Below are 46,229 nucleotides of genomic sequence, written 5' to 3'. Positions count from 1 at the left end.
GAACTACCAGCCCGAACCAACGACGCAAACCGCGCCACAACAACAGAATCCGGAACCCATTTCGACTCCACACAATCACCTAACCCATGTCAGGTGTTTCCACGACCACTAGAAATCAAGACGTTGGCCCGCATGAGTAAACCCCAGTGAGGACTCCTCACTGGGGTTTAAACATTTCGAAGAGCTCTAGATGTCAAAAGCCTCTTCCAGCAGGTTCTTCTGCTCAATCTGGTGCACCTTGGCATTGCCGGTAGCAGTCGAGGACTGGGCACGGCGGGAAACGCGAACCATCTCAGGCATATCTGGGATCAGGGTGCGCAGGTGCTCATTGTAGAACGGCCATGGACCCTGGTTGGCCGGCTCGTCCTGTACGAAGCGAATCTGGGTGGCATTCGGGTAAGCCTCAAATGCCTCGCGCAGGCGGTTGAACGGAATCGGGTGGAGCATCTCCACGCGGACGATGGCGATGTCATCGCGGCCGTCGGCCTCGCGCTTCTTCTCCAGATCCCAGTACAGCTTGCCGGAGACCAGCATGATGGTCTTGACCTTATCGGTATCGCCGACCTTCTTGCCGTCAACGTCAACGTAGTTCGGATCATTGATAACGGACTGGAAGCGCTTGACCTCGGTGAAGTCCTCCACTGCGGAGGTGGCCGCCTTGTTGCGCAGCATGGACTTCGGGGTGAAGACGACCAATGGACGCTTCATTTCACCGAGCGCCTGGCGGCGCAGCAGGTGGAAGTGGTTAGCCGGGGTGGAAGGCTGAGCCACGGTCATCGAGCCCTCAGCGCACAGCTGGAGGTAGCGCTCAATGCGGGCGGAGGAGTGGTCCGGACCCTGGCCCTCGTAGCCGTGCGGCAGCAGGAGTACCAGGCTGGACAGCTGGCCCCACTTGGCCTCACCGGAGGAGATGTACTCATCGATAATGGTCTGGGCACCGTTGGCGAAGTCACCGAACTGCGCCTCCCACGCCACCAAGGCGTCTGGGTTGCCCACGGTGTAGCCGTATTCGAAGCCCATGCCAGCGTACTCGGTCAGCGCGGAGTTGTAGACCATGAACTTGCCACCGTTGCCCTTAGAAGCGGCGACGGAGTTCATCGGGTTGTACTCATTGCCGTTGCGTGGGTCGAATGTAACGGCGTGGCGCTGGGTGAAGGTACCGCGGCGGGAATCTTCACCAGCCAGGCGGACGACCTTGCCCTCGCCGGCCAGGGAACCGAAGGCGATGAGTTCGCCCCAGCCCCAGTCGATGCCGCCCTCACGAGAGGACTTCTCGCGATCCTTGGCTACCTTGCCCACGCGCTTGTGGTACTCGAAATCCTCTGGTGGGTTGCCATAGGCGGCACCCAGCTCGGCGAGTTCCTCGGCGGTGATGGAGGTATCCAGGCCGCGGGTGAGCTCCTGGGAGGAGGTGATGCCAGTCTGCTCCTTCGGGCGAGCCTTGCCAGCTTCCTTGTGCTCGGCAAAGACGGACTCCATCTGGTCATGGAAGTCGCGTGCGGCTGCTTCGGCGTCTTCGGCGGAGAGGTCACCACGGCCGATGAGGTCGTTAGTGTAGTGCTCGCGCACTGCCTTGTGCTCGTCGATGACAGAGTAAAGCTCTGGCTGGGTCATGGATGGGTCATCGGCCTCATTGTGACCGCGCAGGCGGTAGACCATGAGGTCGATGAAGACATCCTTGCCAAACTGGCGGCGGTACTCGGCAGCCATCTGGCCCACCCAGACAACTGCCTCTGGGTCGTCGCCGTTGACGTGGAAGACCGGGCAGTCGAAGCCCTTGGCCAAATCGGTGGCGTAGTGGGTGGAACGGCCGGAATCCGGGGTAGTGGTGAAGCCCACCTGGTTATTAACCACGATGTGGACGGTGCCGCCGTTGGTGTATCCGCGCAGCTGAGACAGGTTGATGGTCTCCTGGACAATACCCAGGCCGGTGAAGGATGCATCGCCGTGGAGCATGACCGGAACAACGGTGTGGCCCTCTGGGCCCTTGTCCAAAATGTCCTGCTTAGCGCGCGCGATGCCTTCCATGACCGGGTCCACGGCCTCGAGGTGGGACGGGTTGGCAGCAAGGGTGACCTTGATTTCGCCATCGCCGAACATCTGGAGGTGGTGGCCTTCAGAACCCAAGTGGTACTTAACGTCACCGGAGCCGCCGAGCTGGCCGCCCTTGTAGTTGCCGTCGAACTCGCCGAAGATATCGGCCAGCGGCTTGCCCACGATATTGAAGAGAACGTTCAGGCGGCCGCGGTGCGGCATACCGATGACGACCTCGTCCAGATCCTGGCCGGCGGCGGTATCAATGATGGAATCCAGCAGCGGAATGAGGGTCTCAGCGCCTTCGAGGGAGAAGCGCTTCTGGCCCACGTACTTGGTCTGCAAGAAGTTCTCGAATGCCTCGGCGGCATTAACCTTCTGCAGGATGTACTTCTGCTCCGCGTTGGTGGGCTTCGGCATGCCAGCCTCGAGGCGGTCCTGCAGCCAGCCGCGCTCATCGCGGTCCAAGATGTGGGTGTACTCGGAGCCGACCTTCAAGGTATAGGCGGCGCGCAGGCGAGACAGCACCTCGCGCAGAGTCATCTGCTCCTTGCCGCCAAAGCCACCGACGTTGAAGGTGCGGTCCAGATCCCAAATGGTCAGGCCGTGGGTCGCGATATCGAGGTCGCGGTGATCCGGGTTAGGCAGTCCCGGCTGTACCCAACCCAGCGGGTTGGTATCGGCCAGCAGGTGGCCGCGGGAGCGGTAGGACTCGATGAGCTGCATGACGCGGGTGTTCTTGTCCACGCCGGAGTTCGGCACGTCCTGTGCCCAACGGAATGGCTCATAAGGCACGCCCATGGAGGAGAAGAGGTCGTCCCAGAACGCGCCGTCGACAAGCAGCTGGCCAATGGTGCGCAAGAATTCGCCGGACTCTGCACCCTGGATAACGCGGTGGTCATAGGTGGAGGTCAAGGTAACCAGGCGGCCTACGCCTAGGTCAGCCAAGCGATCTGCGGAAGCACCGGCAAACTCGGCCGGGTAATCCATAGAGCCCACGCCGATGATGGAGCCCGCGCCCTTAGTCAGGCGGGCGATGGAGTGGCGGGTGCCGATGCCGCCCGGGTTGGTGAGGTTAATGGTCACACCAGAGAAGTCATCCATGGTGAGCTTGTTCTTGCGGGAACGGGTAACAATGTCCTCATAAGCCGCAACAAACTCGGAGAAGGACTTGGTCTCGCACTCCTTGATGGCGGCAACGACCAGCGCGCGGGAGCCATCCTTCTGCGGGAGGTCAATGGCTAGGCCCAGGTTGATGTGCTCGGGCTGGATGACATAAGGCTTGCCATCCTTGAGCTCGTAGCGCACGTTCATATCTGGGTGCAGCTGCACGGCCTTGACCATGGCGTAGCCGATGATGTGGGTAAAGGAGATCTTGCCACCGCGGGTGCGCTTGAGGTGGTCATTGATCATGGAGCGGTTTTCCCACATGAGCTTGACCGGCATATCGCGCACGGTGGTAGCGGTAGGAATTTCCAGGGATTCTTCCATGTTCTTAGCAATGGCCTTGAACATGCCCTTGAGCTGGCGCTCTTCGCCGCCCTTGTAGTCCGCAATATGGTCCAGCGGGGACTCAGCCTTCTTTACGGACTGCTGTGCCTTAGCGGACTTCTCCTGTGCCTTGGACACAGACTTATCCACGTTGGTTTCGCGGACCTCCTGCTTGCGGGCGGTAGTAGTACCCTCAGTCTTCTTCGCGGCCGGCTTAGACGGCTTCGCGGCCTCCTTGGCTGGGGCCTTAGACTTAGGCGCGCCGTTTGCCTCGAAGTAGTCGCGCCACTCCTTATCTACGGAGCTCGGGTCCTTGGAGTACTGCTGGAACTGCTCGTCTATCAGCCACGCATTGGGGCCGAAGATATTCGATGTGCTCACGGCAGGTATTCGCCTCATTTCTCTGCTTTAAAATGGTCGTTTATTCGACTTTAGTGCGGCCTTTGTACGAGCGCATACGTCACCCGCCAAAGAGTCTGCCTACATGATACGGGGCATACCCCTAAACTCACTATGTTAGGGGTATCAATAGCCCAACTTTGCGGTTTCTGGCTACCCCTAGCCTTAGGTAAGGGGCGAAAGCTGCTCGCCGGCGTGCTCGATGACCTGCTTGGCCAGCTTGCGATTGGCGGTGGTGCCTAATACCGCGCCAATGCCCATGGGCATCAGCTTGCTTACCCACGCCCACTTGAGGCGTTTGGTGACTTGCTTGGTAAAAAGCTTGGTCAGGCGCCCATTGATGCCAGACAAAGTGGGGCCGGAGAATCGGGACAGGCTAGCGGCCGAGCGCATACCGGCAACGCTATTGAGGTCCCCGACAAACGTATCGACCAAAGCGGACCCTTTCGAGCCGGTGAGCACGACGAGTACAAGGGCGCGGCGGCGCTCGGGGGACTTGATGTCATCGCCACGCAGGTAGGCAGAGGCCAAGATGTACCAAGCCGCGGCCTCTAAGAAAACCACGGACTCGCCAGCGATGGTGGCAGCGCCGGTTACCAAACCAACACCCGGGATGGCGGCGGATGCACCTGCGGCCGCACCGGTACCGGAGGTGATATTAAGGAAGTGCTTGTCAATGAGCTCCTGCAGCTTCTGTGGGCTTGCGCCCTTATTGCGCTTTTTCAGGCTCTCGACATACTTGATGATGACGCCAGATTGTATCGATACCGCGCGGTCCAAAGAGTTGAGCAGGGCAGAGGTAAAGCGGTTGCTGTCCTCCGGATCGATGTCATAGGTATCGACGGTATCCACCTCGGTGGAGTTGTCCTTTTGATCTTTAGTGAATAAACCCATGTGTCCTTCTCTTTCGCTAAAAATTATCCGTGCCCAGCATAGTAAAGGCTGTATTAATGTGCCGCCGCGCCGCAATCAGATCGCCCTGGGCGTGCAGGCCACCTAAGCTAGTGGACATGGTTAGGCCGCACGAGAATTACCGCGATTCCGGGGATGTCTTCCCGGAGGAGTCCTCCGCGGCGGCGCGGCTGAAGGCGGAGCAGGCGCACGAACGCGCCCGCCGCGCCTACGAGGAAGCTCGAAACGCCCTGGCAGATGAGCTTACGGTGCGCACCACCTCTGGTTGGGTACGCGGTGTTATCGAAGAGGATCTGCGCCCCGATCGCCCCATTAGCGCCGGGCCGGTGTTGACGTGGCGCGGAATCCCGTTTGGAGATACCACCGCTGGGGACAATCGCTTCCGCGCCCCGCAGCCCGCGCCGGCGTGGGAGGGCGTGCGCGATTGCAGTCAGTTCGGCCCGCCGGCCCCGCAGCCCACGTATTCCTGGACCGACCGAATTATTGGGTCTGAGGATTGCCTGCACCTAGATATTGTGCGCCCACGCACCGAAAAGAAGCTTCCTGTGGTGGTCTATTTACACGGCGGCAGCTTCATTATGGGTTCGTCTCATATGCTCATGCTTCGCGGTTTCGAGCTAGCCACCCGCATGGACGTGGTCTACGTATCCATCAATTTCCGCCTTAACTCTTTGGGTTATTTGGACCTGCGCAGCCTAGGCGGCGACTGCAGTGCCAACCCGGCGGTGGCTGACCAGATCTTGGCATTGCAGTGGGTGCGCGAAAATATCGCTGCCTTTGGCGGTGACCCTGACTCTGTCACCCTCATGGGCGAGTCTGCCGGCGGTGCGGCCGTATTGACCTTGATGACGAGCCCGCCAGCGGAAGGCCTATTCCATCGCGCCATCGCCCAGTCCCCGCCGATCGCCATGATTCACTCCCGGGCTCAATCCACCTTGTGGGCGCGCGAGCTGGTTCACCGGTTGGCCTTGCCGCGCCGCACCTCGGTAGAGGATTTGCGGCAGGAAAATTTTGCTGATTTGGTGCGCTCCGGCCAGTCCATGATGTGGCGGGCTGGCGAGCTCATTCACCTTAATTCTTGCTATGCGCCCACGGTGGATGAGGAGCTTATTCCAGAACACCCCATCGCCGCCTTTGAAAACGGCCACCAGCATCAAGTTCCGCTGCTCATCGGTACGAACTCGGACGAGGCTAGCTTTGGCAAATTCCTCTTCCAACGCCAAAGCTCCCGTGAGCGCGCCGCCTTGCGCCTATTGGCCTCCTTCGATCCCCAGCATGCCCCTGAGGTGGTTGCCGCTTATGACGGCGCAGTGGCCCGCGAGGACTTTGCGCACCTGCTTGCCGACGCCCTCTTTTGGGCACCCTCCACCCGCATCGCCGCCGCCCACGCGCAGGTGGCACCGACGTGGATGTACCGCTTTGACTTCGCCTCTGCCGTACTCAAGTGGTTGGGCCTAGGGGCCATGCACTCGATGGAGCTGGGCAACGTCTTTGGTGACCCGCATTCTTCGCGTGCGTCCTTCCTTACCAACTGGGGTTCGCGCGCGGAGATGGAAGAACTTACCGCCACCATGCAGCAGCATTGGTCCGCCTTTATCCACGGTGGCCGCCCGAAGATGAGCTGGCCGCGCTACGGGCTCAAGCAGCGGGCCACCATGATCTTTGATGCCGAGGCCTATATTGAAAACGCCCCGCACGAGCTCAAGCGCCAGGCGTGGGAGGGATACCACATGTTGGAGTGGGGAAGTGGGCGTCCAGAGCTGGTGAAATCTTTGGGCTTCCAACCATCCGGGTGGGAATGAAGGTAGACTCCACAGTGACCACGGGCGGCGTCTTGCTAGCCGTGGGGACCTCTGCTTCCGAAGGATGGATTTTAAACCACCATGAGCTTTTTCGAAGATATTGCTTCTGCATTGGATGCCGAGGGCATCGAGTCCCGCGTCAATGATGACGTCATGTTCGTTCCAATCACCTCTGATCTGGAAATCCAATTTATTGAAATCGATCCGCTCCTCCCCGCGGCAAATGTCTATATCGCTGCGGCAGACGTTGATGAAGACGATGAGGAATTTGAGGCAGTCTTGGTCTCCGTCGCCTTCTCGGTAGATGACGCTGTGGAGGCGGTTTCTCGCCACATCGCTACCGACCAAGTGGTCACCGTCCTGCGCGATCTGCTGGAGGGCACCGATGAGCGTATTGCGGAACTAGAGTTTGCCCAAGATGAGCTCAACCCGCACTTGGTCGTGGCTGAAGTGGCCAATGACTCGGAGCTGCGTGTGCTTGTGGAGACCATTGACGGTGTCCCGTCTGCCATCGTCCGTTTCCTTGCTTTCGACTTCGACGAAGACGATCTAGATGACATGGAGGATGAGGCCGTCGCCCTCGCCTGGGAAGTTGATGAAGTGGATGAGGATCTCGATGAGGCCGACCGCCTCGCCCTCTTTGATAACGCCGACTTTGATGATGTCCCCATCGTGGAGGTTCCTGCCGAGGCCCTCGAGCTTGGTACCTACACCGATTTCGATCGCCTCTTCGACGTCCTGGGGCTTGTTTCTGAGCAAGCTTTGGACTGGGAAGCGCAGCTCGTATCCTTCGATGACGAAGACTATGAAGAACCGGACGTCTACGACATCTTCGGTGAGGATGATGGAGACGAGGACGCGGACTACTTCGACAACGATGATGCCGATGTGGACGATGAATCCGAGGGTGAAGCAGCTGAAGAAAAGTAATCACTGCCACCCATAGCCCAGCTCCCCGCCTTCTTGCGGCGGGGCTGGGCTTTTCTTATTCTCATAACATCATTGCAGGTAGGGCTATAGATTATATATTCCTTATTGTCTTGCTACTTTCGCGCGCCGCCAACTAGGCTTTAGAAGGTTCCCGGCCTGTGGTGGGAGTTTCGCCCCAGGCCAAGCCTTGTGAGGAGTGGAAAACCATGGCATTGAACCGCGATACTACGTGGCGATACGTCCTTGTCGTTGTCGCCGTAGCGCTCTCGCTCGCCGCGTGGTTTTGCACCGTCCTTGGTGTGTACTCCACGGTGACCGTGACTTTTGAATCTTATCTGACCGCCAGCGTCTGGGTGCTCCTCTTGCTGGCCGCGGTGCTGTTGTACACCTCGCAGTACGGGTTGGTACCCAATTGCATCCTCTTGTATCCCATCTTCGGTGCCTCGGTAAATTTGCTGTTGGGCTCGTTGACGGTGCGCTCGCTGGTCCCATTGTTCTTCGATGCCGTGGGTACCTCCATCGTGGCAATCATCGCCGGTCCTGTGCTGGGCATGGCCACGGGCTTGACCACCACGGTGTTGGGAGGAGTGTACTTTGCCTATGATCTCGCCTTTGCTCCTGTGGGCATCTTTATCGGCGCCGCCGTGGGTTTGATGGCCCGCCGCGGGGTATTTAATAGGCTCTCGTCGATCATTTTTTCCGGCCTCGGTATGGGCATCGGCTCCGGCGTGATGAGCGTATATGTCCTGATCTTTTCGTTCAACGGGCGACCCCGCCAGGAACCGCAAAACCTTACCAAGTTCTATGAGCTGATCTTTCAAGATGAGCGCCTGGCCATCATCCTGCAAGGCCTTACCTCTGACATCTTGGACAAGGTCTTTACCGTTCTCATCGCCTGCTTGGTTTTGCGTTTTATGCCCAAGGCAATCGCTCGACACTACACGGTGACCTTTAACCGCGAAGTATTGAAAAAGATCCTGCACGCGCCTGACCCGCATGCAGCACCGGATGTGCCGGGGCAGCAGACAAAACAGCCCGTGACCGCTTAGGCGGCTTGGGTTAAGCCGGCGAATAACGACTCGGGGGAGCGGACGGGTTGAAAAGAGCTATCCACGAGCCATACATAGGTGGCATTGGGGCCGCGAGAGACCTCGTGGACGGCATCAACCATCTCCGCCGGCACAAGCGTGCGTACCCAGCCTTCGGCCACGGCAGGTTCCACCGTTTGGCCAAAGTTCTCGGTTATGCGGATGGTGATGAGGTATGCGGGAATGCGGTCTTGCCCAAAGCCGCGCACTCGGGCCTTTACGCGTGAACCCACGCGGTGGCGGGTAATGCTCATGCAGTAGTCTCCGCCCGGTCCACCCGCGGCCGTCGGCAGCTGCTTGAGTGGTGGGCGCCAGGTGGGAGTAGGGCGGGCCAGGGAACGTGGGTGGTGCAGGATAGCAGTAATGGACTCGATGGTGTCGTATTCGTGGTAGAGCAAGTCTGCGGCAATCTCGCTGGCGGAACGTGGCAGGAACATCGGGGTGGACTGGGGAAAGTTCTTTTCTGCGTTGTACATGGCCATCACATTAGAACCCTGCGCGGACACTCGCCCACGCTAGTAGAACACCTGTGCGAACCGAGATTGAAAATGGCTTTCCCGTAACTGAAGGATTAGAGTTGCAGCCGATATGATGAATACGCCAAGTGGGGAAATAAGCCCAGAACAAAAGCCGCAAATTCCACGCGAGATCTGGGTTATGGTCACCGCCGCATTCATCATCGCGCTGGGATACGGTCTCATCGCTCCGCTCTTGCCGCAGTTTGTGGTGAGCTTCGATGTCTCCATGGCCGCCGCGGGCCTGGTGGTTTCCATCTTCGCTGCCTCGCGCCTGCTTTTCGCGCCGATGTCCGGTTCATTGGTGGATCGCGTCGGCTCACGCCGCGTCTACCTCATTGGCCTCATGACCGTCGCGGTAACCACCGGACTCGTCTCCATTGCCCAAAGCTACTGGCACATCGTGGCCCTGCGAGCCCTAGCCGGCATTGGCTCGACCATGTTCACAGTCTCGGCCATGGGTCTTATTGTGCGCATGTCCCCGCCGTCGATTCGCGGCAAGTGTTCTGCCACCTATGCCACGGCCTTCCTGCTAGGTAATGTTGCTGGCCCGGTTCTTGGCGCCAGCCTGTCCTTCCTGGGCTTTCGTTGGCCATTTTTCATCTACGGCGTGGGTGTTGCGCTCGCCGCATTCGTTGTCTGGTGGCAAATGCCTCGCGTCAACCACAAACAGGCCAATAAGGATAAACTGCCGCCCATGCGCCTGCGGGAAGCCTGGGGCGATACCGCCTATCGTGCGGTGTTAACTTCCAACTTTGCGCATGGCTGGATCAATATGGGCGTACGCGTATCCGTCCTGCCTCTTTTTGCCGCCTCTATCTTCCACAATGGCGCCGCGGCATCCGGTCTTGCGCTAGCAGTCTTTGCCGCTGGGAACGCCATCGTCTTGCAATTTTCGGGCAGGTGGTCCGATATCCATGGCCGCAAGCCACTCATCCTCATCGGCCTGGTCGGTTCCGCCATTTTTATGGTGCTCATGGGCATGGCTACCAGCGTCTGGTTCCTCCTGCTCGTGTCCGCCTTCGCCGGCGCATCCTCCGGGCTCATTAACCCCTCCCAGCAGGCCGCAGTGGGAGACATCGTGGGCAATCAGCGCTCCGGCGGCAAGGTACTATCCACCTTCCAGATGGCCGGAGACTTCGGCCAAATCTTAGGCCCCATGCTCATTGGCCTGCTTGCCGACGCCTCCGGCTTCCCCCTCGCCTTCACCGTCTGCGGCGCCATCGCCTTCATTGGCATCATTGCCTGGGCATTCGGCCGCGATCCGCACGCTGAGGTAGGGAATAAGCCGAAGCGGGTGCCGCAGGAGAACTAAGCATTTGGAGTTGGGCTAGAAAAGTTCAGCCAATTGGGAGACACATAGATAAACGAAGGCGACGGAGATAATCGCCATCAAGGTGTTGACGAACCAGCCATTTCTCCATTTCTTTGGCGTGTGTCTGGTATTCAGCAATACCAGGAGGGTCAGGCCTAAAAAGGGCATGAAAAGTGAGCCGAGGACTCCATAAGCGATGATGAGTCCAGTTGGCTTTCCAAGGAGAAGCAACAACATTGGTGGAAAGGTTAGCCAGATGAGATAAGCGCGGTAATACTTTCCACCGGTACTTGTCCTCGGATCGCCTTGCGGAATCTTTTTGAGGTGGCCAATATAGTCGGCGAACATGAGGGACACGCCGTTCCAAACACCAAGGCAAGAGGAGAATGCGGCAGAGAAAAATCCGATGATGAACGTTTTGGAGATGAAGGTTCCGTAGCGGTCCTCAAGTACATCCGCCATATCAACGAGGCCCTGATCGTTATCGGATACGGCGACGTTGGCGCTGTAAAGAAGCTCGGCGCCCAGAACGAGTGTAGCCAGAACGAAGATTCCGGTGACTGCGTAAGCTACCGAATTGTCCATACGCATAACCTTCATCCATTTCGGCGTGTACCATTCCTTTTCCCGCAGCCAGTAGCCGTAGGCCGCTAGCGTAATAGTGCCACCCACTCCGCCAGCGATGGATAGTACATAGACAAAGGACCCATCCGGAATTTGTGGCACTAAGCCACCGATGATTTCGGGAAGGTTAGGGGCAGTAATGGCGGCGATGCCGACTACAGTGACAAACATAATCCCGACCAAGATGGCTGAAAGTTTTTCAAAAAGCTGATATTGGCCAAGCCAAGTCAGGACAAAACAGGAAATGCCGGTGATAATTGCCCACATTTCGAGACTGGTGTTCGGGAAAAGAGCGCTGAGGGCCAGTCCCGTGCCGGACATTGCGGCGGCGCCGTATACGAGTCCCCAGATAGCGATATAAGGGGCAAAGTACCAAGCAGTCCAACGCCCCAGCTCACGCCAACCATGGAACATCGTGTTTCCGGTGGCGAGGCTGTACCGTCCGACACCTTCGACCAGTACAATCTTCATAATCGTGCCGATGATGACCGCCCAAAGGAGCGCGTAGCCAAAGCGCTGGCCGGCGATCATCGTGGCCACCAGGTCGGCCGCACCGACACCCGTCGCTGCGGCCACTAATCCCGGACCGACTAAGGTCCATTTTACTCTGGCCTGGGCGGTTGTTTCTGCGTCGTTCCTGCTGCCTGCAGGCCGGGCAGAATTTGATTCGTGGGTATGACTCATGGCGCCCTCTCGATCAGTTGTGTTTCTAATCACTATAGGGAAGGTGGTGCTTTTCTATCAGGAAAACGCAGATTTCAGTTTTCGATCGGCCGTCTATGCCACCGTTCTTCCGGCAGCGTAGAGCGCCTTGGGCATTGCTCGCTGGAGCTTCCATTCGAATTGGATCGGCTTTTCTCCATGGTGTGACACATAATCCACAGCGCCTAAATAGGTATAGGCGCTCGCTGTACCGACTTCGTTTTTCTTATTAAAGCGCGAGGCTATGAGAATCTTGCCATCACGATTCTGATGGCCGATGTAGCGTTTAGCCGCCTTCGACTTCAGCGTCGTTGTTGATTGAGATTCCCAGTGCAATAGATCGGGTGAAATTGGATAGTCTCGGTAATTCGTAGAGGCACTTACCTGTTCGTCTTTTTGAAACGTCACCAAGAACAGGTCCGTATTGATATCCGGGAAGTATTTCACGCCCTCGCGGGGAAGGTTTACAAGTTGTGCAAGGCTCCTAGTCTCCAAAGCGCCAATTAGTTCGGCCAATGAATAATCCGCGTGCGTTTCCAACACAGACGTCTCGCTATGCTGCGGAATGATGCGAGAGGAGTCACTGGACAGTTGCATAACCTGTTGCAATTCCCAAGCGACCTGCGGGTGCTGGCGCAAAATTGTCAGAGCCTTGTCATAGGAACCGGGATGCGGAGAATTTGAGTTCGCCCAGAACCCGAGGACGAGCATTCGGGTGAAGGCTTGATCGGATTGGACCATGTCGGCGTAGTGGAGATCTGGGGTGGAAAGGATGCGCAGATAGGCGTCGACTCGGTGCGGATCGTTGACGTGCAGGAAAACCCGAATCCGATTGAGCAGAAATGTTTCAGTCTCATTGGCGTTCTGCTGAATAAGGCCTTCTTCTCGAAGAAGCCGCGTCCACGAATATTTTGAGGGGCGATAGATATCTTCTAGCTGGAGATTTGATTCCTCAAGGAACTCTTTAAGATCTGTAGTTCGAATTTCAGAAAGTAATGCACGTACTTTGCGTAGTGAATTTCGTGAGATCTTCTTGACATTGCGAAGAACCTGCTCGGTTGTCGTTTGGTCTAGCTGAATATGTGACCCCGGCGGAGTTGTGGGAAATCCCTGTTCAATTTCTTCGGTTAAGCGCTTGCCCCGTTTCCGTGTTAGGGCATGGAACTTTCGCTCGAAATCAAAATCCGCATGCTGCTGGCCAATGAAATCGAAAATGACACAGGAGTCTTTACCTGGAGATAGACGGAGACCGCGACCTAGTTGTTGCAGAAAGACCACGGGGCTTTGCGTCGGGCGGAGCAAAAGTAGGGTGTTAACAGCAGGAATGTCTACGCCCTCGTTAAATATATCTACAGAAAACAGAACTTTGACCTCACCCGCCTCCAGATCTCTAATGGCCTGGGCCCGCTCGGCGGCGGAGAGTTCGTTCGTTACAGCGCGCGCTGGGATTCCAAATTGTTGGAATTGCGTTGCCATATATTTTGCGTGAGCGATAGTGACGCAAAAACCGATGGCTTTCATCTCCGAGAGATCGAAAATGCGCCGGTTAAGCTCGTTAATAATGAAGCGGGTGCGCTTTTCTCCTGCTTTGATGTAGAACTCGGAGAGCTCTCTGGAGTTATAGTCTTTCTTGCCTCGGATCCAGGTCAACGAAGAAAGGTCCGTCCCATCAGCGATCCCGTAGTAATGCATGGGAACTAACAGCTGCAAACGCAAAGCATCCCACAAACGCAGTTCATGGGCTACGCGATAGTCAAAGTACCTTTGAACATTTTCGCCATCACCACGTTCCGGCGTAGCTGTTAAACCTAAGAGCTCTCGTGGTTGGAAGTGGTCTAAAAGCGCGTTATAGGTGGGAGCTTGTGCGTGATGAAACTCGTCGATTATTACGACATCAAAGCGTTTGGGATCTAGCTTTTCTAGACGGGAAGCACTCAGGGATTGCACGCTGGCAAAGACAAAATCCCAACGGTGCGGCTCGGCGCCGTCGACAAGCAGCTCGCCAAAGTCTGCGTCTTTGAGAACTTCCCGGAATGTCCGTCGGGCTTGGTGAAGAATTTCCTTCCGGTGAGCCACGAAGAGCAATCGGGGACGTCGTTTCCATTGTTCGCAAAGATTTCGATAATCCAGTGCAGCAACTACGGTCTTTCCAGTTCCTGTCGCAGCTACCAGAAGGTTTCGATGTCGATCCTTTATCTCCCGCTCTGACCGCAAAGCCTCGAGCATTTCTTCCTGGTATGGGTAAGGCGCTACCTCTAGGCCAGAAAGCTCCAATTGGCGAAGTGCTCCGGACGATTCACCGCCTCTGGCTATGCGCAGAGACCGCTCGAGACGCTCCATGTCACTATTTGGGACGAAGGTTTTAAAGTGGCTGTCGTGCCAGTAACTATCGAAAGTCTTGATGAACTTATCAATCACTTCCGGTGTTGCGGTGTTAGAGCCGCGGACATTCCATTCCCAACCATCGACAAGAGCGGACCTTGACAGGTTAGAACTACCAATAAATGCAGTGTCGAAACCGGATTTTCGCCGGAACAGCCAAGCCTTGGCATGAAGGCGAGTGGATTTGTGTTCATAGCAAATTTTCACGTCTACCTGATACTTCTCTACCAATCGCTTGAGCGCGGCTGCGTCAGACGCACCGCAGTACGTAGAAGTAAGAAGGCGGAATGGGATTTTGTTATCGCGAAGATACTCCAGCTGTCTATCGAGGACGCTAATGCCGGAATTCTTGATGAAAGCGCACAGCAGGTCTACCGAATCGGCCGTTTTAATTTCTCTTTCGATCTCGCTGGTTAAACTAGATTCTCCCCGGGCATTGGTAAATAGTGCGCTCTTGGTGAGTGAAACGTCAGGAAGGAGGGGAGGATCCGCTAATCCGGAGTTGTACACAGCATAGAGGAGCTCCTCGGAATCGATTCCTTCATCATCGCCCAGCAGAAGCGCAATGGCGTTGATGAGGGCAACGCGGTCCTCGGGCGACTTCAAACCGCGGAGACGGTGCTCTAAGAGTGAGCCGATGTGTTGAGAAACCGCCGAAGTATAGCGGCCCTGAGCTTCCTCATCGGAGCTTCGCCCGATACCGAATCCTGCAGCAGGGTGTTGGTTTAGCGTTTCCTCCATTCGCTCGCGAATACGGGTCGTAATGGGGGTTTCGTATACACCGAAAGGTAGGGAGGAATCGGGATTGATGCTCATAATGACCAAATTCTAAAGGCTGGGCATCCTAAATTGGCATAAGAGAGGATTAGTGACTAAATGTTCTCCCGCTGGTGTTGCGTTTAGCGGAGGATATCCGCCGAATGCTGGCGAAAGGACACTATGAAAAAGAATCTTTCGTTCCCTAGTTGTGAGTAGAAGCTAATGCTTCTACCGCTGGAATATCAGCGGGAGCCCAGTTCAAACTGGTGGCCTCTGCGGGGGTAACCCATTGTGTAGCGTCATGGTCGGTCAGGCGGAGGTCGCCGTCAATAAGCGTGCAATAGAAAGTCGTTAGCTCAATAGTGGCGAATTCGTACTCGTAGGTTGTTGTCGCGACCTTGGCTCCCACCTCGGCTTTGAGGTTGAGTTCTTCGTGTATTTCTCGAGCTAGGGCTTGCTGAGGTGTTTCACCAGGCTCGATTTTTCCACCTGGGAACTCCCAGTAGCCTTCTAATGGCTTGCCTGGCTTCTTGCGGCAGGCGAGGAAGCGCTGACCGTCATGGAAGACAGCGCCGACGACGCGAATGGGTTTAGACATGACTCTATTGTGCCTTGGATCTCGAAAACGTCTAGACAGTGATCTGTTACTTAGATAACATGTCCCCAATGTTCGCGTAAGGCTGTCACGCGGGCTTGATTTTTGTAGGCAAGCTTGAGGGGACGGTTTTACTGTGACTTCTACCGAATCGGTTTACTCCTCCATCCAGAGCCATGACGGGGAAATCCCGCAGCCTGGGGGACGGTGGAAACTCTTTTTATATAGCGCGATTGGCGCGTTCGTATTCTTCCTGCCGGTGACGTATCAGGATAAGCGCTCCATTCCTTTGGACCACATGGTCACGATGGTGCGTGAGGGGATTCCGGCGGCGGTGCCGTGGATTATCTTTGCTCTAGCCGTCTATGGAACGGTGCGCAGTTTTACTACCGGCGCCTTTAAAGAGAGCGCGCTTCAGGCAGTCTTTGCGGTGCTCAATATTGTGGGCGCGGTGGTTTCGTTCCTGATGGTCATCGACGCGCTGCCGTGGGTGCTCGGTGACGAGGACCTGGTGCCATTTTTGTGGAACTCCATTGCCACTCCGGTAGGCCTTATCGTGCCGATTGGCGGTGCTTTCCTCGCGTTTCTCATTGGCTTTGGTTTGCTGGAATTTGTCGGCGTGCTCATGCAACCCATCATGCGGCCGCTGTGGAAGACGCCGGGGCGCTCAGCAATTGACGCGGTGGCCTCGTTTGTAGGCTCGTATTCACTGGGAATTCTGGTCACGGACCGCGTCTATCAAAAGGGCGGCTATACCGGGCGCGAGGCAGCGATTATTGCCACAGGCTTTTCGACGGTCTCTGCGGCCTTCATGGTCATCGTGGCCAAGCAGCTTGACCTGATGAAGGTCTGGGGCACCTACTTCATTGTCACGCTCATCGTGACCTTTGTGGTTACCGCCATTACCGTGCGCATTCCGCCGCTGCGCACCATTCCGGACGAATATTTTGCGGACGCACACCCAGACCCGGAAAAGCCGGTAGAAGGCTCGCGCATCAAAAACGCGTGGCGCGAGGCGATGCTGGCGCTACAACGCGCGCCGTCGTTGTGGGAATCCATCTGGGAGAACTTGCGCGATGGTGTACGCATGGCGGCGGCCATTGTGCCTTCCATTATGTCGGTGGGCCTCATCGGCCTTTTGCTGGCGCGCTTTACACCCATCTTTGAGTGGATTGGCTACCTGTTCTACCCATTCGCGTGGGTAGTGCAGCTGCCGGAGCCGGTACAAGCGGGCAAGGGTGCGGCCATGGGAATTGCGGAGATGTTCCTGCCCGCCACCGCAGTGGCAGGCAGCGACAGCATGGTGCTCAAGTTCGTCATCGGCGTGGTGGCAGTTTCTGCCATTATTTTCTTCTCCGCGCTGGTGCCCTGCATCCTGGCTACCAAGATTCCGGTGAAGCTGACCCACCTGTTCATCATTTGGTTTGAGCGCGTGGCGCTGACCATTCTTATCGCCACGCCGATTGCTCACCTGCTGTTTTGATTTAAGAGCTAGGCCTCGATGTGGGCCGTGACGATGTCATCGATAAGCCGCGCCGCCGCTTTGGCGGTGCGGTTATCTATGTCGAAGGTGGGGTTGAGCTCGACGACGTCCACCAGGGCCAGCTTGCCCGTTCGTGCAATAGCTACGGCCATGGCGCGGATGCGCTCATAGGAAACGCCGAGGGAGGCTGGGGCGGATACGCCCGGCGCGGTAGAAGCCGGTAGGACATCGAGGTCGATGGACAAGTGGACCTTGTCCTTGCCCTCGGTAGCCTTGGCGGCTAGCTCAGCGCACTCGGCTGGGGTGAGATTGACTAGTTCCTCGTCCAGGGTGATGGCGACGTTCAGGCTCTCTGCCTCGTCGAAAAGCACAGCGGTGTTGTTGGGGCGGGAGATTCCCAACACGGTGTAGTCGAAGTCGTCGGAAAGCTCCGAAATCTGCTTGAACGGGGTGCCGGAGGTGGCTTGGTCCGCGCGGCGCAGATCGAAGTGAGCATCCAGGTTGATGATCTTGGTGGCGCCTACCGCGCGGTAGAGGCCGCGGTGGGAGCCGAAGGCGGTTTCGTGTCCGCCGCCCAGGATGATGGGGAGGGTGCCGGCCTCGACGAGTTCCTGCACTTTATCGGAGAGCGCGTCGTGGGAGCCGTCGAGGTCGTCGGCCTGGGTGGTGATCGTGCCGGCGTCGGCAAGCGCATGCTCATGGTGCACCGCCAAGGAGCCAAGCGCGGAACGCAGCGCGGCTGGGCCTGCGGCTGCACCTTGGCGGCCGCCGTTGCGCAGCACGCCCTCATCGGAGGCAAACCCCAGGAGGGTTACTGGGGCGGGGGATTCGGTGGACTGATTGATAACGCTATGCCAACGGGCATGCTCTGGGCCAGGGCCATCGGAGCGGCCGGACCATTCGGGGGCGGGGGTGAAAAGTTCAGCTTTTTCAGTGTTCATGGTTTTCGATGTTAGGTAAAACCGCGGCATGTGGCAGGAAACTCTGCCTACAATCACTAAGCGTGAGTACCAACAGAGTCCCAGCGGCGCGTCACGCGATGGAGATCCTCAAGCTTTTGTCCACCATTGACGTCCCTATATCTGCTTCCCGCATCCAAGGTGAGCTCAACCTGCCGCGCTCGTCTACATACCACCTGCTGGCGGAGATGGTTGATGCTGGTTTTGTGGCCCATTTGCCGGAGCACAAGACGTATGGATTGGGCCTGGCGGCGTATTCTATGGCTTCGGCCTATGTAACGCAGCAGCCCTTGGTGCGCATGGCCACTCGGGATTTGGAACAGTGTGCGGCGCTGGTGGGTGGATCGGGGCACCTGTCACGTATGGCTGGTTCGGAAATCTTGTATTTGCAGGAGGTGCGTGCGGCGGGTGCTACCTCCTTGGTTACTGAGGTGGGTGTGCGCCTGCAGGCGCATAAGACGGCGTCCGGGCGCGTGATGCTGGCGCATCTGCCTGATGCGGAGGTGCGCGCCGCCTTTGATACTGCGGGAGGTGGCGGCTTTGCTGCATTGAAACAACGTTTGAGTTTGGTGGCTGCACGCGGGTGGGACCAGGAGATCGAAGAAATTACCCGCGGTCAGGCCTCTGTGGCGGTGCCTATCTTGGATCACTTGGACCGTCCGGCGGCGGCGGTGGCGGTGACGTATCCGGTAGGGACACCGGATGTGAAGGTGGACGCCGCCATTCGGGCTCTGCTGGAGGTATCGGACAAGGTCGCGGCCAAAATGTACCGCAATCGCAAAAAGTGAGGTAGCATACACCTATCGCGTTGGGCTGTCGCGCGACACATATTCAACTATTGATCCTATTCAAGGAGATTTGCCATGCCTAACGCCTATCCGTCCACCGTGACCGTGAATGTCGGCGCGCTGAGCATCGAGGATGTCGTTGCCGTTGCCCGCTATGGCGCGCAGGTGGAGATTGCGCCTGCAGCCCTAGATGAGGTGGCTGCTACCCGCGAGCGAGTGGAAGAACTAGCACAAGATCCCACCCCGGTCTATGGCATTTCCACCGGCTTTGGCGCGCTCGCTCGCCGCCATATCCCAGAGGAGATGCGCGCCCAGCTGCAGCTTTCCCTGGTGCGTTCGCACGCTGCGGGTACCGGCCCGGAAGTGGAAGAAGAAGTCATCCGCGCACTGATGTTGCTGCGCCTGTCCACCTTGTGCACTGACCGCACCGGCGTGCGCCCCGTAGTGGTGGAAACGTATGCCAAGGCCCTCAATGCCGGCATTGTTCCGGTGGTGCGAGAGTATGGCTCGCTGGGCTGTTCCGGCGATTTGGCGCCGCTTGCTCACTGTGCGCTGGCCCTGTTGGGCGAAGGTGAGGTGCGCGTGAACGGCGAGCTGCAGGATGCGGGCGAAGCCTTGGCCGCAGCTGGCATCGAGCCGCTGCAGCTGCGCGAGAAGGAAGGCCTAGCGCTTATCAACGGCACCGATGGCATGCTGGGACAGCTCTGCCTGGCCATCACCGACCTGCGCGCGGCTGCAAAGACCGCCGATATTGCCACCGCCATGACCGTGGAAGGCCTGCTGGGTACCCTCGTGGTCTTCGCGGATGACCTGCAGCAGCTGCGCCCGCATCCGGGCCAGGCCGATGCTGCGGCTAATATCCTCCAGGTGGCCGAAGGCTCTGAGATCTTGGAGGCCGCGCTCGAGGAGTTTAAGAAGAATCAGGTGCAGGATGCCTACTCCGTGCGATGCGCCCCGCAGGTAGCTGGCGGATTCCGCGATACCTTGACCCACACCGCCCAGGTGGCCGAGCGCGAGCTGGCTGCCGCGGTGGATAATCCGGTGGTGACCAAGGATGGTCGCGTGGTCTCTAATGGCAACTTCCACGGCGCGCCGGTGGCCTATGCGCTTGACTTCCTGGCAATTGTCACTGCGGACCTCGCCTCCATTTCTGAGCGTCGCACCGACCGCTTCCTGGACCCGGCGCGCAACCGCGGGCTGAACGCCTTTCTTGCCGACGACCCCGGTGTCGACTCCGGTCACATGATTGCCCAGTATGCCCAAGCCGGCATCGTGAGCGAAATGAAGCGCCTTGCCAACCCATCTTCGGCCGATTCCATTCCTTCCTCTGCCATGCAGGAAGACCATGTGTCCATGGGGTGGTCCGCCGCCCGCAAGCTGCGCAAGGCCGTTGACGGCTTGCAGCGCGTACTTGCCGTGGAAATCCTCACCGCCGCCCGCGCTATTGACATGCGCGAGGGCACCCCAGCCAAGGGAACCGGCGCGGTCATCGCCAAGCTGCGCGAGACCGTCAAGGGTCCAGGTGTGGACCGCTACCTATCGCCGGAAATCGAGGAGACCGTGCGCCTGGTTAAGGAGGGTGCGCTTGTCGAAGCCGTCGAGAACGCTACCGGAAAGCTGCGTGATTAATATGTCGACCATTTCTTGGCACCCACAATCTGAGCCCAACCCCTTGCCGTTTTCCCCTTTTAAAGCGAGCACAGTGCCGCGCCCCATCGGTTGGCTTTCCAGCGTAGATGGTGAGGGCCGCGAAAACATCGCGCCCTATAGCCAGTGGCAAAACCTCACTTTCGATCCACCAATGGTGATGTTTTCGGCCAACCAATACCCGGATGGTCGCCGCAAGGACACGGTGCTTAACGCGGAGGAAACCGGCTGGTTCGTGTGGAATATGGCCACCTATGATCTGCGCGAGGAAGTCAATAAATCCGCCCAGGTGCTTGACTATGGCGACAGCGAGTGGGACCGCCTTTCCGTTACCAAGGAATATGCGGACAATCACCACATTCCCATGGTGAAAGAATCGCCAGTGAAGTTCGAGTGCCAGTACAAAACCACGCTGCGCGTGCCCGGCAATTCTAAGGTGGGCAGCATCGACCTCGTGGTGGCGGACGTGAAAACCATCCATATCGATGAATCTGTCATCGATGAGGAAGGCAAGCTCGACATCCTCAAGATCAAGCCCATCGCACGCATGGGCTACTTTGACTACACCGTGGTCACAGAAAAGTTCGAGATGCGCGTGCCTGGTTCCGACGACGCCGCGCGCGCCGGGTTAGAGGGCAGCGCGTAGTGCATCGGCCATAGCCCGCTGACCCGCGTGGGTGGGGTGCATGGGAAAGGAATTAGTCTCCTGGCCCGTGAAATCCACCCACGGTGAGGGGGAGCAGGCGGTGTGGTCTAAGGCGGCGTCGGCAAGCACGTATATAGCCCCATTGCGCTCGGCGGCCTCGCGCACCGCCTGATTGATGCGCTCGATGGAGCGTGCCAACCATTCCCGGTCACTGGCCGGGATTTTTTCAATGTAGGGGCAGGTCTCGCCACGCTTAATCAATGGCAGGTAGCCGGTGGCTAGGACCTTCGCAGCGGGGGAGCGGCGGTGGATCTCCTCGTAGACCTTGTCTAGGCGGCGGGGCAGATCGCGGATTTCCAGGTCTATCTGCGGGCCGGATTCCGCCTGACAGATATCATCCGTGGCGCATTGGGGAAGGCGTACGAAGCTGGCGTCATTGCCGCCGATGGACAGGCTCACTAGGTCTGTGTCTTCCCGCAGGGCGTCGACCTGGGCGGGGTGTTCGCCGGCCGAGGAAAGCACATCGAGGGTGCTAGCGCCCTGGCAGGCTACATTGGTGAGCTCCGCGTCCATTTCCTTGGCTGCAAGCTCGGGGTAGGAATCCTGAGCGCGCACGCAGGTATTGGGCGGATCGAGCGGCAGCGTGGTGGATCCCATGGCTGCATAGGAATCCCCCAGCGCGACATAGTGGGGTGGCTGCGGCTCCTCGGCGGGGGTGGAACAAGCGGCGAGGAGGGCCACGGAAAGGAAGGGGATGTACCGGCGCATGCAGGCCATCGTAGATCATCCCGCAGGTGTCTCATATACGAGACAGTTGGGGTGCATGTGGCATGGTACACAGAGCTGGGTCACAGTACTTTATGACATGTGACGCTGAACAAGTCCTCGGGGACAGCCCCGGGACACCGGCCTAGGGGACTTGGGAGGGCGTCGAAAAAGCACGAAGAAAGGAAGCCATGTCTCAACCACGCGAAGTACGCGCCCCGCGCGGAACCGAACTGTCCGCCAAGTCCTGGCAGACCGAAGCGCCCTTGCGCATGCTCATGAATAACCTCGACCCCGAGGTTGCCGAGCGCCCCGAGGACCTCGTGGTCTACGGCGGCACCGGTCGTGCAGCGCGCAGCTGGGAAGCCTTTGACGCCATCGTAGAATCCCTCAAGGACCTCGAATCCGATGAAACCCTGCTGGTGCAGTCCGGCAAGCCGGTGGGCATCTGGAAGACCAATGAGTGGGCACCGCGCGTGCTTATTGCTAACTCCAACCTGGTGGGAGACTGGGCTAACTGGGAGCACTTCCGCAAGCTCGAGGATGAAGGCCTGATGATGTACGGCCAGATGACGGCCGGCTCCTGGATCTACATCGCTACCCAGGGCATCCTGCAGGGCACCTTCGAGACCTTCGCAGCCGTGGCCAAGAAGCGCTTCAACGGCACCCTGGCCGGCACCTTCACCCTGACCGGCGGCTGCGGCGGCATGGGCGGCGCACAGCCGCTGTCTGTCACCCTTAACGGTGGCGCCTGCCTCATCGTCGACGTTGATGAAACCCGCCTGAAGCGCCGCCAGCATAAGCGCTACCTCGATGAGGTTGTCACCGACCTAGATGAAGCACTCAAGCTGGTTCTTGACGCTAAGGAAAACAAGAAGCCGCTCTCCGTAGGCCTGGTAGGCAACGCCGCCGAGGTATTCCCAGAGGTCCTGCGCCGCCAGCGCGCCGGGGAATTTACCGTGGACATCGTCACCGACCAGACCTCGGCCCACGATCCATTGTCTTACCTGCCCTCTGAAATCACCATGGAGGACTGGCATAACGAGGCCAAGGCAGACCCGACCACCTTTACCAAGAAGGCTCGTGAGTCCATGGCGGCCCAGGTCCAGGCCATGGTCGAATTCCAAGATGAGGGTGCCGAGGTCTTTGACTATGGCAACTCCATTCGCGATGAGGCTCGCAAGGCCGGCTACCAGCGCGCTTTCGAATTCCCCGGCTTCGTCCCGGCTTATATCCGCCCACTCTTCTGCGAGGGCCTAGGCCCGTTCCGCTGGGCCGCCCTGTCCGGTGACCCAGATGACATCAAGGTCACCGACCAAGCGCTCAAGGAGCTCTTCCCGGATAACGAGCACCTGCACAACTGGCTCGACGCCGCCGAGGAGTACGTCGAATTCGAGGGCCTGCCGGCACGCATTTGCTGGCTCGGCTATAACGAGCGCCACAAGGCTGGCCTGCTCTTCAATGACCTCGTGCGCGAGGGCAAGATCAAGGCTCCTATTGTCATCGGCCGCGACCACCTAGACTCCGGCTCCGTGGCCTCCCCGTACCGTGAGACCGAAGCCATGCTCGATGGCACCGACGCTGTAGCTGACTGGCCTCTGCTCAACGCCATGACTGCAGTTTCTTCCGGTGCTACCTGGGTTTCCCTTCACCACGGCGGCGGCGTAGGCATGGGCCGTTCCATCCACGCCGGCCAGGTTACCGTTGCGGACGGCACCGAGCTTGCTGCGGCTAAGCTGCGCGCCGTGCTGACCAATGACCCGGGCATGGGCGTTATCCGCCACGTTGATTCCGGCTACACTCGCGCAAAGGAGGTCGCCGATGAGCGCGGCGTCCGCATTCCAATGGAATTCAAGGCAAGGGACTAGATGAGCACACTTTTTACCGGCATTTCAGAACTCCGTACGGTCAGCGAGCGCGGCACGCTTAACGACGCCGCCCTGGTAGCCGAATCCGGCACCATCTCCTGGATTGGCCCGGCATCCGAAGCGCCGGCCGCCGATGAGAAGGTGGACCTGGGTGGCCGCGCCGTCCTGCCGGGATGGGTCGATTCGCACACCCACATGGTCTTCGACGGTGACCGCTCCGCTGAGTTTGAGGCCCGCATCTCCGGCGGCTCCTATGAGGCTGGCGGCATCGCCGTAACCATGGACGCCACCCGTCAGGCCGGCATCGACCGCCTGGATAAGCTGGTGGCAGATCGCGTGGCCGCTGGCCGTCGCGGCGGCACTACCACCTTCGAGACCAAGACGGGCTACGGCCTCAACACCGAGTCCGAGGTAGAGGCCGCAAAGGTCGCTTCCCGCCACGTAGATGACGTGACCTTCCTTGGCGCCCACTTGGTGCCGCCAGGGGCAGATGCGGAAGACTACCTCGACGAGGTCGTTGGCCCGATGCTTGAGGGAGTAGCTCCCTATGTGCAGTGGATCGACGTCTTCTGCGAGCGCGGAGCCTTCAACGAGGAACAATCCCGGCGCGTACTGGAAGCCGGTAAGAAGCTAGGCCTTGGCCTGCGCGTGCATGGCAACCAGCTGGGCGAAGGCCCAGGCGTGGCCCTAGCCGTGGAGTTGGGTGCGGCCTCGGTAGACCACGTCAATCACTTGAGCGACGAGGACGTAGAACTGCTGGCTAATTCCGATACAGTGGCCACCATGCTGCCGGCTTGCGATCTTTCGACTCGCGAGCCGCTCGCCCCAGGCCGCAAGCTTCTCGACGCCGGCGCAACCCTCGCCATCGCCTCCAACCTCAACCCCGGCACGTCCTATACCTCCTCGATGAACTACTGCGTGACCACCGCGGTCCTCCAGCAGTACCTGTCCGTTGATGAGGCCATCCACGCCGCGACCACCGGCGGGGCGACCGCTCTGCGCCGCCACAACGTGGGCAATGGTCTCGACCCGCAGGGCCGACCCGCTAAGGGCACCATCGTGGAAGGCGCCGCCGCCGACCTGCACGTGCTCGACGCCCCCAGCGCCGTGCATTTGGCCTACCGCCCAGGCATGCCGCTGAGCTATCGCACCTTTATCGCCGGAGCCTAGCGCTCTTCTAGAAAGGTCGCCGCTATCTGATATAGCCGGCGGCCTTTTTCTTTTGTCATATGTAGCCACGCGTCCTTTTTGCCGATAAAGACTGCGCGCGATCCATCCGGATCTTCCACCATAAAGAGGGTTTCTTCGTCTTGTGCACCGTGGACAGTCCACGACTCTGGGTCGTAGAGGCGACGAAAGCGCCCTAGCTCTAGCTCTACGTCCTGGCGGGTGATAGCCGGTGGCCGGTAGGGGAGGTTGTCGGGACCATAGTCCTTTCGCGGTCCTTTTCTTTCTCCGCGTTCAAAATCGCTATAGACCTCGCTCACCTGGGCACGCACCAGCCCATTGTCGTCCTCGGTGGATTCTATGCGCAGGCATAAAGGGTGCCGAGGCCGTGAAGTAAAACAGGAGTATAGGTGGCCTACCTTAGGCTTATCGACGACACTAAAAGTCACAAACTTGCCCCGGGATGCGAAATCAAACTCCACCGGAAAGTAGGTCGTTTTCTCGTTGTCCACCACGCTGCCGAGGCTAAGAAGCTTTGGGCGTGCGGCGTATTCCGTGCAGTGAAAGCGCACTGGCTCTAGCTCTACCACATAAAACTCAAAATTATCCTCCACCCCGGTTATGCGAAAGACGGGGTTTAGATGAAAGCGCCGGTCTGTTATGTGTACAAATTCGCCATTCCGCGGCCTTCGGCTGCGCCTAGTGGGATAGATCAGGCCCGTAGACAGCGAGGACAAATATAGGTCTACCGGCGGGTCCAGTTCCGTGCTGAACCCTGGATAAGAACTTAGCTTGGCACGGATACGTGCTTGGTCGTCAAGGAATCGTGGGCGCGGATGACTCATAGGCTGCACAGTAGAAGACCGCCCCGACACCACGTTTCGGTGTTTTCGAACTGCTTCGAACAGGGCAGGAAATCTGGGCTAGGAAAGCCTAGGAGCTGCGCAATGGAGTTTATAGCTGCAATCGCGTAGGGTTGGTGAAGCAATGAGCATTACCGATAACGCCACCGGCGGCGTCAACGAGCCGGAAGATTTTAAAAAGTCGGAATCTCAGGACAACTCGCAAGGTGTCACCAAGGACACCAGGGCTGCGAATACTTCTGAGGACACCGGCGCTGAGTCTCAAGACTCGGCCAACCACAACTCCCAGGGGTTCGCACATCTTGGCCTGCCAGAGAAGATTCTGGAAGCCGTTGCGAAAGTAGGCTTTACCAAGCCGTCCCCCATTCAAGAAGAAACCATCCCGATCTTGATGGAAGGCCGCGATGTAGTCGGCCTCGCCCAGACCGGTACCGGCAAAACCGCGGCCTTCGCGCTGCCGGTTCTGTCGCAAATTGATGCCAAGGCCCGCCACCCGCAGGCACTTGTGCTCGCGCCCACCCGCGAGCTGGCCCTGCAGGTGGCAGACTCCTTCCAGTCCTTCGCCGAGTCCCTCAAGGGCGTCGAGGTACTGCCTATCTACGGCGGTCAGGCCTACGGCATTCAGCTATCCGGTCTGCGTCGCGGTGCGCAGGTCATCGTGGGTACTCCAGGTCGTGTCATCGACCACTTGGAAAAGGGCTCGCTGGACCTGTCTCAGCTGCAGTTCCTCGTCCTTGATGAGGCCGATGAGATGCTGAACATGGGCTTCCAGGAAGACGTTGAGCGCATCTTGGAGGATACCCCGGACCGCAAGCAGGTGGCGCTTTTCTCGGCCACAATGCCGAACGCTATCCGTCGCCTGTCTAAGCGCTACCTCGACAACCCTGCCGAGGTCACGGTGAAGTCCGAGCGCCGCACCAATGACAACATCACGCAGCGCTTCCTTCTCATTCCGCATCGCGCGAAGATGGATGCTTTCACCCGCATCCTTGAGGTCATTAATTATGATGCCATCATTGTCTTTTGCCGCACGAAGCACGAGACCGAAGAGGTAGCCCAGACCCTGCGTGACCGCGGTTTTAGCGCCGCCGCCATCAACGGTGATATTGCACAGGCGCAGCGCGAGCGTACCGTCGATCAGCTCAAGGATGGCCGTCTGGACATCCTCGTGGCTACTGACGTTGCTGCTCGTGGCCTCGACGTCGATCGCATCACCCACGTGGTTAACTTCGACATCCCTAACGACACCGAGTCCTACGTGCACCGCATCGGCCGCACCGGCCGCGCGGGACGCTCTGGCGAAGCCATCTTGTTCGTCACTCCGCGCGAGCGGCGCATGCTGCGTTCCATCGAGCGCGTGACTAACGCCCGTTTGGAAGAGATGGATCTGCCGTCTGTCGACGAGGTTAATGAGAAGCGCAAGGAAAAGTTCGCGCAGTCCATTACCAACTCCATGGACAATAAGCAGGCTGACTTCTTCCGTACCCTCGTGCGTAAATACTCCGAGGACAATAATGCGGCAATGGACGATATCGCCGCGGCTCTCGCAGTCATGCTGCAAGGCGGAAAGAACTTCCTGATGGAAGACAAACCGCTTCCGAAGCCAAAGCGCGACCGTCGTGACGATCGTAAGCGCGACCGTGATTTCAAGGGCGGCGGCAAGGGCCGTGGTCCGAAGCGACCCGATGGGGATTTTGAGACGTACCGGTTGGACGTCGGCAAGCGGCAGAATGTGCGGCCTGGCGCTATCGTTGGCGCCATTGCCAACGAAGGTGGCTTGTCCGCCAAGGACTTTGGCCGCATCACCATCGCGGTAGGCCACACCTTGGTGGACCTGCCGAAGAATTTGGATCCAGCTGTGCTCAAGCGCCTAAAAGATACGCGCATTTCCGGCCAGCTCATCAATATTCAAAAGGACACCGGCCGACCACCACGCCGTGATCACGGCGGTGGACGCAAGCACGGTGGACGCTGGCGCGACTAAATTTTTCGACTCAATGGGCCTCTTCGGAGGCCCATTTTTCGTGCCCTGTGACCAGCAGTTTTACTATAAACGGGGGTAGCGTGTCGGGGTAATTTTGTATACTAAAAGCGAAAATATGTTCTAGGAAACTTCTGCGGGGGAAGTCTATGAATGCGCCCTACTTTGCCAATACCAATCCACAAAATTCAACCTCACGAGCAGCGACAAAAATACGCAAAGCCGAATACCTGTTATGGAGGCGCCTGCATCCAGATCCGGATGATGATATCGAAATCATTAGCCAATCGCTGTCGGACCTTACCGGTACGCGGCAGTCGCGAATTAGAAATATTATCTTCGCCTTTGAGCGCTTAAAAGAGCTACCACACCTTCAAGCGCGGCAGGAAGAGCTCTACCACCTAGATTTAGACCGCTTAATAACTATCGACCAGACACTTTCCAAGCTGGGGGAGATTGACGCCGAAAAACGGCTGCTTATCGACGCCGAATTAACCACCTACCTCACTCCCAAGCGCCCCAACCAAAAATTGCCGTCCCATCGCAACCTGCGGCGTAAGTTGCGGGACCTTATTGTCCGCCTCGATCCCACTATCGCCGCGCGCGATCCACGTCGGAAGGAGTCCTATAATCTCGAGCCCACGGGAGGGGAGTGGGCCGCAGTTTGTCTCGACGTGGGCCTAGAAACCGCCGAAATCATTGACCGAAATATCCGCAGCGTGGCTACGGAGAAGGACATTTCCTTGGCCCAAGCGGCAGTTGCTCTGCTCACCGGCAAGGCTGAAGCCAAGGCGAAGGTGGTGCTCAATATGTACCGCTGCGATCTTCCTGATGCGCCAGCCTTCGTTCAAAGTTTGGGTTGGGTCTCGCCAGAGGTTGCCGACGACATGCAAACGCGGGCGACAACCGTCCGCGATATGGAAAAGGCAGCACAGGACGAAAGTGGAAACTACGTAACGCCGCCCCATATCCGTGCCTTTGTGGAAGGACTCGACGGAACCTGCCGATGGCCCGGCTGCACGCGACCAGCAATGGCTTCCCAGATGGACCATCGACACGACTTTGCCGAAGGAGGGCCTACGGCGGCGGCCAATCTTGCGTGCCTATGCCAACATCACCACAACATCAAGACTGATGGGCGGGCGTTTTATATAAAGGATCCGATTAGTGTGGGGACATAGTCTGGCTTTTTGAGGATTCCACGTGGGTCTATGACGAAGCTAGCGGGCCACTCGCAGCGAAAAATCGGAGGTGGGCGCAGACGGTGGCGCAGGCGACACAGCGGCGTCGGCACAATGCGCACGAGGATGCACAGAGATTGAAAGAAGAGCTGGAAAACGAGAAACGGGACAGCGAAGAAACTGTCCCGGAAGAGTAGATGGCCTTCTAGAAGACCAATTAGAAGTGGACGTACATCAGGATTAGGCAGATGATCCATAGGAGGTTAAATACGCCACCGAACGCGGACAGTGGCTTCTTTGCCGCCGCGTAGTCAAAGGTTTCGTTTGACTCGAGGGAGGCCATTGCCTTCTTCTGCTTAGGGATGATGACGAAGAAGAGCAAGCACCACGCGACGATGGCAACCAAGATGGCGATGTGGAAGTTTACCTCGGACTTGTAGGCGCTGATATCGGAGAGAAATACGCCGAGTCCGAGGATAGGCACAATAGCGGAAATGTAGCCATAGGTATTGGTTATGTTATGCAGAACGCGGGCGGAGCCTAGTGCTGCGTGCTCACCTTGTGCTGCCTTCGCCATTTGAGTCTGAAAGCTGGAGGTAGATACGCAGACTGGACCGATTAAGAGAATAGCTGCGGCCACGTGGAGGAATACAAGGAAAGTAGTCATTGAAAGAACCCTTCAATCGCGGAAAGTTGTCACAATTACCCTAATCAATTTCCGGTGAGTAGGGCTATCCGACATTGCCTTTGCATGGCGCGCACGTCCGCGGAAGGGAGCGGAAGCGAGTACTTGCGGGCGATGTCTGCGAGGCGGCGAGAATATTCGCAGCGGTTGGCCGGCGGAAGCCATTCGGCAGGAAGAGCATCCGACTTTTCTTGGTTGAGCTTGCGGCTGGTGGCTACGAGATTGAGCGGATCGTTGCCAAAGCGCACTTTGGTCTCGCGGTCCCACCGGGAAGCACCCATGTCATAGGCCGCGGAGAGGGGAAAGATGTGGTCGATCTCAATGGGTGAGGTGGCAGGAATGGTGGTGCCACTATAAGGGTCATAAATTGACCCACTGCGGGCGTGGCACCCCTGAAGGGGATCGCTGGCTTGGCTTTCCAGAATGACCTCACGGGTGCTACAGGCACCGTGGGGCTGCCAGATGCCGAAATCATCGCGATTGTAACCAGCGGCGTTAGGGCGTGCAGCTACGGTATCGACCTCAAAACGTGGAAAAGGCCACGCATACCATGCACCGATAAGGACGGTGACGCATGATAGCGCGGCCAGATAATAGGACTTCATGTCCTATTGGACTGCGTGGAGTCCGTGTTGGTTCCGATTATTTATCGGTGACCTTTTCCGCGGCCTCCTCGAAGTCGAGGCTGGAGTCCTTTTCCACGAGTTTGGCCAGTTTGGTGGCCTCTTCAAACTCGCTAACAACTTCCGGTGCTGGCTCCTTGGTGAGCTTGGTGACGATGACGGCCACGATGAGGGCCAGGAAGAAGCCAGGAACCATCTCGTAGAGGGTATCGGAAAGCGGAGACATGCCCCAGCCGATGGCCACGATGGCCCCGGTGAGCATGCCGGCAATCGCGCCGGTGGCGTTGAAGCGCTTCCAGTACAGGGACAGCAAGATGATGGGGCCGAAGGCGGAACCGAAGCCTGCCCACGCAAAGCCGACAAGGCCAAGGATGGAGTCAGATGGGTTGATCGCCAAGAGGGCAGCAATGACCGCGATGGCGACGATTGCGGTGCGGGAGAGGTTGATGAGGACCTGCTCGCTGGGCTTCTTCTTAGCAAAGATGAGGAAGAGGTCCTCGATGAGGGAAGTAGAGACGACGAGCATCTGGGAAGACATGGTGGACATGATGGCGGCTAGAACCGCGGTCAGGATGAAGCCTGCGGGCAGCGGATGCATCATGGCCTGTGCCATGTCGAGGAAGATGGTTTCGAAATTGTCCTGGTCGGTGATGCTGTGGCCGGTTTGGGTGAAGTAAACGGTGCCAGAGAGCGCGACGAAGATTGCGCCGATGACGGACAGACCCATCCAAGTCACGCCGTAGAAACGGCCTTGGCTGGCGTCGGAAGGCTTACGCAGCGCCATGAAACGGACAACGATGTGCGGCTGGCCAAAGTAGCCCAAGCCCCAGGCCAGGTTGCCGATGATAACGCCGGCGGATACGCCTGCGAACATGGAGAAGTAGCTGTCATTTTCTACTACGCCATCGGTGCCATAGGGATTATTGGCGGCAAACGAGAAGATCGAGGATGGATCGCTGAGAGAGACAATGGCCATGATCGGCACGATCATCAGGGCGACGAACATAAGAACGCCCTGGACGACGTCCGTGTAAGACACCGCCAAAAAGCCGCCGACGAAAGTGTAGAAGATGGTCACCGCAGCGATGACGAGCATGCCGGTGAGGTAGTCGCCACCGAAGGTGGACTCGAAGTAGCGGCCACCGGAAACCATGCCGGAGGAGACGTAGAAGGTAAAGAAGAAAATAATGATGGCTGCGGAGATGATGCGCAGCAGGCGGGACTTATCGTGCAGGCGGTTTTCAAAGAAGGACGGCACGGTAATGGAGTTGGCCGCGATTTCCGAGTAAGAACGCAGGCGCGGTGCGACCCACTTCCAGTTAGCCCAGCAGCCGACGAGCAGGCCGATGGCCATCCACAGCTCGGACATGCCGGAAAGGAATAGAGCTCCGGGCAGGCCCATGAGTAGCCAGCCGGACATATCGGATGCGCCAGCGGAAAGAGCCGCTACGAATGGGTGCAGGCCACGGCCGCCCAAAACATAATCGTCATATTGGTCGGTTTGTTTGTAGCTCCAGTAGCCAATGGCTGCCATTGCGAGGAGATACACGATCATCGCAATGACGTACCAAGTTGAATCTTGCACGTTTTACTCCTTGTAGTGATATGTAGGACATATTCACGTTAACGGGGTCACAAGGTTAACCCAAGCGAAAATACAGGTGTGACGCATGTCTCCGTTTGGATTTTCTATCGTTCAACTGGGAAAAGGAGAGAACATAACGAGCGTGTAACAAAATTGGCAGGGCTGCTATGCTGGCGGTTATGGCTTCTTACCTCGTGCATGGACTGTGGCTCCCCGTTACGGGGCTTGGTCTGTGGATTGAACAGGTAGAAGGGCACAAGATTGTCATGCCCAATGCCGTTCCTGAAGGCACCTTCCCGCCAGCGGTGGAGTCGATCCTGGGGAAGAAATCTTTCCGCAACCGGGCGCGGGTCTCGCTGCGCACACCCAAGGGCAAGGACGTGTCCTTGATGGTGCCGATGGCAATGTTCGGCCCGGAAGAGGCTGTCGCGGCGCTTGCTCAGATGGAACACCTGAATCACAAACCGCCTGCCACCATCGCCCCTGACCTTCAGTGGCTGCTCCATGCCTACAGTGGCCTATGCAAATTCGTGCGCGCCGGGCGCGTGACGTTCCGGCTGGCCTACCAGGCCAATGAGTGGTTCCCCATGTGGCAGCTGGCCTCCGGCTTGGGGGAGCGCGGGTGGCTTGCAGAGATGATGGCAGCCGCGCCCGGCATCTTGCATGTTAATAATCGGGCACTGTCGGATGACATGGCCGATGAGCTCACGCACTGGATCGCGTTTCGAGAGCTGCGGCCCGTGGCGGAAGCACCGCGGCCGATGCCGTGGCACGAGTTCGCCCGCGCCCTGCTCGATACGCGGCCGATCCGGCGTGGGCGCGCGCAGCTTTTGCGCGGGCTCAATGAGTGGAAGAATTCCATCTACGAGGTGGAACTCCAATTGGTCTACATCGTGGAAGAACCGGCAGAAGATGACCCGGATGCGGCCAAGTGGCCGGTGCGCGTGCGGGTGCGCTCGGGCACGGATGCTCCGCGGCCGGTGTCAGCGCAGAGTCTGGATAGGGCGAGCGTCGAAAAGCTGAGGGAAGCCCACCGCAAGGCCGTGCGCATCGCTCCCACGCTGGGGGAGACCGCACAACTGCCGCAACCTGGCGATGGTGACTGGGATGTCTACTTAGAAACCCACCAGCTCACCCATTTTGTCACTCACGAGGTGGACAAGCTCAAGGCCAGTGGCGTGACTGTCATGCTGCCCAAGGCCTGGGCGCAGATGGAAACGAAGGCCAAGCTGGAAACCCACGAGGCCCGCGATCCGGCCGAGGCCGCCACTAAAAAGCACATTGGCATGAATAAGCTGGTGGACTATAACTGGCGCATGTCCGTGGGCGATGTGGAGTTGACCGAGGAAGAGATGGAGGACTTGGTCAATTCCAAGTCCGGACTTATCCAGTTACGCGGCAAGTGGGTCATGGCCGATAAGCAGGTTGTCTCCCAGGTCTCCGGATACATGGATGCGCTGCGGGAGAAGTCCCTGGCGCGCAAGAAGAAGGAACTTGAGCAGCTGGCCGCTACCGCGGAGATAGCCAAGCAGCTCGGCGAACCCGGTTGGGAAGCCTTAATGGCGGACGTGGAGCAGCGCCGCCAAGAGTTCAACGAGGGCGGCGAAGAACACGAGCAGGTTACCGTGGCTGAGCTGCGCGAACTCGCGCTCGAGTCCATGACTCAAGAGCCGATTGAGTTTACCGGTAGCACCTGGCACACGGCCCTGCTCGGCGGGGTGGATAAGGTCGCCCCAGAGCGCGTGGACATTCCCACATCTGTTCATGCGGAGCTGCGCGAGTACCAGCGCCGCGGCGTCGACTGGTTGTACTGGATGTCGCGCAATGGCATAGGCGCGGTGCTTGCCGACGACATGGGACTCGGCAAAACCCTCCAACTACTGTCCCTTCTCGCGGTAGAAAAAGAGCGCGGTGAGAAGACCGGCCCCACACTCGTCGTGGCGCCAACCTCCGTGGTGGGAAATTGGGCGCGCGAGGCGCAGCGCTTCGTCCCCGATTTCAAGGTCATGGTGCAGCATGGTCCAAGTCGCCCGCGGGGCGAGAGCTTTGCCCAAGCCGCTACTGAGTGCGACCTGGTTATCACCACATATGGCACCGTGGGCCGCGATTTTAAGGACATGGGCGAAGTAGGCTGGCAGCGCGTTGTCCTAGATGAGGCCCAGGCCATCAAGAACTCTGCGACGCGCTCGTCCAAGGCCGTGCGCTCGCTGCCCTCGGAGCACCGCGTGGCGCTGACCGGTACCCCGGTGGAAAATCGCCTCTCAGAGATGCGCTCCATCCTGGACTTTTGTAACCCCGGAGTATTGGGCACCGCCTCGTTCTTCCGCAATCACTTTGCTAAGGCCATCGAGCGCAATGATGACGAAGAGATGTCTGAACGCCTGCGCCAGCTCACCGCGCCGTTTATCCTTCGCCGCGTGAAGACGGACCCGAATATTATCGACGATCTGCCTGAAAAGTCCGAGCAAATCCTAACCGTGTCCATGACCACCGAGCAGGCTGCCCTGTATAAAGCACTGGTCAACCAGGTGAAAAAAGACCTGCAGGAAGCTACGGGAATGAATAAGCGCGGGCTGGTGCTGTCCTCGCTCACCCGTATCAAGCAGATTTGTAATCACCCCGCGCATTACCTGGGCGATAGCTCGCCGGTGACGATCAAGGGTAAGCATCGCTCCGGCAAGGTTAAAGAACTCATGCGCATCGTGGACGAGGCCACTGAATCCGGCGAGCGCCTCTTGGTCTTTACCCAGTACAAGGCCTTTGGCGATATCCTGCAGCCATACCTTAGCGATCAGCTCGGCCGGGAGATCCCCTTCCTCCACGGCGGGGTTAGCAAAAATAAGCGCGACCAGATGGTGGAAGACTTCCAGTCCGAGGATGGTCCGCCGGCGATGATCCTTTCGCTCAAGGCCGGCGGTACCGGCCTGAACCTGACGGCTGCTTCCATCGTCGTCCACATGGACCGCTGGTGGAACCCGGCGGTGGAAAACCAGGCGACGGACCGCGCCTTCCGCATTGGCCAGCGCCGCAATGTGCAGGTATATAAGATGATCACCGCGGGTACGCTGGAGGAATCTATCCAGGACATTTTGGATGGTAAGACGCAGCTGGCCGGCGCCGTCGTGGGCGAGGGCGAGGGCTGGCTTACCGAGCTGGACCCAGATCAGCTGGCCGCACTCATGAGCTACCGGGGGAGGGAGTAATCCATGGCTGTTAAAGGCGATGACAACGTTATCTATGCCAATTTTGGTACCCGTAAGCGGGTAAGCACCCCGGCTGAGGTCAATCACGTCGACCGCAGCGGGCGCATCCTGTCCACGACGGCCTCGCGTATCGCGGCCTTTACCTCCCACGGTGCGGATCGCGGCCGGATTACCCGCGGCCGCCAGTATGCCGAGGGCGGCCACGTCGTGGGACTGGAGGTGCGCAACGGCGCCATCCACGGCCGCGTGGCCGGCTCCCAGAATGAGCCCTTCGCGGTGCTCATCCAGCTGCCGTACCGCAATAATGACGATATTGCCCAGCTAGCCACCGAATTCGCCCGCACCCCCAACTCCATTGCCAATGCACGCAAAGGCCTGCTTGCCGACGCCGCCCTAGACACCCTTTTCGCCCCCGAGGCCGAAGACCTGCGCCTGACCTGTGACTGCCCGGACGGCGAGTACGTGTGCAAGCACATCGTGGCGGTGGGCGATAAGCTCGCCACCCGCGCTGATGCGGACCCGGCTGTCATTTTTAATATGCGCGGTCTGGACTTTGCCCGCCTAGAGCGCATGGTCCTCGAACAGGCCAAGACAGTCAGCCGCGAAAGCTTTACCCCAAGTGGGCTGTCCGAGGAAGAAAAGAATGAGATCTTCTGGAACGGCCGCGAGCTGCCGAAGCTGCCGCAGCTCAAGGTCGCCCCGGCCATCGATGACTCCGATCCGGACCTCTTGCGCAAGGCCATGCGTTCGGTTTCTCATACCAACCTGGATCTCTTGCGCGCGGTATCCGATATTGAAGACCTCTACTATCACCTCTCGCACTAATGACTGCTACGACGTTTATCCATACCTCCGATTTTCAGCTGGGCATGACCCGGTGGTTCTTGAAGGGCGAGGCCCAGGGCCGATTTAATGATGACCGCGAAGCCGCCATCATGCGGCTGGGCGAGCTGGCCGAGGACACCGGGGCGGAATTCATCGTCGTAGCCGGCGATGTCTTTGACCACAATTCGCTTTCCCGCGAAATCCTCGCCCGCGCCACGGAAATGTTTAAACGCCTACCTGTACCGGTCTACGTCCTGCCCGGCAATCATGACCCGCTGGTGGCGGACTCGGTCTTTTATAAGACCAGCGCCGATAATGTTCACGTTATTGCGGACTCCCAGCCGATTGAGGTGGCCCCCGGTGTGGAGCTGGTTGGCGCACCGTACCTGTCCAAGCGCGCGAACCACGACTTAGTCCGCCACGCTCTCGAGCCGCTGGAGCCGGCCGAGGGCATTCGCATCGCCGTCGGTCACGGACAGGTGGATTCCCGCTCCGGCGAGGATGATGCCGATACCATTGACCTTGCCTTCGTTGAAGACTGCCTGGATCGCGGGGTGATTGATTACCTGGCGCTCGGCGATACCCACTCCACCGAAAGCCTCGGCACCACCGGCCGAGTGTGGTTCTCCGGCAGTCCAGAAACCACGGATTTTAAGGAAACGAGCACCGGCGGCGGCGAGTCGGATTCTGGCAATGCGCTGGTGGTGCGCGTGGGGGATGAGGTGGACGTCGACAAGCGGCGTATCGGCCGCTGGACCTTTGAAGCTCTTGCTGCCGCGGTGGACTCCGCCGAGGATGTGGACCTGTTCTTGGCACGCTTGGGCGAGTACCCGGATAAGGTGCGCACGGCCGTGAAATATAGCCTGCGCGGCACGCTCGGCGTCGATGCCCACGCCCGCCTGCAGCGCGGATTAGATGAGTACGAGGCCGTATTTGCCTCCCTTCGCCCCCGCGAGCGCACCATGGATCTCTACCTCGAGCCCAGCGAGGAAGAACTAGCTAGCCTCGATATTTCCGGCTACGCGGCCGAGGCCCTGCAGGAGCTGCTGGATAACCGCGAGGATCCCGTCGCCCGCGATGCTGCCAACCTGCTATTCCGCCTGGAGGGACAGTCCTAATGCGCATTCACCGCCTAGAACTTAATAACGTCCGGGGCATCGAGCACTTGGTCCTCGATGATCTGCCCGAGTCCGGCGTCGTGGTCATCCACGGCGAAAACGAGGCCGGCAAATCCACCATCGTGGAGGCGCTCGACGTGGTGCTCACCGAAAAACACAGTGGCCGATCCAAGCGCATTCGTGCCTTGCAACCGGTGGGCAAGGACGTGGCCCCGGAAATCACGGCTGAACTTAGCGTAGGCGACTACCGCTTTAGCATTGCCAAGCGCTGGCTTTCCAAGAAATCTTGCGAGCTACACATTTCTTCCCCGCGGCCGGCGCAATTTACTGGCAGTCAGGCCGATGATGAGTTGGAGCGCATCCTCTCGGAGCACTTGGACCGCTCGCTTGTCGACGCCCTCTTTATGCGCCAAGACGACACCGGCGAGGCCATCTCGGCCGTCGGCATTCCTAGCCTTACCCGCGCCTTGGAGCGCGAATCTGGCCTGGCCGAAGAAGAGGTCTCCGGCGATGATTCCGCGCTCCTTGCCCGCGTGGATAAGGAATACCAGCGCTACTTCACCGCCGCGAAGGGCAACCCAGCCGGTGAATATAAGGAGTCCGCCGAAGCGCTCACGCAGGCCGAAGAAGAATACACCGAGGCCACCCGCGTGCTGCGGGAGCTGGACTCCGTGGTTGAGCGCTACGAGCAACTCCAGCGCGAGCAATCCGCCGCCGAAGTCGAGCTTCCCGCTGCCCGGGCCGATCTCAGCGAAAAGCAGACCCAGGCGGAGGAAGCCGCAACCGCGCAGGCCACGCTGGATTCCCACAAAGCCACGCTCGAGCGCGCCATCGAGGACCTCGCCCGCGCCCAGGCAGCGGTTACCGAGCGCGCCGGGCTGGTCACCGCAGCCGATGAATCTGCCACGGCTGCGAAGGACGCCGAGCAGAAGCTCACCGGCGCGCAAGAAAGAGCTCAAGAAGAAGCTGCGGAAAAGGAGTCACTGGACAAGCGCCTGGCAGAGGCAAAAGAGGACTATGCCGCGGCCCGCAGCACTCTCAAACAGGCTCGCCGTCTGCAAGATAGGCAGAGATTTGAACAGTTAAGCGCCCGGTTGGAATCGCTCGACGCCCTCGCCGCCGAGGTAGACCAGGCCCGTGCAGCCATTGCCCAGCGCGGACGCGAGATCACCGCGGCCGATATCAGCAGCCTGCATAAGGCGGACTCGGCGCTGTCTGTGGCCACGCGCCTGCACGAGGCTGCGGCCGCCAAGGTGCACTTTTCGGGTCCGGATGGTTCTAGGATCCGTGTTGATGGGGAAGACATCGAGCTAGGCGAGGACACAGCCATCGAGCTTGTCGACGCCCGAGTTATCACCATTGGTGATATCACCGCCCGCTTTTCCGCTGGGGCCTACTCGGCCGAAGACACCCTGCGCGATGTGGAGCAGGCCCGCACGCGACTGCAGGACCTGCTCGATACCCTTGGCGTGGATTCTGTCGAAGCGGCCGAAAAGACCCATGAGGAGCACCGCGCGCTCAACGACACTCTGGATGCCGCCACCCGGGCTCTTGCCGTGGAACTGGGGCCGGATGATTTAGGCGACCTCCGCGCCCAGCATTCCGCTTTGTCCGAGAAGGTGGCGGACCTTGCGGATGCGGGCGAGGTAGATCTTGCTGCCGCCGAAGCCGTGGAGGAAGAAGCCAGCGAAAAGGTCAATGCGCTCGACCGCGAGCTGGTGCCGTATCGCGAAAGCCGTCTTGCCCACGAGGTAGTGCGCTTAAACGCCGAACTGACCGCCGCCCGCGAGAATACACAGCGCGTGACCAGGGAGCTCTCCTCCGCGCGCGAGCATGCCGCCGACGAGGCGCTCCATGCCGAGGTCACCCGTTTGGAGACCGTCGTGGCGGAGCTGCGCGGGCAGCTTGAGCAGATGGAAGCGGTTGATCTTGATACCGCCAATTCGCTGGTAGAAGGCGCGCAGTCCCACCTGGAATACCTCACCGGATGCATCCAGCGCTGTGAGGTGGACCTTGGCAGGCTGTCGAGCGAAATCAACTTCCACTCTGGTGCCGCCGAGCGCGCCCAGCAGGCCACCGCAGCGGTAGAGATGGCTCGCGCGGTGTACGAGAGCGTAGACAAGCGCGCGCAAGCAGCCTGCTATCTGCGCGAACTTTTACTCAAGCACCGCGATGCCGCCCGCCAGCGCTATGCCGCGCCCTTCGTGGACGCACTCTCACAGCTGGCTCGCACCGTCTACGGTGGCGATATCACCTTCGAGCTCGATGAAGATCTCCGCGTGACCGCCCGTACCCAGGATAAAGAGACGGTGAACCTGGCCAGCTTGTCCGGCGGTGCTCGCGAGCAGTTGGCCATCCTCACCCGCTTTGCCATCGCGCAATTGGTAGGGGCGGAGTCGGTGCCGGTCATCGTGGACGATGCGCTGGGTTCTACCGACGCGCACCGCCTGCAACTCATGGCTACGCTCTTTTCCCACGTGGGACGGGATAACCAGGTATTGGTCTTTACCTGCATGCCGGAGCGCTATTCTCGCGTGCCGGGGCGCAGCGAGCGCGCCATTGCTTCCCTCAAAGGGGTAATCTAGTGCCATGCCTTCTCAAACTCGCTGGTTAGACGACGAGGAGCAGGAACTATGGCGCCTGCTCCTTGGCGCTGTGTGCAAGATTAATAGGGGAATGGATGAAACGCTCAAGGCCGGCGGCGAGGTATCTGCCTCCGAGTTTGCTGTCCTCGTTGCCTTGTCTGAGGCACCGGAGCAGCACCTGCGCCTGCACGAGTTGTGCACGCAGCTAGAGTGGGATCGCTCCCGCGCCTCCCACCAAGTAACCCGCATGGAAAAGCGCGGCCTGCTTTATAAAGAACCAGACGCGGTAGATGCCCGTGGGATCAATGTGTGCGTTACTCACGTGGGCCTAGAACACTTGCGGCGCGCCGCCCCCGAACACGTGGAATCAGTCCGCCGCATGGTTTTTGACCACCTGCAGCCCGAGGACGTGCCTGCGCTGCGGCGCTTTTTTAACGGCGTTTTGCAGGCCAAAAACCTCCCAGGCTATGAGGGATACGTGCCAGATTCGCTACTACACGGAAGGGATTAAGCTCCATGATGGGACAAGAGCTCTTTGAGCACCCAAAGAAACAATATAAGACCTACGGAATCACCGCGTTGGAGGAGCTTAGTCCACGCATCGGTGACCCCGAAGCGCACCTGGATGATGCCGCCAGCGAGGAACAAGTCTCCGCTATGGAAGAGGCCCTAGAGGCCTACCCAGACTCCGTGTTGACCTATGACCAAGACACCGAGCTATGGATTGTCGGCGCGGAAGAGGACATCGAGCGCATGCTCGCGGACCGCGAGTCTTTCGTAGAGGCACTGCTCAATAACGAGGACCCCGGAATCTAAGGGCGAAATTTCGGCGTCAATCAAAAGTGCGAGGAATGCGGCCTTATAAGCACTTAACTGTTAAGATATCCGTAGTTAATCCTCGGTGGATCGAAAGGTTTTATCATTATGAACGAGCGTGAGGCTCAGGAACAGCGCGAAGCAGCAGCTCGCGACAAGGGCAATGGCTGGGTTCCCGTATTCCTTCAGTGGATTCCTTCCATGCTGCTAGCCGTAGTGATGCTGGCAGCCATGTTCTTCGGTATGTACTACATCGAGCACGGCACCTTGGACATCACCCAGCCGATCACCAACGAGTTCATTACTCAGTAGCTTCGGCACATAGAAGAATCCGGCTCACCTGCACACGGCGGGGAGCCGGATTGTTTTATTTGCCCACCGCCTGGCGCCAGGTCATCTTGCGTCCATTATTCAAAATGGCGCGGCGGTAGATGCGTCCGACTAGCACGATAATCAGTGCGGTCACCACAGCCATGAGCACATAGCTAGCTAGCAAGCCCAACCAGCTGAGGTTGCCCCCGGCTACTTGCATCGGAGCAACCAGCATAGAAACCGGCGGCAACCAGGTCATAACCTGCATCCACGTGGCATCCAGGTGCATCCAGCCGAACATCGGTACATACATGGTGGCAAAGACAAGGAACAGAATCGGTGCCTGCGTGGACTGGAGATCCTCGGTGCGCTGCACCATGGAACCGGCTGCAGCGTAGAGGCTGCCAAAGAAAAGCAGGCCTAGAATCTCGCCTACAAGGAGGACGGCTACCAAGCCATAGTCCAGCTCGAGGTCACTAGCCAGGCCGGACGCAGCAATCGAAATCGCGCCACCGCCCAGGATGAGGAGGGTGGCCAAGAAACCGACGATGGTATTGCCCAAAATCTTGCCGGCCAAGAAGTCTACTGGGCGCACGGAGGACAAGATGATTTCCACTACGCGGGAGGACTTTTCCTCCGTGACGCGGCCGCCAATCAGGCCTGCGAAGGTCATGACAGAAAAGACCACCGCCATTGCGCCAATGAGGACCGTGGCTACACCGGCCATCTTTTGTTCAGTGCCATCCTCTTCTTCTAAGTTCACCTGATTTACGGCGGTCGAAGGGGTAGCCTTTTCTAACTCTTGCGGGTCAATATTGAGCTTTTCCAACGCCGTTGCTTGTGCTTGAGAAGAAACGATTTGGTTGACGGTGGTAGTCACCGCAGCAGGCGTATCGCCCTTGCTCAAGAGATCCCAGCCGTCGTTTTCTGCCGGCACGAGGGCGGCATCGGCCTCGTCATTTTCCACCAATTGCTGGGCTTCCGCGCGGTCTTTCGCTGCTGTGGCATCGATGCCGGAATCTTTGAAGGCGGACGCTTCCATCCCCACGACGGCTACGGAATCAGGTTCTTCATCGCCGCTGAAGAAGCTGATAGCAATTGGGGCGATAATGGCGCCGAGGATGAGGAGCAGCATAGTGCCCACTACCATCTTCGACTTCAGCGCGACTGCCATTTCACGCTTGGCTACGACGCCGATGGTCTTCATTGCGGAATACTGCATGGCTTAGGCCTCCTCATTCTGGTTGCTAGTGACGACGTCCTGGAAAAGCTCGGTCAGGTCTGGGATCTTGCGACCGAAGGAATGCACTGGGCCAGCGGCTAGGGCAGCCTGCAGGATCGTCTGGTCATCAACGCTGGGATCTGCTTGGATTACCACGGCGTCGGCAGTCTCTGCCACCAGCTGCGTGCCCTCCGGGTACCAGCCGCGTGCTGGGGTAGCGACCTCAAAGCGCGGCGGGCCCTGGCTGCGCAGCTTATCGACGCCCCCTTCGGCCACCATGTGCCCCTTCGTCACAATGCCCACGCGGTCACATAAGCGCTGCACCAAGTCCAACTGGTGCGAGGAGAAAATGACGGGAACGCCACGGTTGGCGCGCTCGCGCAGCATATCTGACATGACGTTGACCGCAACTGGGTCCAGCCCGGAAAAGGGCTCGTCCAGAATCAGCATGTCTGGGTCGTGGATAAGGGAGGCCGCGAGCTGTACTCGCTGCTGGTTGCCCAAGGAGAGGTCATCGAGCTTATCGTCCATGCGCTCGCCCAGGCCTAGCTGCTCAAGGAGCTCAGCGCCGGCCCGCTTGGCGGCGGCCTTATCCATGCCGTGCAGCGTGCCAAGGAAGACCAGCTGACTGAGCAACGGCTCCTTGCCATAAAGGCCGCGCTCTTCCGGCATATAACCAATGCGGCGGCGATTATCGTCATTAATTGGGGCGTTATCGAAATAGACTTCGCCGGAGTCTTTCGCCAGCACACCTAGTGCAATGCGCATGGTGGTGGACTTTCCGGCGCCGTTGGAGCCGACGAACCCGAAGATTTCGCCCTCGCCAACGCTAAAAGTCATATCCCGCAGGGCTTGCGTCTCCCCGAAGGACTTATTGAGGTGGTCGATGGTCAAAGTGGGCATGTTTAGTTCTCCGAGTTCTGGTTGAAGGTCAGTGCGTAGCCGACAGCGGGCAGGGTGGCAGAGATGAAGTAACTAAAGAGCAGGTAGTAGCCAGCTCCAAGCAAATATTTGGTGCCAATGGTGCCGGTAATGCCTCCGCCTAGGAACCAATTTCCTACGAGGAGGGTGACCAGACCGCCGGTAAAAAGTAGGGCGGTAGACAGCTGGAAAGCCTTGCGGCGCCACTGGTCGAGGACCTGGGCCTCGTACTCATCAAGAGAGGACAGCGGCTTGCGGTCTTTGGAATCAATGGATACCCGCAGAATGGTCCACGGAATGCAAGAGAGCACCATTGCTATAGACATGGCTAACAGTGCCCAGTAAGAAGAAAGCGCCAATGCGAGGATGAGGAAAATCGCGGATACAGCTACGCAGCCATACATTGATGCGATTAATCCACGGGTGGGGCCGGGACGGCGGAACCGTTTGGCGCGGATCGTTGTTGAAACTGGGGCGTCGTTTGCTGTCATGTATTTAAGTGTTGCATAAACCCAACACTCTGGCAATAGTTTCTGCAGATTTTTCTTTGAGGTTGACCCTGACGCAACGTAAGGTGCGACAATGAAGCCATGGACGACATCGATGAAGTTCTTTATACCGTTGGCGAGGTAGCAGCGCTTTTTCGTATTACGGTGCGCACCTTGCACCACTGGGAGGCGCAAGGCTTGCTATCTCCCACGTGGCGCAGCTGGTCCAATTACCGGCTCTATACCGAACAGGACTGCGCCCGCGTGCAGAAGATTCTGATCTACCGCGCTACCGGTATGAAATTGACCGATATTAAACAGCTGCTAGATGGCGGTGCCTCCGATGTGGAGCATCTGCGGAGGCAAAGAGAAAGCCTGCTCGCACAGCGCGACAGTCTTACTGACATGCTGGCAGCAATTGACACCTTGATGGAGGATGCAATGAATAACCGAAAGCTCACTGTGGAAGAAATCGGACAAATCGTCGGCGATGCCAACTTTGCCGCGCATCAACAAGAGGCTGAAGAGGCCTATGGATCGAGCGAGGACTGGGCTATGTATCAACAGCGTACTGCCGACTGGTCGAAGCAAGACTGGAGCGATGCCCAAGCGGCAGTTGCTGAGGTGGAGAAAGAGCTGGCCCAGGCTGTAGCCAATGGAATGGCAGCGGACTCTGAGGAGGCCCAGGGGCTCGTCGAAAAGCACCGCGCAGCACTCAGTTCCTTCTTCCCGGTTACTCCGACGAAGCACTTTCTGATTTCCCGTGGGTACGTTGCCGATGAGCGCTTCCGGGAGCACTATGAGGCGCAGCAGGAGGGGCTTGCTCAGTGGCTGGCGGATGCAATCGAATGTGCAGCTCAGGCGCAGGGGGTAGATACTGTGCATCCGGAGTGGAAATAGGTAGCCGGAACCGTTTCTGAGGTTTTGCTTATGTCTACCCCCGGATGGTGGTGCGGCATAGCTTATTTCCCCGCGGGGAGCGCTCGATGGTACTACCGTTAGCTTTAGGCCAATTGTCTATACAAGGAGTGCTCGCCATGCGCTACACCAACGGTAACTATGAAGCATTTGCTCGCCCCCGTAAGCCGAAAGGGGCCGATGAGAAAACTGCGTGGATCCTCGGATCTGGCCTCGCTGGTCTTTCTGCCGCCGCGTTCCTAGTACGTGATGCACAGGTACCGGGGGAAAATATTCATATCCTCGAACAATCCCATATCGCAGGTGGCGCTCTCGATGGAATCAAAGAGCCAGAGGACGGCTTTGTCATCCGTGGAGGCCGCGAAATGGAAAACCACTTCGAGTGCCTGTGGGATCTCTTCCGCTCGGTGCCCTCGCTGGAGATCGAGAACGCCAGCGTATTGGACGAGTTCTACTGGCTCAACCGCGATGACCCGAATTATTCCCTGCAGCGCGCGACGGTAAACCGCGGCGAGGACGCGCACACCGATGGCAAGTTTACTTTGACTCGCAAGGCGCAAAAGGAACTCATCAAGCTCTTCCTTGCCACCCGTGCTGAGGTGGAAAATGTCCGTATTAACGAGTGGTTTAGCGAAGACTTCCTTGAGTCCAATTTCTGGATGTACTGGCGCACCATGTTTGCCTTCGAAGAATGGCACTCGGCACTGGAGATGAAGCTCTATGTCCACCGCTTCATCCACCATATCGGTGGCCTCCCGGATTTTTCCGCGCTTAAATTCACAAAGTATAATCAGTATGAATCGCTGGCTTTGCCGCTGACAAAGTACCTGCAGGATCACGGTGTGCAATTCGAGTACGGTACCCGCGTGACCGACGTAGACTTCCGCATTGCCGACGGGGAAAAGCAGGCCACCTACATCCATTGGGAGAAAAACGGCAAAGAGGGCGGTGTGTCCCTCACGGATAATGATCTAGCATTTTTGACCATTGGCTCCTTGGTGGAAAATTCCGATAACGGAAATCACCACCGTGCAGCCAAGCTCAATGAAGGTCCAGCACCGGCTTGGGAACTGTGGCGCAAGATCGCGGCGAAAGATGATTCCTTTGGCCGCCCAGACGTTTTTGGCAGCCATATCCCAGAGACGAAGTGGGAATCCTGCACGGTGACTACGCTGGACGAGCGCATCCCACGCTACATCGAAAAGATTGCCAAGCGGGACCCCTTCTCCGGCAAGGTCGTTACCGGCGGTATTGTCACCGCCCGCGACTCCAACTGGTTGATGTCCTGGACCGTGAACCGCCAGCCCCACTTTAAGAATCAGCCGGACGACCAAATCGTGGTCTGGGTCTACGCCCTTTATTCTGATCGCCCAGGTGACTACACCGGCAAGACCATCGAGGAATCCACTGGTGAGGAAATCACCCGCGAGTGGCTCTATCACCTCGGCGTTCCGGTAGACCAGATTGATGAGATGGCTGCAACGGGCGCTAAGGCCGTTCCAGTCATGATGCCCTACGTCACGGCGTTCTTCATGCCGCGTCAGGCTGGCGACCGCCCGGATGTGGTGCCGGAAGGTGCGAAGAACTTTGCATTCATCGGCCAATTCTCCGAATCTGCTCAGCGTGATTGCATCTTTACCACCGAGTACTCGGTTCGCACACCAATGGAAGCGGTCTATACCCTTATGGATCTGGAGCGTGGCGTACCGGAGGTATTCAATTCCACCTTCGATGTACGCACGCTTCTCGACGCCACCGTTCAGCTACGCGACGGCGAGCCACTTGGCAATGGCCGTGACACCAAGGCCGGCCGGTTTATGCGTAAGCACTTCCTAGACAAGCTGGAAGACAACGAGATCGGTGAACTCCTGCAAGAAGCAGGTCTGCTCAAGCACAAGGGCTAATCAGGCGCTTGATTTCTAGTGGTCGTGGAAACACCTGACATGGGTTAGGTGATTGTGTGGAGTCGAAATGGGTTCCGGATTCTGTTGTTGTGGCGCGGTTTGCGTCGTTGGTTCGGGCTGGTAGTTCA

Annotated in this window: 36 protein-coding genes; 21 read left to right on the top strand and 15 right to left on the bottom strand. The window is 58.5% G+C overall.

From position 1 onward, the window contains the following. Positions 1-186: 186 nt before the first annotated feature. Complete coding sequence (locus MHK05_RS10320; RefSeq protein ID WP_411339052.1) at positions 187-3,906, bottom strand: multifunctional oxoglutarate decarboxylase/oxoglutarate dehydrogenase thiamine pyrophosphate-binding subunit/dihydrolipoyllysine-residue succinyltransferase subunit; 3,720 nt, start codon at positions 3,904-3,906, stop codon at positions 187-189. A gap of 183 nt (positions 3,907-4,089) precedes the next feature. Continuing rightward, positions 4,090-4,818 carry a hypothetical protein gene (locus MHK05_RS10315; RefSeq protein WP_239206574.1) on the bottom strand — a complete coding sequence of 243 codons (729 nt, stop codon included), beginning with the start codon at positions 4,816-4,818 and terminating at the stop codon, positions 4,090-4,092. A 116-nt stretch (positions 4,819-4,934) separates the two neighbouring features. On the opposite strand from MHK05_RS10315, the gene MHK05_RS10310 reads away from it, so the two are divergent. From MHK05_RS10310 to MHK05_RS10300, 3 genes are all read left to right on the top strand, one after another. Continuing rightward, positions 4,935-6,638 (top strand): carboxylesterase/lipase family protein, encoded by a 1,704-nt coding sequence (locus MHK05_RS10310; protein ID WP_239206572.1) that lies wholly within the window; start codon positions 4,935-4,937, stop codon positions 6,636-6,638. An 81-nt stretch (positions 6,639-6,719) separates the two neighbouring features. Continuing rightward, positions 6,720-7,568, top strand: a complete 849-nt coding sequence (locus tag MHK05_RS10305; protein ID WP_239206570.1) for a DNA primase — start codon at positions 6,720-6,722, stop codon at positions 7,566-7,568. 206 nt (positions 7,569-7,774) lie between these two features. Further along, a complete protein-coding gene (locus MHK05_RS10300; protein ID WP_239206568.1) occupies positions 7,775-8,617 on the top strand; it encodes a hypothetical protein in 843 nt (280 codons plus the stop codon). On the opposite strand, the gene MHK05_RS10295 is transcribed toward MHK05_RS10300, so the two are convergent. Further along, positions 8,614-9,138, bottom strand: coding sequence for a hypothetical protein (locus tag MHK05_RS10295; RefSeq protein WP_275434376.1), 525 nt, complete (start codon positions 9,136-9,138; stop codon positions 8,614-8,616). The two genes, MHK05_RS10300 and MHK05_RS10295, sit on opposite strands and share 4 nt — an antisense overlap. A 106-nt stretch (positions 9,139-9,244) precedes the next feature. On the opposite strand from MHK05_RS10295, the gene MHK05_RS10290 reads away from it, so the two are divergent. Further along, on the top strand, positions 9,245-10,486 hold the full coding sequence (locus MHK05_RS10290) for an MFS transporter (protein ID WP_239206564.1): 1,242 nt from the start codon (positions 9,245-9,247) through the stop codon (positions 10,484-10,486). Positions 10,487-10,501: 15 nt separating this feature from the next. On the opposite strand, the gene MHK05_RS10285 is transcribed toward MHK05_RS10290, so the two are convergent. From MHK05_RS10285 to MHK05_RS10275, 3 genes are all read right to left on the bottom strand, one after another. Continuing rightward, a complete protein-coding gene (locus tag MHK05_RS10285) occupies positions 10,502-11,794 on the bottom strand; it encodes an Nramp family divalent metal transporter (protein WP_239206562.1) in 1,293 nt (430 codons plus the stop codon). 93 nt (positions 11,795-11,887) lie between these two features. Beyond that, positions 11,888-15,010, bottom strand: coding sequence for a DUF3427 domain-containing protein (locus MHK05_RS10280; RefSeq protein ID WP_239206560.1), 3,123 nt, complete (start codon positions 15,008-15,010; stop codon positions 11,888-11,890). Between the two features lie 145 nt (positions 15,011-15,155). Continuing rightward, the gene (locus tag MHK05_RS10275) at positions 15,156-15,551 is read right to left on the bottom strand and encodes a (deoxy)nucleoside triphosphate pyrophosphohydrolase (protein ID WP_239206558.1); all 396 of its coding nucleotides are present in this window, start codon (positions 15,549-15,551) and stop codon (positions 15,156-15,158) included. Between the two features lie 133 nt (positions 15,552-15,684). On the opposite strand from MHK05_RS10275, the gene MHK05_RS10270 reads away from it, so the two are divergent. Then, entirely contained in the window at positions 15,685-17,031 is a 1,347-nt protein-coding gene (locus MHK05_RS10270; RefSeq protein WP_239206556.1) for a YjiH family protein, read from the top strand. Between the two features lie 8 nt (positions 17,032-17,039). On the opposite strand, the gene hutG is transcribed toward MHK05_RS10270, so the two are convergent. Continuing rightward, positions 17,040-17,972 (bottom strand): formimidoylglutamase, encoded by a 933-nt coding sequence (hutG, locus tag MHK05_RS10265; RefSeq protein ID WP_239206554.1) that lies wholly within the window; start codon positions 17,970-17,972, stop codon positions 17,040-17,042. 98 nt (positions 17,973-18,070) lie between these two features. Here hutG and MHK05_RS10260 point away from each other — a divergent pair, with 98 nt between their 5' ends. The 3 genes from MHK05_RS10260 to MHK05_RS10250 all read left to right on the top strand — a co-directional run bounded on the left by MHK05_RS10260 (position 18,071) and on the right by MHK05_RS10250 (position 21,071). Beyond that, positions 18,071-18,778 carry an IclR family transcriptional regulator gene (locus tag MHK05_RS10260; protein ID WP_239206578.1) on the top strand — a complete coding sequence of 236 codons (708 nt, stop codon included), beginning with the start codon at positions 18,071-18,073 and terminating at the stop codon, positions 18,776-18,778. Between the two features lie 75 nt (positions 18,779-18,853). Then, on the top strand, positions 18,854-20,407 hold the full coding sequence (hutH, locus tag MHK05_RS10255) for a histidine ammonia-lyase (protein WP_239206552.1): 1,554 nt from the start codon (positions 18,854-18,856) through the stop codon (positions 20,405-20,407). Between the two features lie 73 nt (positions 20,408-20,480). After that, positions 20,481-21,071, top strand: coding sequence for a flavin reductase family protein (locus MHK05_RS10250; protein ID WP_239206550.1), 591 nt, complete (start codon positions 20,481-20,483; stop codon positions 21,069-21,071). Here the strand turns inward: MHK05_RS10250 and MHK05_RS10245 are convergent. Continuing rightward, the gene (locus MHK05_RS10245; protein ID WP_239206548.1) at positions 21,054-21,839 is read right to left on the bottom strand and encodes an SGNH/GDSL hydrolase family protein; all 786 of its coding nucleotides are present in this window, start codon (positions 21,837-21,839) and stop codon (positions 21,054-21,056) included. The two genes, MHK05_RS10250 and MHK05_RS10245, sit on opposite strands and share 18 nt — an antisense overlap. Positions 21,840-22,027: 188 nt before the next feature. Between MHK05_RS10245 and hutU the strand changes: the two genes are divergently transcribed. Together hutU and hutI are read left to right on the top strand one after the other, a co-directional pair. Further along, the gene (gene hutU, locus MHK05_RS10240) at positions 22,028-23,704 is read left to right on the top strand and encodes a urocanate hydratase (protein WP_239206546.1); all 1,677 of its coding nucleotides are present in this window, start codon (positions 22,028-22,030) and stop codon (positions 23,702-23,704) included. Then, the gene (gene hutI, locus MHK05_RS10235) at positions 23,705-24,874 is read left to right on the top strand and encodes an imidazolonepropionase (protein WP_239206544.1); all 1,170 of its coding nucleotides are present in this window, start codon (positions 23,705-23,707) and stop codon (positions 24,872-24,874) included. On the opposite strand, the gene MHK05_RS10230 is transcribed toward hutI, so the two are convergent. After that, entirely contained in the window at positions 24,871-25,485 is a 615-nt protein-coding gene (locus MHK05_RS10230; protein WP_239206542.1) for a hypothetical protein, read from the bottom strand. The two genes, hutI and MHK05_RS10230, sit on opposite strands and share 4 nt — an antisense overlap. 373 nt (positions 25,486-25,858) lie before the next feature. Here MHK05_RS10230 and MHK05_RS10225 point away from each other — a divergent pair, with 373 nt between their 5' ends. Together MHK05_RS10225 and MHK05_RS10220 are read left to right on the top strand one after the other, a co-directional pair. Beyond that, on the top strand, positions 25,859-27,718 hold the full coding sequence (locus MHK05_RS10225; protein ID WP_239206540.1) for a DEAD/DEAH box helicase: 1,860 nt from the start codon (positions 25,859-25,861) through the stop codon (positions 27,716-27,718). A gap of 146 nt (positions 27,719-27,864) precedes the next feature. Further along, a complete protein-coding gene (locus MHK05_RS10220; protein WP_239206538.1) occupies positions 27,865-28,896 on the top strand; it encodes an HNH endonuclease signature motif containing protein in 1,032 nt (343 codons plus the stop codon). 217 nt (positions 28,897-29,113) lie between these two features. On the opposite strand, the gene MHK05_RS10215 is transcribed toward MHK05_RS10220, so the two are convergent. From MHK05_RS10215 to putP, 3 genes are read right to left on the bottom strand one after another with little or no spacing between them, the layout of a single operon-like run. Then, positions 29,114-29,563 (bottom strand): hypothetical protein, encoded by a 450-nt coding sequence (locus tag MHK05_RS10215; protein WP_023021796.1) that lies wholly within the window; start codon positions 29,561-29,563, stop codon positions 29,114-29,116. A 44-nt stretch (positions 29,564-29,607) separates the two neighbouring features. Further along, entirely contained in the window at positions 29,608-30,186 is a 579-nt protein-coding gene (locus MHK05_RS10210; RefSeq protein WP_239206536.1) for an HNH endonuclease family protein, read from the bottom strand. 37 nt (positions 30,187-30,223) lie between these two features. Further along, positions 30,224-31,789: a sodium/proline symporter PutP gene (gene putP / locus MHK05_RS10205; protein WP_239206534.1), complete on the bottom strand. Its 1,566-nt coding sequence runs from the start codon at positions 31,787-31,789 to the stop codon at positions 30,224-30,226. Between the two features lie 179 nt (positions 31,790-31,968). Between putP and MHK05_RS10200 the strand changes: the two genes are divergently transcribed. The 7 genes from MHK05_RS10200 to MHK05_RS10170 all read left to right on the top strand — a co-directional run bounded on the left by MHK05_RS10200 (position 31,969) and on the right by MHK05_RS10170 (position 40,648). After that, complete coding sequence (locus MHK05_RS10200) at positions 31,969-34,992, top strand: DEAD/DEAH box helicase (RefSeq protein WP_524535291.1); 3,024 nt, start codon at positions 31,969-31,971, stop codon at positions 34,990-34,992. 3 nt (positions 34,993-34,995) lie between these two features. After that, entirely contained in the window at positions 34,996-35,817 is an 822-nt protein-coding gene (locus MHK05_RS10195; RefSeq protein ID WP_239206530.1) for an SWIM zinc finger family protein, read from the top strand. Continuing rightward, positions 35,817-36,935 carry a metallophosphoesterase family protein gene (locus MHK05_RS10190; RefSeq protein WP_239206528.1) on the top strand — a complete coding sequence of 373 codons (1,119 nt, stop codon included), beginning with the start codon at positions 35,817-35,819 and terminating at the stop codon, positions 36,933-36,935. The genes MHK05_RS10195 and MHK05_RS10190 overlap by 1 nt, the downstream gene beginning before the upstream one ends. Then, complete coding sequence (locus MHK05_RS10185) at positions 36,935-39,520, top strand: AAA family ATPase (RefSeq protein WP_239206526.1); 2,586 nt, start codon at positions 36,935-36,937, stop codon at positions 39,518-39,520. The genes MHK05_RS10190 and MHK05_RS10185 overlap by 1 nt, the downstream gene beginning before the upstream one ends. Before the next feature lie 4 nt (positions 39,521-39,524). Next, positions 39,525-40,031, top strand: coding sequence for a MarR family winged helix-turn-helix transcriptional regulator (locus MHK05_RS10180; RefSeq protein WP_239206524.1), 507 nt, complete (start codon positions 39,525-39,527; stop codon positions 40,029-40,031). Positions 40,032-40,036: 5 nt separating this feature from the next. After that, positions 40,037-40,336 (top strand): hypothetical protein, encoded by a 300-nt coding sequence (locus tag MHK05_RS10175; protein WP_023021788.1) that lies wholly within the window; start codon positions 40,037-40,039, stop codon positions 40,334-40,336. A gap of 108 nt (positions 40,337-40,444) precedes the next feature. Further along, the gene (locus tag MHK05_RS10170) at positions 40,445-40,648 is read left to right on the top strand and encodes a hypothetical protein (protein WP_034668134.1); all 204 of its coding nucleotides are present in this window, start codon (positions 40,445-40,447) and stop codon (positions 40,646-40,648) included. A gap of 55 nt (positions 40,649-40,703) precedes the next feature. On the opposite strand, the gene MHK05_RS10165 is transcribed toward MHK05_RS10170, so the two are convergent. Genes MHK05_RS10165 through MHK05_RS10155 form a run of 3 tightly spaced genes read right to left on the bottom strand, consistent with a single transcriptional unit; the run spans position 40,704 to position 43,282 of the window. After that, positions 40,704-41,870 (bottom strand): ABC transporter permease, encoded by a 1,167-nt coding sequence (locus MHK05_RS10165; RefSeq protein ID WP_239206522.1) that lies wholly within the window; start codon positions 41,868-41,870, stop codon positions 40,704-40,706. Between the two features lie 3 nt (positions 41,871-41,873). Further along, positions 41,874-42,773 (bottom strand): ABC transporter ATP-binding protein, encoded by a 900-nt coding sequence (locus MHK05_RS10160; protein ID WP_239206520.1) that lies wholly within the window; start codon positions 42,771-42,773, stop codon positions 41,874-41,876. A gap of 2 nt (positions 42,774-42,775) precedes the next feature. Further along, positions 42,776-43,282, bottom strand: coding sequence for a hypothetical protein (locus MHK05_RS10155; protein WP_239206518.1), 507 nt, complete (start codon positions 43,280-43,282; stop codon positions 42,776-42,778). A 99-nt stretch (positions 43,283-43,381) separates the two neighbouring features. Here MHK05_RS10155 and MHK05_RS10150 point away from each other — a divergent pair, with 99 nt between their 5' ends. Together MHK05_RS10150 and MHK05_RS10145 are read left to right on the top strand one after the other, a co-directional pair. After that, a complete protein-coding gene (locus MHK05_RS10150; RefSeq protein ID WP_239206516.1) occupies positions 43,382-44,179 on the top strand; it encodes a MerR family transcriptional regulator in 798 nt (265 codons plus the stop codon). 137 nt (positions 44,180-44,316) lie between these two features. Continuing rightward, the gene (locus MHK05_RS10145) at positions 44,317-46,101 is read left to right on the top strand and encodes an oleate hydratase (RefSeq protein WP_239206514.1); all 1,785 of its coding nucleotides are present in this window, start codon (positions 44,317-44,319) and stop codon (positions 46,099-46,101) included. Positions 46,102-46,229: the final 128 nt, after the last annotated feature.

It is taken from the genome of Corynebacterium nasorum (genome assembly GCF_022347325.1).
In the GTDB taxonomy this organism is placed as follows: domain Bacteria; phylum Actinomycetota; class Actinomycetes; order Mycobacteriales; family Mycobacteriaceae; genus Corynebacterium; species Corynebacterium kefirresidentii.
Note: the sequence above shows the minus strand (reverse complement) of the source record. Positions and strands in the feature narration are given on the sequence as shown.

Coding starts and splice junctions, on each gene's coding strand:
- MHK05_RS10315 (WP_239206574.1), bottom strand. CDS start 4,818: ATGGGTTTATTCACTAAAGATCAAAAGGACAACTCCACCGAGGTGGAT.
- MHK05_RS10310 (WP_239206572.1), top strand. CDS start 4,935: ATGGTTAGGCCGCACGAGAATTACCGCGATTCCGGGGATGTCTTCCCG.
- MHK05_RS10305 (WP_239206570.1), top strand. CDS start 6,720: ATGAGCTTTTTCGAAGATATTGCTTCTGCATTGGATGCCGAGGGCATC.
- MHK05_RS10300 (WP_239206568.1), top strand. CDS start 7,775: ATGGCATTGAACCGCGATACTACGTGGCGATACGTCCTTGTCGTTGTC.
- MHK05_RS10295 (WP_275434376.1), bottom strand. CDS start 9,138: ATGGCCATGTACAACGCAGAAAAGAACTTTCCCCAGTCCACCCCGATG.
- MHK05_RS10290 (WP_239206564.1), top strand. CDS start 9,245: ATGATGAATACGCCAAGTGGGGAAATAAGCCCAGAACAAAAGCCGCAA.
- MHK05_RS10285 (WP_239206562.1), bottom strand. CDS start 11,794: ATGAGTCATACCCACGAATCAAATTCTGCCCGGCCTGCAGGCAGCAGG.
- MHK05_RS10280 (WP_239206560.1), bottom strand. CDS start 15,010: ATGAGCATCAATCCCGATTCCTCCCTACCTTTCGGTGTATACGAAACC.
- MHK05_RS10275 (WP_239206558.1), bottom strand. CDS start 15,551: ATGTCTAAACCCATTCGCGTCGTCGGCGCTGTCTTCCATGACGGTCAG.
- hutG (WP_239206554.1), bottom strand. CDS start 17,972: ATGAACACTGAAAAAGCTGAACTTTTCACCCCCGCCCCCGAATGGTCC.
- MHK05_RS10260 (WP_239206578.1), top strand. CDS start 18,071: ATGGAGATCCTCAAGCTTTTGTCCACCATTGACGTCCCTATATCTGCT.
- hutH (WP_239206552.1), top strand. CDS start 18,854: ATGCCTAACGCCTATCCGTCCACCGTGACCGTGAATGTCGGCGCGCTG.
- MHK05_RS10245 (WP_239206548.1), bottom strand. CDS start 21,839: ATGCGCCGGTACATCCCCTTCCTTTCCGTGGCCCTCCTCGCCGCTTGT.
- hutU (WP_239206546.1), top strand. CDS start 22,028: ATGTCTCAACCACGCGAAGTACGCGCCCCGCGCGGAACCGAACTGTCC.
- hutI (WP_239206544.1), top strand. CDS start 23,705: ATGAGCACACTTTTTACCGGCATTTCAGAACTCCGTACGGTCAGCGAG.
- MHK05_RS10225 (WP_239206540.1), top strand. CDS start 25,859: ATGAGCATTACCGATAACGCCACCGGCGGCGTCAACGAGCCGGAAGAT.
- MHK05_RS10220 (WP_239206538.1), top strand. CDS start 27,865: ATGAATGCGCCCTACTTTGCCAATACCAATCCACAAAATTCAACCTCA.
- MHK05_RS10215 (WP_023021796.1), bottom strand. CDS start 29,563: ATGACTACTTTCCTTGTATTCCTCCACGTGGCCGCAGCTATTCTCTTA.
- MHK05_RS10210 (WP_239206536.1), bottom strand. CDS start 30,186: ATGAAGTCCTATTATCTGGCCGCGCTATCATGCGTCACCGTCCTTATC.
- MHK05_RS10200 (WP_524535291.1), top strand. CDS start 31,969: ATGGCTTCTTACCTCGTGCATGGACTGTGGCTCCCCGTTACGGGGCTT.
- MHK05_RS10195 (WP_239206530.1), top strand. CDS start 34,996: ATGGCTGTTAAAGGCGATGACAACGTTATCTATGCCAATTTTGGTACC.
- MHK05_RS10190 (WP_239206528.1), top strand. CDS start 35,817: ATGACTGCTACGACGTTTATCCATACCTCCGATTTTCAGCTGGGCATG.
- MHK05_RS10185 (WP_239206526.1), top strand. CDS start 36,935: ATGCGCATTCACCGCCTAGAACTTAATAACGTCCGGGGCATCGAGCAC.
- MHK05_RS10180 (WP_239206524.1), top strand. CDS start 39,525: ATGCCTTCTCAAACTCGCTGGTTAGACGACGAGGAGCAGGAACTATGG.
- MHK05_RS10175 (WP_023021788.1), top strand. CDS start 40,037: ATGATGGGACAAGAGCTCTTTGAGCACCCAAAGAAACAATATAAGACC.
- MHK05_RS10170 (WP_034668134.1), top strand. CDS start 40,445: ATGAACGAGCGTGAGGCTCAGGAACAGCGCGAAGCAGCAGCTCGCGAC.
- MHK05_RS10165 (WP_239206522.1), bottom strand. CDS start 41,870: ATGCAGTATTCCGCAATGAAGACCATCGGCGTCGTAGCCAAGCGTGAA.
- MHK05_RS10160 (WP_239206520.1), bottom strand. CDS start 42,773: ATGCCCACTTTGACCATCGACCACCTCAATAAGTCCTTCGGGGAGACG.
- MHK05_RS10155 (WP_239206518.1), bottom strand. CDS start 43,282: ATGACAGCAAACGACGCCCCAGTTTCAACAACGATCCGCGCCAAACGG.
- MHK05_RS10150 (WP_239206516.1), top strand. CDS start 43,382: ATGGACGACATCGATGAAGTTCTTTATACCGTTGGCGAGGTAGCAGCG.
- MHK05_RS10145 (WP_239206514.1), top strand. CDS start 44,317: ATGCGCTACACCAACGGTAACTATGAAGCATTTGCTCGCCCCCGTAAG.